The sequence below is a fragment of the Nocardioides oleivorans genome, from assembly GCF_004137255.1.
In the GTDB taxonomy this organism is placed as follows: Bacteria; Actinomycetota; Actinomycetes; order Propionibacteriales; family Nocardioidaceae; genus Nocardioides; species Nocardioides oleivorans.
Genome location: NZ_SDWT01000001.1, coordinates 675,494 through 733,164, shown reverse-complemented (window position 1 = coordinate 733,164; position 57,671 = coordinate 675,494). Strand labels below are relative to the sequence as shown.

General features: G+C 69.9%; 50 protein-coding genes and 3 tRNA genes (2 of these 53 running past the window's edge). 43 read left to right on the top strand and 10 right to left on the bottom strand.

The window, feature by feature from the left end:
* Positions 1 to 178, top strand: partial view of a DNA-3-methyladenine glycosylase I gene (locus EUA93_RS03545; RefSeq protein WP_242497223.1) — the 3' portion only. The gene continues 410 nt to the left of window position 1, outside the view; the window shows 178 of its 588 coding nt (coding positions 411-588); its start codon lies off the left edge, out of view; its stop codon occupies positions 176 to 178.
* 2 nt (positions 179 to 180) lie between these two features.
* Here EUA93_RS03545 and EUA93_RS03540 read toward each other — a convergent pair whose 3' ends face one another.
* A complete protein-coding gene (locus EUA93_RS03540) occupies positions 181 to 912 on the bottom strand; it encodes a class I SAM-dependent DNA methyltransferase (RefSeq protein ID WP_129398778.1) in 732 nt (243 codons plus the stop codon).
* A gap of 147 nt (positions 913 to 1,059) precedes the next feature.
* Between EUA93_RS03540 and EUA93_RS03535 the strand changes: the two genes are divergently transcribed.
* From EUA93_RS03535 to EUA93_RS03510, 6 genes are all read left to right on the top strand, one after another.
* Positions 1,060 to 1,132 (top strand) — tRNA-Thr (locus tag EUA93_RS03535).
* Between the two features lie 38 nt (positions 1,133 to 1,170).
* Positions 1,171 to 1,247, top strand: a tRNA-Met gene (locus EUA93_RS03530).
* A 37-nt stretch (positions 1,248 to 1,284) separates the two neighbouring features.
* On the top strand, positions 1,285 to 1,455 hold the full coding sequence (gene rpmG / locus EUA93_RS03525) for a 50S ribosomal protein L33 (RefSeq protein ID WP_090969093.1): 171 nt from the start codon (positions 1,285 to 1,287) through the stop codon (positions 1,453 to 1,455).
* A 110-nt stretch (positions 1,456 to 1,565) separates the two neighbouring features.
* Complete coding sequence (locus EUA93_RS03520) at positions 1,566 to 1,970, top strand: FAS1-like dehydratase domain-containing protein (RefSeq protein ID WP_129398776.1); 405 nt, start codon at positions 1,566 to 1,568, stop codon at positions 1,968 to 1,970.
* Entirely contained in the window at positions 1,967 to 2,368 is a 402-nt protein-coding gene (locus EUA93_RS03515; RefSeq protein ID WP_242497222.1) for a MaoC/PaaZ C-terminal domain-containing protein, read from the top strand. Before EUA93_RS03520 ends, EUA93_RS03515 begins: the two co-directional genes overlap by 4 nt.
* A complete protein-coding gene (locus tag EUA93_RS03510) occupies positions 2,361 to 3,410 on the top strand; it encodes a UDP-N-acetylmuramate dehydrogenase (protein WP_129398774.1) in 1,050 nt (349 codons plus the stop codon). Before EUA93_RS03515 ends, EUA93_RS03510 begins: the two co-directional genes overlap by 8 nt.
* Positions 3,411 to 3,425: 15 nt before the next feature.
* On the opposite strand, the gene EUA93_RS03505 is transcribed toward EUA93_RS03510, so the two are convergent.
* Complete coding sequence (locus EUA93_RS03505; protein WP_129398772.1) at positions 3,426 to 4,454, bottom strand: adenosine deaminase; 1,029 nt, start codon at positions 4,452 to 4,454, stop codon at positions 3,426 to 3,428.
* Between the two features lie 116 nt (positions 4,455 to 4,570).
* Between EUA93_RS03505 and EUA93_RS03500 the strand changes: the two genes are divergently transcribed.
* From EUA93_RS03500 to EUA93_RS03475, 6 genes are all read left to right on the top strand, one after another.
* A tRNA-Trp gene (locus EUA93_RS03500) sits at positions 4,571 to 4,643 on the top strand.
* 42 nt (positions 4,644 to 4,685) lie between these two features.
* Positions 4,686 to 4,943, top strand: coding sequence for a preprotein translocase subunit SecE (gene secE / locus EUA93_RS03495; protein WP_129398770.1), 258 nt, complete (start codon positions 4,686 to 4,688; stop codon positions 4,941 to 4,943).
* A gap of 50 nt (positions 4,944 to 4,993) precedes the next feature.
* Entirely contained in the window at positions 4,994 to 5,842 is an 849-nt protein-coding gene (nusG, locus tag EUA93_RS03490; RefSeq protein WP_242497221.1) for a transcription termination/antitermination protein NusG, read from the top strand.
* A 221-nt stretch (positions 5,843 to 6,063) separates the two neighbouring features.
* A complete protein-coding gene (rplK, locus tag EUA93_RS03485; protein WP_129398768.1) occupies positions 6,064 to 6,495 on the top strand; it encodes a 50S ribosomal protein L11 in 432 nt (143 codons plus the stop codon).
* A 90-nt stretch (positions 6,496 to 6,585) separates the two neighbouring features.
* Positions 6,586 to 7,308 carry a 50S ribosomal protein L1 gene (gene rplA / locus EUA93_RS03480; RefSeq protein WP_129398766.1) on the top strand — a complete coding sequence of 241 codons (723 nt, stop codon included), beginning with the start codon at positions 6,586 to 6,588 and terminating at the stop codon, positions 7,306 to 7,308.
* A 160-nt stretch (positions 7,309 to 7,468) separates the two neighbouring features.
* Positions 7,469 to 8,332, top strand: coding sequence for an SCO4651 family lipoprotein (locus tag EUA93_RS03475; RefSeq protein ID WP_129398764.1), 864 nt, complete (start codon positions 7,469 to 7,471; stop codon positions 8,330 to 8,332).
* A gap of 16 nt (positions 8,333 to 8,348) precedes the next feature.
* Here the strand turns inward: EUA93_RS03475 and EUA93_RS03470 are convergent, their stop codons facing one another.
* Positions 8,349 to 9,338: a DnaB-like helicase C-terminal domain-containing protein gene (locus tag EUA93_RS03470; RefSeq protein ID WP_129398762.1), complete on the bottom strand. Its 990-nt coding sequence runs from the start codon at positions 9,336 to 9,338 to the stop codon at positions 8,349 to 8,351.
* A gap of 296 nt (positions 9,339 to 9,634) precedes the next feature.
* Between EUA93_RS03470 and rplJ the strand changes: the two genes are divergently transcribed.
* The 3 genes from rplJ to EUA93_RS03455 all read left to right on the top strand — a co-directional run bounded on the left by rplJ (position 9,635) and on the right by EUA93_RS03455 (position 11,777).
* Positions 9,635 to 10,300, top strand: coding sequence for a 50S ribosomal protein L10 (gene rplJ, locus EUA93_RS03465; RefSeq protein WP_129398760.1), 666 nt, complete (start codon positions 9,635 to 9,637; stop codon positions 10,298 to 10,300).
* Positions 10,301 to 10,379: 79 nt separating this feature from the next.
* Complete coding sequence (rplL, locus tag EUA93_RS03460; RefSeq protein ID WP_129398758.1) at positions 10,380 to 10,772, top strand: 50S ribosomal protein L7/L12; 393 nt, start codon at positions 10,380 to 10,382, stop codon at positions 10,770 to 10,772.
* Positions 10,773 to 10,928: 156 nt separating this feature from the next.
* Positions 10,929 to 11,777: a methylenetetrahydrofolate reductase gene (locus EUA93_RS03455; RefSeq protein ID WP_129398757.1), complete on the top strand. Its 849-nt coding sequence runs from the start codon at positions 10,929 to 10,931 to the stop codon at positions 11,775 to 11,777.
* Here EUA93_RS03455 and EUA93_RS03450 read toward each other — a convergent pair.
* The 5 genes from EUA93_RS03450 to EUA93_RS03430 are packed head-to-tail and all read right to left on the bottom strand — an operon-like array spanning position 11,774 to position 16,736.
* Entirely contained in the window at positions 11,774 to 12,490 is a 717-nt protein-coding gene (locus tag EUA93_RS03450; protein WP_165355042.1) for a DUF1638 domain-containing protein, read from the bottom strand. The genes EUA93_RS03455 and EUA93_RS03450 overlap by 4 nt on opposite strands.
* Positions 12,420 to 14,411 carry an ASKHA domain-containing protein gene (locus EUA93_RS03445; RefSeq protein ID WP_129398755.1) on the bottom strand — a complete coding sequence of 664 codons (1,992 nt, stop codon included), beginning with the start codon at positions 14,409 to 14,411 and terminating at the stop codon, positions 12,420 to 12,422. Before EUA93_RS03445 ends, EUA93_RS03450 begins: the two co-directional genes overlap by 71 nt.
* The gene (locus tag EUA93_RS03440; RefSeq protein WP_129398753.1) at positions 14,408 to 15,286 is read right to left on the bottom strand and encodes a dihydropteroate synthase; all 879 of its coding nucleotides are present in this window, start codon (positions 15,284 to 15,286) and stop codon (positions 14,408 to 14,410) included. The genes EUA93_RS03445 and EUA93_RS03440 overlap by 4 nt, the downstream gene beginning before the upstream one ends.
* Positions 15,283 to 15,948 carry a corrinoid protein gene (locus tag EUA93_RS03435; protein ID WP_129398751.1) on the bottom strand — a complete coding sequence of 222 codons (666 nt, stop codon included), beginning with the start codon at positions 15,946 to 15,948 and terminating at the stop codon, positions 15,283 to 15,285. The genes EUA93_RS03440 and EUA93_RS03435 overlap by 4 nt, the downstream gene beginning before the upstream one ends.
* The gene (locus EUA93_RS03430; RefSeq protein WP_165355041.1) at positions 15,945 to 16,736 is read right to left on the bottom strand and encodes an IclR family transcriptional regulator; all 792 of its coding nucleotides are present in this window, start codon (positions 16,734 to 16,736) and stop codon (positions 15,945 to 15,947) included. Before EUA93_RS03430 ends, EUA93_RS03435 begins: the two co-directional genes overlap by 4 nt.
* Before the next feature lie 155 nt (positions 16,737 to 16,891).
* On the opposite strand from EUA93_RS03430, the gene EUA93_RS03425 reads away from it, so the two are divergent.
* A complete protein-coding gene (locus EUA93_RS03425; RefSeq protein WP_129398748.1) occupies positions 16,892 to 18,331 on the top strand; it encodes a trimethylamine methyltransferase family protein in 1,440 nt (479 codons plus the stop codon).
* A gap of 17 nt (positions 18,332 to 18,348) precedes the next feature.
* Here EUA93_RS03425 and EUA93_RS03420 read toward each other — a convergent pair whose 3' ends face one another.
* Both EUA93_RS03420 and purU read right to left on the bottom strand, forming a co-directional pair.
* Complete coding sequence (locus EUA93_RS03420) at positions 18,349 to 20,028, bottom strand: formate--tetrahydrofolate ligase (RefSeq protein ID WP_129398746.1); 1,680 nt, start codon at positions 20,026 to 20,028, stop codon at positions 18,349 to 18,351.
* Positions 20,029 to 20,081: 53 nt separating this feature from the next.
* On the bottom strand, positions 20,082 to 20,948 hold the full coding sequence (purU, locus tag EUA93_RS03415; protein WP_129398745.1) for a formyltetrahydrofolate deformylase: 867 nt from the start codon (positions 20,946 to 20,948) through the stop codon (positions 20,082 to 20,084).
* 113 nt (positions 20,949 to 21,061) lie between these two features.
* Here purU and EUA93_RS03410 point away from each other — a divergent pair, with 113 nt between their 5' ends.
* From EUA93_RS03410 to EUA93_RS03285, 26 genes are all read left to right on the top strand, one after another.
* On the top strand, positions 21,062 to 21,880 hold the full coding sequence (locus EUA93_RS03410; RefSeq protein ID WP_129398743.1) for an IclR family transcriptional regulator: 819 nt from the start codon (positions 21,062 to 21,064) through the stop codon (positions 21,878 to 21,880).
* A gap of 127 nt (positions 21,881 to 22,007) precedes the next feature.
* A complete protein-coding gene (locus EUA93_RS03405; protein ID WP_129398741.1) occupies positions 22,008 to 23,516 on the top strand; it encodes an aldehyde dehydrogenase family protein in 1,509 nt (502 codons plus the stop codon).
* Between the two features lie 2 nt (positions 23,517 to 23,518).
* On the top strand, positions 23,519 to 25,258 hold the full coding sequence (gene betA / locus EUA93_RS03400; RefSeq protein WP_129398739.1) for a choline dehydrogenase: 1,740 nt from the start codon (positions 23,519 to 23,521) through the stop codon (positions 25,256 to 25,258).
* Entirely contained in the window at positions 25,255 to 26,280 is a 1,026-nt protein-coding gene (locus EUA93_RS03395; RefSeq protein WP_129398737.1) for a quaternary amine ABC transporter ATP-binding protein, read from the top strand. The genes betA and EUA93_RS03395 overlap by 4 nt, the downstream gene beginning before the upstream one ends.
* Positions 26,277 to 28,379 (top strand): ABC transporter permease, encoded by a 2,103-nt coding sequence (locus tag EUA93_RS03390; RefSeq protein WP_129398735.1) that lies wholly within the window; start codon positions 26,277 to 26,279, stop codon positions 28,377 to 28,379. The genes EUA93_RS03395 and EUA93_RS03390 overlap by 4 nt, the downstream gene beginning before the upstream one ends.
* A gap of 42 nt (positions 28,380 to 28,421) precedes the next feature.
* Positions 28,422 to 29,411, top strand: a complete 990-nt coding sequence (locus EUA93_RS03385; RefSeq protein ID WP_129398733.1) for an ABC transporter substrate-binding protein — start codon at positions 28,422 to 28,424, stop codon at positions 29,409 to 29,411.
* A 143-nt stretch (positions 29,412 to 29,554) separates the two neighbouring features.
* Positions 29,555 to 31,282: a BCCT family transporter gene (locus EUA93_RS03380; protein ID WP_129398731.1), complete on the top strand. Its 1,728-nt coding sequence runs from the start codon at positions 29,555 to 29,557 to the stop codon at positions 31,280 to 31,282.
* Positions 31,283 to 31,462: 180 nt separating this feature from the next.
* Complete coding sequence (locus EUA93_RS03375; protein WP_129398729.1) at positions 31,463 to 34,000, top strand: GcvT family protein; 2,538 nt, start codon at positions 31,463 to 31,465, stop codon at positions 33,998 to 34,000.
* The gene (locus EUA93_RS03370) at positions 34,000 to 34,770 is read left to right on the top strand and encodes an electron transfer flavoprotein subunit beta/FixA family protein (protein ID WP_129398727.1); all 771 of its coding nucleotides are present in this window, start codon (positions 34,000 to 34,002) and stop codon (positions 34,768 to 34,770) included. The genes EUA93_RS03375 and EUA93_RS03370 overlap by 1 nt, the downstream gene beginning before the upstream one ends.
* The gene (locus EUA93_RS03365) at positions 34,767 to 35,750 is read left to right on the top strand and encodes an electron transfer flavoprotein subunit alpha/FixB family protein (protein ID WP_129398725.1); all 984 of its coding nucleotides are present in this window, start codon (positions 34,767 to 34,769) and stop codon (positions 35,748 to 35,750) included. The genes EUA93_RS03370 and EUA93_RS03365 overlap by 4 nt, the downstream gene beginning before the upstream one ends.
* Before the next feature lie 296 nt (positions 35,751 to 36,046).
* Positions 36,047 to 37,003, top strand: coding sequence for an ABC transporter ATP-binding protein (locus tag EUA93_RS03360; RefSeq protein ID WP_129398723.1), 957 nt, complete (start codon positions 36,047 to 36,049; stop codon positions 37,001 to 37,003).
* 6 nt (positions 37,004 to 37,009) lie between these two features.
* Positions 37,010 to 37,795: an MlaE family ABC transporter permease gene (locus tag EUA93_RS03355; protein ID WP_129398721.1), complete on the top strand. Its 786-nt coding sequence runs from the start codon at positions 37,010 to 37,012 to the stop codon at positions 37,793 to 37,795.
* A 2-nt stretch (positions 37,796 to 37,797) separates the two neighbouring features.
* Entirely contained in the window at positions 37,798 to 38,622 is an 825-nt protein-coding gene (locus tag EUA93_RS03350; RefSeq protein WP_129398719.1) for an MlaE family ABC transporter permease, read from the top strand.
* Between the two features lie 7 nt (positions 38,623 to 38,629).
* Complete coding sequence (locus EUA93_RS03345; RefSeq protein ID WP_129398717.1) at positions 38,630 to 39,913, top strand: MCE family protein; 1,284 nt, start codon at positions 38,630 to 38,632, stop codon at positions 39,911 to 39,913.
* Positions 39,910 to 40,947 carry an MCE family protein gene (locus EUA93_RS03340; protein WP_129398715.1) on the top strand — a complete coding sequence of 346 codons (1,038 nt, stop codon included), beginning with the start codon at positions 39,910 to 39,912 and terminating at the stop codon, positions 40,945 to 40,947. The genes EUA93_RS03345 and EUA93_RS03340 overlap by 4 nt, the downstream gene beginning before the upstream one ends.
* Positions 40,944 to 41,909 (top strand): MCE family protein, encoded by a 966-nt coding sequence (locus EUA93_RS03335; RefSeq protein ID WP_129398713.1) that lies wholly within the window; start codon positions 40,944 to 40,946, stop codon positions 41,907 to 41,909. Before EUA93_RS03340 ends, EUA93_RS03335 begins: the two co-directional genes overlap by 4 nt.
* Positions 41,910 to 41,922: 13 nt before the next feature.
* Positions 41,923 to 43,077 carry an MCE family protein gene (locus tag EUA93_RS03330; protein ID WP_242497220.1) on the top strand — a complete coding sequence of 385 codons (1,155 nt, stop codon included), beginning with the start codon at positions 41,923 to 41,925 and terminating at the stop codon, positions 43,075 to 43,077.
* Complete coding sequence (locus EUA93_RS03325; RefSeq protein WP_129398712.1) at positions 43,074 to 44,516, top strand: MCE family protein; 1,443 nt, start codon at positions 43,074 to 43,076, stop codon at positions 44,514 to 44,516. Before EUA93_RS03330 ends, EUA93_RS03325 begins: the two co-directional genes overlap by 4 nt.
* A complete protein-coding gene (locus tag EUA93_RS03320; protein WP_129398710.1) occupies positions 44,513 to 45,802 on the top strand; it encodes an MCE family protein in 1,290 nt (429 codons plus the stop codon). The genes EUA93_RS03325 and EUA93_RS03320 overlap by 4 nt, the downstream gene beginning before the upstream one ends.
* A gap of 8 nt (positions 45,803 to 45,810) precedes the next feature.
* Positions 45,811 to 46,410, top strand: a complete 600-nt coding sequence (locus tag EUA93_RS03315) for a hypothetical protein (protein WP_129398708.1) — start codon at positions 45,811 to 45,813, stop codon at positions 46,408 to 46,410.
* Positions 46,407 to 47,264, top strand: a complete 858-nt coding sequence (locus tag EUA93_RS03310; protein ID WP_129398707.1) for a J domain-containing protein — start codon at positions 46,407 to 46,409, stop codon at positions 47,262 to 47,264. The genes EUA93_RS03315 and EUA93_RS03310 overlap by 4 nt, the downstream gene beginning before the upstream one ends.
* 257 nt (positions 47,265 to 47,521) lie before the next feature.
* A complete protein-coding gene (rpoB, locus tag EUA93_RS03305) occupies positions 47,522 to 51,103 on the top strand; it encodes a DNA-directed RNA polymerase subunit beta (protein WP_129398706.1) in 3,582 nt (1,193 codons plus the stop codon).
* Between the two features lie 90 nt (positions 51,104 to 51,193).
* The gene (locus tag EUA93_RS03300; protein ID WP_129398705.1) at positions 51,194 to 55,042 is read left to right on the top strand and encodes a DNA-directed RNA polymerase subunit beta'; all 3,849 of its coding nucleotides are present in this window, start codon (positions 51,194 to 51,196) and stop codon (positions 55,040 to 55,042) included.
* Positions 55,043 to 55,153: 111 nt separating this feature from the next.
* Entirely contained in the window at positions 55,154 to 55,717 is a 564-nt protein-coding gene (locus EUA93_RS03295) for a DUF4232 domain-containing protein (protein ID WP_129398704.1), read from the top strand.
* A gap of 108 nt (positions 55,718 to 55,825) precedes the next feature.
* Positions 55,826 to 56,863 (top strand): sugar phosphate isomerase/epimerase family protein, encoded by a 1,038-nt coding sequence (locus tag EUA93_RS03290; protein WP_129398703.1) that lies wholly within the window; start codon positions 55,826 to 55,828, stop codon positions 56,861 to 56,863.
* Positions 56,864 to 56,909: 46 nt separating this feature from the next.
* Positions 56,910 to 57,671 carry the 5' portion of a geranylgeranyl reductase family protein gene (locus EUA93_RS03285; protein WP_129398702.1) on the top strand. The gene runs 480 nt beyond the window's last position, so 762 of the gene's 1,242 nt are visible here — the first part of the coding sequence; the start codon lies at positions 56,910 to 56,912; the stop codon falls past the right edge of the window.

Here is a 57,671-nt window from a genome sequence, read left to right as displayed (position 1 = left end):
GGCCCCGGTGCTGACCGGCGACGTGCCGACCACCTCGCCGGAGTCACTGGCGCTGTCCAAGGCGCTCAAGAAGGCCGGGTTCGCGCACGTCGGCCCCACCACGATGTATGCCCTGATGGAGGCCATCGGCCTCGTCGACGACCACCTCGCGGGCTGCCACCGCCGCGGCACCGCCTGAGGTCAGAGCGGCGTGCGCCAGACCGACACGTGGCTCTCGGAGTCGTTGGTGAAGGGCGCGCCGTGCCAGTCGGCGACGCGCTGCTCGAGGTCCATCCCGGCGAGCTGGGCCATCAGGTCGCACTCGGCCGGCCAGATGTAGCGGAAGTTGCTCGCGCCGTAGGTCACGGAGCCGTCGTCGTGCCGGTGGTAGTGGTGCGAGGTGCCCTGCTGGGTGGTCATGTCGTAGGTGTCGAACCCCGCGTGGTGCCGTCCGACGTGGAACGGCACGGCCTCCTGGCCGGGCGGGAACCGTCGGATCCCGGGCACCCACAGCTCGACGACGAACCGGCCACCCGGCGCGAGGTGGGCGGCCGCGTTGCGGAAGACCGCGACCTGCTCGGCCTGGGTGCGGACGTTGCCGATGCTGTTCCACACGACGTAGACCAGGCTGAACTCCCCGGGCACGGTCGTCGTGGCCATGTCGCCGACGGCCACCTCGAAGCCGGGGCGCTTCTCGAGGAGGCGGTCGGCCATCGGCTGCGAGAGCTCGATCCCGCGCACCGCAAGGCCCCGGTCGAGCAGCGGGATCGCGACCCGTCCGGTGCCCACCGCCAGCTCGAGGACCGGTCCGTCACCGGCGAGGCCGGCGAGGAAGTCGACCGCGGGGTCGAGCACCTCCGGCGCGAACATGAACGCCGAGCTGTCGTCGTACGACGCCGCGCTCTCGGCGTCCCAGTAGTCGCTGCTGCTCATGGTCACCACGCTGCCCCGAAGCGCCGCCCGACGCCACCGAAATGGCCCGTCCGGGCGTCGCCGACAGGACCCGGATCCACGCTCGGAAGCCGCTGTTCGGAGCCGATTTCTCATCGCGGCGGGGCGTGTGTATCGTTCTCCGTCGTTGCCCCTTTAGCTCAGTCGGCAGAGCGTCTCCATGGTAAGGAGAAGGTCTACGGTTCGATTCCGTAAAGGGGCTCTGGGTCGGACCTCCTTCACGGGCGGTCGGGCCTCCGCGGCGGGGTAGCTCAGGTGGTTAGAGCACACGGCTCATAATCGTGGTGTCGCGGGTTCGAGTCCCGCCCCCGCTACCACCAAATCTCCGCTCCACCAGCAACCCAAGGATCTCCGATGGCCAGCAAGAGCTCTGACGTTCGCCCCAAGATCACGCTCGCGTGCACCGAGTGCAAGGAGCGCAACTACATCACCAAGAAGAACCGTCGCAACGATCCCGACCGGATCGAGCTGAAGAAGTTCTGCCCGCGCTGCCGCAACCACACGGCGCACCGCGAGACCCGCTGACGCTGTTCTTCGTCGCACCCGACCCGTCCGAGTCCTCGGACGGGTCGTCGTGCTTTTCCGGAGGTCGGCCTCGGCGCGTCTGGTCGCGGCTTCACGGCTAGGGTCGTGGCATGCCTGTGGACCCCTCCCTGGTGGGGCGCGAGTTCCCCGCGCCGGCACCCCTGACCGTCACCCCCGAGCGCGTCGCCGCCTTCGCCGCGGCCGTCGGCCACCCCGGTGGCGACGTGCCCCCGACCTTCCCGATCGTGCTGGCCTTCGACGCGATGATGGCGTTCTTCGACGCCGAGCAGGTCGACCTGCACCGCATCGTCCACGGCGAGCAGCGCTTCGCCTACGCCCGCCCGCTGGCGACCGGCGACGAGCTCAGCGCGACGCTCACCGTCACCGGGCTGCGCCAGATCGGCGGCGCCGACATCATCGCCACGGCCAGCGAGATCACCGACGCCACCGGCGCGGTCGTCTGCACCGGCAAGGCCACGCTCGTCCACTCGTCGGGATCGGAAGGTGCGCAGTGACCAGCCCGATGCAGGCCGGGGACGTCCTCGAGACCAGGACCTTCACGGTCACCCGCGCCGACCTGGTGGCCTACGCCGCTGCCAGCGGCGACCAGAACCCGATCCACCAGGACGAGGAGGTCGCCCGCAGCGTCGGCCTCCCCGGCGTGATCGCGCACGGGATGTACACCCTCGCCCTGGTCGGCCGTGCCGTCGCCGAGTGGACCGGCGGCGCCGAGGTCGTCGACCTCGGCGCGAAGTTCACCAGCCCCGTCGTCGTGCCCGCCGAGGGTGGCGCCGACGTGGTGGTCGCCGGCTCGGTCAAGTCCGTCGCCGACGGGCTCGTCACCCTCGCCCTCGAGGTCACCTGCGAGGGCCAGAAGGTCCTCGGCATGCCCAAGGCAGTCGTGCGTGCCTGAGCTCCGCGACCACACCACCCTGCGGCTGGGCGGTCCCGGTCGCGAGTGGGTCCGCGCCACCACCGAGGACGAGCTCGTCGCCGCGGTCAGCGAGGCCGACGCGGCCGGCACCCCGGTCCTCGTGCTCGGCGGCGGCTCCAACCTCGTCGTCGCCGACGCCGGCTTCGAGGGCCGCGTCGTCGAGGTCGCCACCACGGGTGTGAGCGCCGACGTGGACGACTCCGGCGACCCGTCGTGCTCGGGCGCGACCGTGACGGTCGCCGCCGGCGAGTCGTGGGACGCCCTCGTCGGGCTGGCGGTCGAGCGCGGCTGGATCGGGATCGAGGCGCTGTCGGGCATCCCCGGCTCCGTCGGCGCGACCCCCATCCAGAACGTCGGCGCCTACGGGCAGGACGTCGCCCAGACCATCGCCCGCGTGCGGGTCTGGGACCGGACGCTCCGCGGTGTCCGCTCGTTCGCCGCCGCCGAGTGCCGGTTCGGCTACCGCTCGAGCCGCTTCAAGGCCGACCCGGGCCGTCACGTCGTCCTCGACATCACCTTCCAGTTCCGCCAGGCCTCGCTCGCGACCCCGGTGCAGTACGCCGAGCTCGCCCGCGCGCTCGACGTGGCCGAGGGGCAGCGCGCCCCGGCTGCCGACGTACGCCAGGCCGTGCTCGCGCTGCGCCGCGGCAAGGGCATGGTCCTCGACGCCGACGACCACGACACCTGGTCGGCCGGCTCGTTCTTCACCAACCCGTTCCTCACGCCGGAGCAGGCCGCCGCCCTGCCCGCGGATGCCCCTCGCTGGGAGCAGCCCGACGGCACCGTCAAGTCCAGCGCCGCCTGGCTCATCGAGCACGCGGGCTTCGGCAAGGGCTACGCCAGTGCGGCCGCGGGGGAGCGGGTTGCCCTGTCGTCCAAGCACACCCTCGCCCTGACCAACCGCGGCGGCGCCTCCACCGAGGAGCTGCTCACCCTCGCCCGCGAGGTCCGCGACGGCGTGCGGTCGCGCTTCGGCGTCACCCTCGTCAACGAGCCCGTGACGGTCGGCTGCGCCCTCTGACCGGGGGTGGGGAGGTCAGCCGAGCCAGGCGGCGATGTCGCGCTTCGCGGTCGCCACGACGTCGGACGGAGCCCGGGAGGCCTCGAACGACATCTCCGCCAGCCGGGCGAGGGTGGCGTCGTCGAGCTCGTGGGCGGCGCGCATCGTGGCGTACTGGCCGGCCAGCCGGGAGCCGAACAGCAGCGGGTCGTCAGCACCCAGCGCGACGGTCGCACCGGCCGCGAGCAGCTGCGGGAGCGGCACCGAGGTGAGGTCGGAGTAGACCCCCAGCGACACGTTGGAGACCGGGCACACCTCGAGCGCGACGCCCGCCTCGACGATGCGGTCCAGCAGCGCCGGGTCCTCCGCGCTGCGGACGCCGTGGCCCAGGCGCTGCGCGCCGAGGCTGTCCAGGCACTGGCGCACGTGGTCGGGGCCGCGCAGCTCGCCTCCGTGCGGCGCGAGCAGGAGCCCGGCGCGCTCCGCGATCCGGAACGCGCCCTCGAAGTCGGCGGTGGTGCCGCGGCGCTCGTCGTTGGAGAGCCCGAAGCCGACCACGCCCCGTCCGGCGTACTGCCCGGCGAGCCGGGCCAGCGTGCGGGCGTCGAGCGGGTGCCGGGTGCGGTTGGCGGCGATCACCACGGCGATCCCGAGCCCGGTGCGCTCGGAGGCGTCGCGCACGCAGTCGAGCACCAGGTCGGTGAACGCGGTGATCCCGCCGAAGCGCGCCGCGTAGCCGCTCGGGTCCACCTGGATCTCCAGCCACCGGCCGCCGTCCCGCACGTCGTCCTCGGCCGCCTCGAGCACGAGACGTCGTACGTCGTCGGGCGTGCGCAGCACCGAGCGCGCCACGTCGTAGAGCCGCTGGAAACGGAACCAGCCCTTCTCGTCGGCCGCGCTGAGCTGCGGGGGCCACTCCTCGACCAGGGAGTCCGGCAGCAGGATGCCGTCGCGCTCGGCGAGCTCGAGGAGCGTCGCGTGGCGCATCGAACCGGTGAAGTGGAGGTGCAGGTGGGCCTTCGGCAGGCGGGTCACGTCACCGAGCCGCCGCACGTCGTCCGCCATGCCCGGCATCGTAGGCACCTCGGTTCGACCCGACATGGGTCGGCCCCGTATGCTTCCCGATTGGTGGTTTCGCCAGATGCTTCGGCATGCCCCCAGCGATGGGGATCGACCACCGGAGGGCACTAGCTCAACTGGCAGAGCATCGGTCTCCAAAACCGAAGGTTGGGGGTTCAAGTCCCTCGTGCCCTGCGAGAAGCACTGCAACTCAGCAACGACGAGAAGGTGGATGACGTGGCCGACGGCAACGCGGTTCAGGACCGGCGCGACTCGCGCGGCGACGACCGTGGGCGCACCAGCCCTGCCACGTTCCTGCGCCAGGTGGTGGCCGAGCTCCGCAAGGTCGTGTGGCCCACCCAGCAGCAGCTGATCACCTACTTCTTCGTCGTGCTGGTGTTCGTCATCGTCTTGATGATCCTGGTGACGGTGCTCGACCTGGCGTTCGGCAAGCTGGTCTTCGAGCTCTTCACCGGCGGCAGCAGCGTCCAGTGACGACGGGGGACCCCGTCCCCCACACCCAGCAACGAACTACGGAGTGAGACGTGTCTGACAACTTTGACGTGGACCAGGTCGACGACCAGGTCGAGACCGACGTCGAGGAGACCCTCGAGGACGACCTCGCGGGCAGCGAGGACACGGTCGACGAGTCCACCGGGTCCACCGAGGCCCCCGAGCCCACGGACGACAGCGCCGACGAGGACTCCGACGACGACGCCACCGAGGACTCCGACGACGACGCCACCGAGGACTCCGACGAGACCGCCGAGGAGAACGACCCGCTCGAGGCCTTCCGCCGCGAGCTGTGGGCCAAGCCCGGCGACTGGTTCGTGGTGCACACCTACTCCGGCATGGAGAAGCGGGTCAAGCACAACCTCGAGAACCGCATCATCTCGCTCAACATGGAGGACTACATCCACGAGATCGTGGTCCCCACCGAGGAGGTCGCGGAGATCAAGAACGGCCAGCGCAAGATGGTCACGCGCACCGTCCTGCCCGGCTACGTCCTGGTCCGCATGGACCTCACCGACGAGTCCTGGTCCGCCGTGCGCCACACGCCGTCGGTCACCGGCTTCGTGGGCCACAGCCACCAGCCCGTGCCGCTGAGCATGAGCGAGGTCGAGGACATGCTCGCCCCGGCCGTCGTGGCCGTCGCCGAGGCCGAGGCCGCCGCCTCGGGCGAGAAGGGCTCCTCCACCACGCCGCGCAAGCCGGTCGAGGTCGCCGACTTCGACGTCTCGGACTCGGTCATGGTCGTCGACGGCCCGTTCGCCACGCTCCACGCGACGATCACCGAGATCAACGCCGAGTCGCAGCGCGTCAAGGCGCTCGTCGAGATCTTCGGCCGCGAGACCCCGGTCGAGCTCTCCTTCAGCCAGATCCAGAAGGTCTGAGCCCCGAAGGCCGAGCCTGCGAGGACTTCGCAGGGCGAAGAGGTTGAGGAGCGTCGGCCCGGACGCGCTGCGAAGCGAGGGGCCGGGTGACGCGTCTCGAAACCGGCCCGTGAGATCCCGATTTCACGGTGAGCCCGGACCAGGGCGACAATGAACGAGCAACAACCCGTGGCAGAGGGCAGGTGCCCTCGTCATGACCACACGAGAGAAAGAAGAAGGCAATGCCTCCCAAGAAGAAGATCGCCGCACTCGTCAAGGTGCAGCTGCAGGCCGGTTCGGCCACCCCGGCCCCGCCGGTCGGTACGGCGCTCGGCCCGCACGGCGTCAACATCATGGACTTCTGCAAGGCCTACAACGCCCAGACCGAGTCCATGCGCGGCAACGTCATCCCCGTCGAGATCACCATCTACGAGGACCGCACGTTCGACTTCATCACCAAGACCCCGCCGGCCGCCGAGCTCATCAAGAAGGCTGCCGGTCTCTCCAAGGGCTCCGGCGTCCCGCACAAGGAGAAGGTCGGCAAGCTGACCAAGGACCAGATCCGCGAGATCGCGACCACCAAGCTGCCTGACCTCAACGCCAACGACATCGACGCGGCCATGAAGATCGTCGAGGGCACTGCGCGCTCGATGGGCGTCACGACCGACAGCTGAGCGAGCCTGCGAGCTCGTCAGCAAGTACCACGTGGGAGAGCCGCGCTGGCTCCTTAACCACATCCTTCGCACCAGAGAAACGAGAAGACCATGCAGCGCAGCAAGACCTACCGCGCGGCGGCAGAGTCGTTCGACCAGGACGAGATCTTCGCCCCGCTTGCGGCCATCAAGATCGCCAAGGGCAGCTCCAAGAAGAAGTTCGACGAGACCCTCGACGTCGTCATGCGCCTGGGCGTCGACCCGCGCAAGGCCGACCAGATGGTCCGCGGCACCGTCAACCTCCCGCACGGCACCGGCAAGACCGCCCGTGTCCTGGTGTTCGCGAACGCCGACAAGGCCGACGCCGCCCGTGAGGCCGGCGCCGAGTTCGTCGGTGGCGACGAGCTGATCGAGAAGGTCGCCGGCGGCTGGCTCGACTTCGACGCCGTCGTCGCGACCCCCGACATGATGGGCAAGGTCGGTCGCCTCGGCCGCGTCCTCGGCCCGCGCTCGCTCATGCCGAACCCGAAGACCGGCACGGTGACCCCCGACGTCGCCAAGGCCGTCACGGACATCAAGGGCGGCAAGATCGAGTTCCGCGTCGACCGCCACGCCAACCTGCACTTCATCATCGGCAAGGCCTCGTTCTCCGAGACCCAGCTCGCGGAGAACTACGCCGCGGCGCTCGACGAGGTGCTCCGCCTGAAGCCGGCCAGCTCCAAGGGTCGCTACATCAAGAAGATCACCGTCTCCACGACCATGGGCCCCGGCATCCAGGTCGACCCCAACCGGGTCAAGAACGTCGCTGCCGAGGACGAGTCCGCCGAGGCCTGATCCACCGCAGCCTGTCGGCCCGGTCGCCCCTCGGGGCGGCCGGGCCGTCCTGCATTTCGCGACCCGCGCCGTTTCGGTGTGGAACCATCGGGTAGGAAGGCGTCGGGCATCGTGCCCCGCCCAGCGATCTGCCCATCCACGTCCTGCCAGGAGATCCACCATGCGCATCACCCCTCTCGCCCGCCGCCTCGGCACCGCTGCACTGGTGCTGACCATCGGCGTCGGCGTCACCTCCTGCAGCAGCGACGACTCGGGCGCCTCCGACTCCCCGAGCTCGGCCACCGACGAGAGCACCGACGCGGGCACCGACGCCAGCGAGTCCCCGAGCGAGGAGCCGAGCGAGACGACCGCGGCGCTCGCCGAGCTGTCCGGCGCCGACTTCTACCCGTCGGTGATGGCGGCGATGAAGGACGCGGAGACCTTCAACTTCACCACCACCTCGGGCGCGTCCGGCCAGACCCAGGAGATGACCGGGCAGGCCCGCTTCGGCGACGACGGCGTCGAGATGAAGGCCTCGAGCGCCGGCGCCCAGGCGATGGAGCTGATCTTGCTGGACCAGGTGATGTACATGAAGTCGCCCGACCTCGGCACCGGCGACAAGTGGATCAAGATCGACCTGAGCGACCCGAACTCGCTGTTCGGCATGATCGGCAAGGCCACCGACCCCGAGGTCATGTTCAAGGCGATGGAGGAGCCGAAGAAGCTCGAGCTGGTCGGCTCCGAGGAGGTCGACGGCGTCGAGACGAACCACTACCGGATCACCCTCGACCCCTCGAAGTACCTCGACGCGATGGGCTTCCCGGCCTCGATGGCCGAGATGCTCCCCAAGGAGCTGGTGACCGAGATGTGGGTCGACGGCGACAACCTGCCTCGCAAGTTCTCCCAGACCATGGAGATCCCCAGCGCCAGCGGCGGCTCGCCCACCAGCCAGACCAGCGAGGGCACCTACACCGACTTCGGCACCGACGTCGACATCCAGGCCCCGCCGGCCGACGAGGTGACCGAGGACTTCCCCGGCGCCTGATCCGGCCCGGAGGAGGTCACTCCACGAAGACGCGCTCGTCGATCAGCTGCTCCTTGACCTCCGCGCCCTCGGACTCGTAGCGGCCTTGGTCGAAGCGCGTGCGGAACTGGAGCACCACGCCGTCGCGGCCGAAGCGGTTCTTCTCCACGGAGAGGACCGCGAAGTCCTTGAAGCGCTCGGCGTTGTTGAGGTCGTAGGTGAGGTGGTGGCGCGCGACGATGTCGAACTTGTTGTTCAGCACCATCACCACGTCGGCCTCGTAGGCCAGGGCGCTGGAGCCGCGCAGGTCGTTGGCCCGCATCCGGCGACCGGAGCGCAGCGCCTCCTTGTCGGCGGCCGCGATCGCGAGGACCGGGGCACCGATGTCGATGGCGAGGTCCTTGAGGCCCTCGACGATCTCGGTCGACTTCGCCTCGTCGCCCGACTGGTGCGACTTCACCTTCTGGAGGTAGTCGACGACCACGAGCGGCACGCTGCCGGCGATGTCACGGACGGTGTCGATCGTCTCCTGGATCGCGACCAGGTCGGTCCGGGTGCCGGTCGAGCGGTGCAGGAAGAGCATGTCGGCGTACTGCTGCATGCGGGCGAGCGCCTCGGAGCCCGCCGGCACCGACTCCATGCGGTGCTCGAGGGAGCTGACCCAGAGGTCGTCGAAGATCGAGCGGATGTTGTTCACCCGCACCATGTCGGACTCGTCGAGCTCGCCGGCCTCGAGGGCCAGCAGCTTCTGGGTGATGTCCTCGGCGTCGTGCTCGTAGGAGAAGTAGAGGACCGGGCGACCGCTCGCGGCGTTGTTGCGGGCGATCTGGAGCGCGAACGTCGACTTGCCCATGCCCTGCGGCCCCGCGAGGAGCAGCAGCGAGCCGGCACGCATGCCGCCGCCGATCTGGGGGTCGAGGCCCCCGAATCCGGTCTTCCACACGCGTCCGGCCGCGTTGCGGCCGGTGAGCATGCGCTCGTCGCTGCGCGCGAGCGAGACCCCGACGGTCGTGAGCTGGTCATCCACCCGACCATGGAACCAGTCACGGGCGTCGGCGGCAGGAGAATGCCGGAGTTCGGGGCGTGAGCCGGCTCGCGTCCGCGCCGATTTGGCGGCTCCCGGGCTGCGGCGTACTGTTCCATCTCGAAACCAGAGACCGCAGGTGGTCACGGGCTCCTCGCCCGAGACTGAAGGCTCGCAGCAGCGAGCGGCCCGCGCAGGGGACAGAGCAAGCGATCTGATCGCACCAACGCCCTGAGCCTGCGCTCGGGGCGTTCGTCTTTGTGGGCCCGAGACCGGTGGTCAACCCCGGAAGGAGACCCATGGCGCGGGCAGACAAGACTGCCGCCGTTGCGGAGATCGTTGACTCGTTCAACGACTCGGCCGGCGCTGTACTGACCGAGTACCGCGGGCTCACCGTGAAGCAGCTGCAGGACCTGCGCCGCTCCCTCGGTGAGAACGCCAACTACGCCGTGGTCAAGAACACGCTGGCCAAGATCGCCGCCACCGAGGTGGGCATCGAAGGCTTCGACGACCTGCTGGTCGGCCCCACCGCCATCGCCTTCATCAATGGAGACGTGGTCGAGGCTGCCAAGGGTCTGCGTGACTTTGCCAAGGCGAACCCCGCCCTTGTGATCAAGGGTGGAGTCCTCGACGGCAAGCCCCTCGACGCGGCAGAGGTGGCCAAGCTGGCCGACCTCGAGTCGCGTGAGGTGCTCATGGGCAAGCTGGCGGGCGCGATGCTCGCGAGCCTCTCCCAGGCCGTCTACCTGCTCAACGCGCCGATCGCCCAGGCCGCCCGTCTCGCGGGTGCGCTCCAGGCCAAGGCCGAGCAGGACCCCACGATCCTCGCAGGTGGTGCCGGCACGCCGGCTGCTCCGGCTGCCGAGGACGCCCCGGTCGAGGAGGCCGCTTCTTCGGAGGTAGCTGACGAGCCCGAGGCGACCGACGAGGCTGCCGAGCCGGCCGCCGAGTCCACCGACGCCTGAGCCCAGGCCGACGTACACCACCTGAAACCCCGGCGCGGTCGCACCTCGCGGCAGCGCCACAGACGAAAGGTTTGCCATCATGGCGAAGCTCAGCACCGACGAGCTCCTTGAGGCCTTCAAGGAGATGACCCTCATCGAGCTCTCCGAGTTCGTGAAGCAGTTCGAGGACACCTTCGGCGTCACCGCCGCCGCCCCCGTCGCCGTGGCCGCCGCCCCGGCCGCCGGTGGTGCCGCTGCCGGCGCCGACGCCGCCGAGGAGAAGACCGACTTCGAGGTCGTCCTCGAGGCCGCCGGCGACAAGAAGATCAACGTCATCAAGGAGGTGCGCGCCCTCACCTCCCTCGGCCTGAAGGAGGCCAAGGACCTCGTCGAGGCCGCGCCCAAGACGATCCTCGAGAACGTCGACAAGGCTGCCGCGGACAAGGCGAAGGAGGCCCTCGAGGCCGCCGGCGCCACCGTCACCGTCAAGTGACGATCCGCTAGTCGCACCACGAGGGGCGGTCACCGAGAGGTGGCCGCCCCTCGTGCCATTCCGGACGACAATTCGTGGGCCCGAGGGCCTGTCGTCACGCGCCCGTACGCACTAGAGTTGGCGACGTCGGATGCGCATCACGAAACGAGTCGCATTATGCGCAACAAGCAGTCGGCGGCCACGCTGGTCCGTCTCCTGAAGAACGCCCGCTACGAGGTGCTGCCCACGGCCACCACCGAGGACAAGGTGCTTGAGCACCTGCCGCGCGACCGCACCATCACGGTGACGGCCTCGCCCTCGAAGGGACTGGACGCCACCTTCGACCTCGCCGAGCGCCTGGCCGGGCACGGCTACACCGCGGTCCCGCACATCGCGGCGCGGATGGTCACCGGTCGCACCGAGCTGTCCGAGATCGTGGACCGGCTGTCCGGCAAGGGCATCACCAGCGTCTTCGTCCCCGGCGGCGACGCCGAGGCTGCCGGTGACTATCCCGACGCACTCGCGCTGCTCGAGGACCTGAAGGACCTCGGCTCGCCCTTCGCGCACGTGGGCATCACCGGCTACCCCGAGTCGCACCCGACGATCCACGACGACCTGACGGTCCAGTCCATGTGGGACAAGCGCCGCTACGCCACCCACATCGTCAGCAACCTGACCTTCGACCCGGCCGTCGTTAAGGACTGGGTACGACGCCTCCGCGCCCGCGGCGTCACGATGCCGCTCCTGCTCGGCATCCCCGGGCCCGTCGAGCGCACGAAGCTGCTGGGCATGGCCACCAAGATCGGCGTGGGCGAGTCGACCAAGTTCCTCGCCAAGAACAAGGGGCTCTTCGCGCGCCTCGCCGCCCCCGGCGGCTTCACCGGCGAGAGCTTCCTGGAGAAGTGCGCGCCCGCGCTCGGCGAGGACGGCGCGCTCGTCGAGGGCCTCCACGTCTTCACGTTCAACCAGATCGGCGAGACCGAGGCCTGGCGCACCGACATGCTCGAGCGGCTCCGCGGCTCCTAGGGAGCGGGGGAGACGAGGTCGGCGATGGCGGCCTCGAGGCCGTGGTCACCCGTCTCGACGACGGTCAGCGGCAGGCCGATGCTCGCCGCTGCCTGCTCGGCCAGCGCGCGCAGGTCGTCGTCGGGCGACTGGGCCAGCCACACGACGCGCGTGTAGTTGCCGAAGTAGGTGTCCCGCAGCTCCGGGTAGCGGTCCAGGCCCATCTCCTGGATCACCGTGCGCCCGAACGAGCGCACCAGGAAGTCGGTGAGCAGGTAGGTCCCCGGCTGCTCGTCGAAGAACCTCTCGAGGCGGGACGGGCCGGCGTACACGTCGTAGCAGTGCAGTCCCGGCAACCGCTCCAGCCCGAGCTCGCGGCACACCTCGTCGAGCGCGCCGTAGGTCCCGCAGTCGGCGTAGCCGATCACCACGCGGCCGTAGGTCGCGCCGAGGTGGAGGGCGAGCTCGCGCACGTCGTGGGCGATGCGGTCGGGATGGTTGTGGAGCAGCGGGGGGAGCGGGTGCACGTCGACGGGCCAGGCGTTGCGCTCGACGACGGCAGCGGCCGGCTGGGCGATCGCGCCGCAGGCGATGATCGCGGTGCGACCCGAGCGATCGGGCTGGCGATCGGGAAGGCGGTCGGGGTGGCGGTCAGGGTGGCGGTCAGGGTGCCTGGAAGGAGAGCTGGTCGACGAAGGCGTCGTTGAAGTCGGGTCGGTCCGAGAGCTCGACATAGGTCACCTCCTCGAGCAGGGCCAGTGCGCCGGCCCGCTCGCGGACCGACAGCAGGGCCATCTTCGCGCCCTCTCCGGCCACGTTGCCGGCCGCGACGATGCGCAGCACCGGCAGCTGCGGCACGAGCCCGATGCGGACCGCGGAGGCGGGGGAGAGGTAGCTGCCGAACGAGCCGGCGAGCAGCACCTGCTGCACGTCGCGGTGCTCGAGTCCGAGCTCCTCGAGGAGGAGCGACCAGCCGGTCGAGATCGCGGCCTTGGCGAACTGGAGCTCGCGGACGTCGCGCTGGGAGAGGTAGACGCACTCGTTGGGCTCGGCGTCGGGCGTGGGGCGGTGGAGGATAAAGACACGCTCCTCGCCGATGCGTGCCATCCGGTCGGCCAGGGCGGGTGCGATCTCCTTGGCGTCCTCGTCGGGGACGAAGCGACCGCTCGAGTCGAGCAGCCGGACCTTCACCAGCTCGGCCACCGCGTCGACGAGACCGGAGCCGCACAGCCCCTTGGGCTCGACGTCGCCGATGACTCCGAGGGTGACCGCGGGGTCCTCGCCCTCGGCGCGGGGGTCGAGCTTGATCACCTCGATGGCGCCGTCGGCGGCGCGCATGCCGCAGCGGATGGCGCCGCCCTCGAAGGCCGGGCCTGCCGGTGCCGCCGTCGACAGGATGGTCTCGCCGTCGCTGAGCACGATCTCGCAGTTGGTGCCGACGTCGATGAAGAGCCGGGTGCGCTTGTCGCGGTCCATGCCGGTGGCCAGCATGCCGGCGACGATGTCGCCGCCGACGTAGGCGCCGAGCGCGGGGAAGAAGAAGGCCCGGGCGCGGGGGTGGACGCTGAGGCCGATGTCGGAGGCGAGCACCGATGGTGGCTGAGCGGCCGACATCACGAACGGCGCGACGCCGAGCGGCTCGGGGTCGATGCCGAGGGCGAGCGCGGTCATCGTGGCGTTGCCGGCGACAGCGACCTCGTAGACGTGGGCGGGGTCGACCCCGGCCTCACGGCAGACCTGCTCGGCGAGCTCGGCGAGCGTGCGGCCCGCAGCGTCCTGGAGCCGGCCGAGCGCCTCGGGGTCCATCATCGTGGCGCTGATCCGGGTGATCACGTCGCCGCCGAAGGGCTGCTGGGCGTTGAGCATCGACGTGACCGCCATCGGCGTGCCGGTGCTGACGTCGAGGAGGGTGCCGACGACGGTCGTGGTGCCGAGGTCGAACGCGATGGCGTAGCGCGACCCGGTCGTGTCGCCCGGCTCGACGTCGATGAGGTCCTCGTCGACGATCACGGCGGTGACCTTGAAGTCCGACTGCCGCAGCACGGTCGAGAGCCGCCGCAGGACGTGGAGGTCGGCGGTGAGCTCGAGGTCGTCGATGGCGTCGGTCAACCGGACCAGGTCGGTGCGCTGGTCGGCGAGCGTGGCCTCGGCGAGCTCGACGTACCTCTTCTGCAGCGCCGGGCGCAGGATGACCTGGCGGCCGATGCCGACGGTCGCGGCCTTCGGGCGCGTGGTCAGCGGCGGCACCTCGACCTTCAGGTCGCGGGTGGCGTGCACCAGGCAGCCGAGCCGCCAGCCGTCGGTGAGCTGGGACTCGGTGAAGGTGCGCGCGTCGTGCCGGGTGATCGGCACGTCGACGTCGGAGGTGATCTGGATCTTGCACTTGTGGCAGGTGCCGTGGCCACCGCAGGTGGAGTCGATCGCGATGCCGTTCCACGACGCCGCGTCGAAGACGGTGACGCCGGGCGGGACGCGCACGGAGCGCTGGGCGGGCGGCACGTCGGCGCCGCCCTCCGCCTTGCTGTGGACGGTGAAGGCGAGGTCCACGCGGCCGGTGCCGTCGTGGGGGACGGGCTCGGTGCCCGGCCTCTCGATCAGGCCCTCACGGGCCACGTCGGCGATCGAGAAGTCGGGCCCCTCGGGAGGCTGCGTCACGCTGTGGCCGCCTCCGCCGCCGCCTGCTTGGCCCGGTGCGCGGAGATCCACGCCATGCCCCAGTCGTCGTGGCCGAGGAACACGTCGGCGGCTCGCACCGACTCGACGATCATCGGCGTCCGGGCGTCCATGATCGCGCTGGTGAGGCCCGAGGCCATCGCCATCGGCAGCCAGGTCGCGTTGAGCGTGTGCCGACCGGGCATGCCGAACGAGACGTTGGAGGCACCGCAGGTCATGTTCACGCCGAAGTCGTCACGGATCCGGCGCATGACCTCGAAGGTGACCAGGCTGGTGCCGGTGTCGGCGCCGATGGGCATCGCCAGCGGGTCGATGACGATGTCGGCCTGCGCGATGCCGTACTCCTCGGTGGCCACGCGGATGATCTTTCCGGTCAGCTCGACGCGCTTGTCGGCCTCCATCGGGATCTCGTCGTGGTCGTTGGGGAGCGCGATGATCGCCGCGTCGTACTTCTTGACCAGCGGGAGGATCGCCGCCATGCGGTCGTCCTCGGCGGTGATCGAGTTGACGAGCGCGCGGCCCTGGTAGACCGACAGGCCTGCCTCGAGCGCCTCGACGACCGAGGAGTCGATGCAGATCGGCAGGTCGGTGAGCTCCTGGACCATCTGCACGGCCTTGGCCAGCAGCTCGGGCTCGTCGGTCAGGGGGACGCCCATGTTGATGTCGAGGACGTTGGCGCCGCCCTCGACCTGGGCCTTGACGTCGCGCTCGATGGCGGAGAAGTCGCCGGCGCGCAGCTGCTCCTGGAAGATGCGGCGGCCCGTCGGGTTGATCCGCTCGCCGATGACGCAGAACGGCTGGTCGTGGCCGATCACGACCTCCTTGGTGGCGGAGCGCAGCACCGTGTGGAGGCTCATGCCATCACCTTCGCGCGCTTGGCCTCGATCAGGGCCTTGGCGCGCCTGACGGTCTGCGAGGCGTCGGCGGCGTAGCCGTCGGCGCCGACCGCGTCGGCGTACTCCTGGGTCACGGGCGCGCCGCCGACCATCACGATGACGTCGTTGCGCATGCCGGCCTTCTCGAGCGCGTTGATGTTGGCCTTGAACATCGGCATCGTGGTGGTGAGGAACGCCGAGAAGCCGACGATGTCGGGCTGGTGGAGGTCGATGGCCTCGACGAACTTCTCCGGGGCCACCTGCACGCCGAGGTCGATGACCTCGAAGCCGGCGCCCTCGAGCATGATGTTGACGAGGTTCTTGCCGATGTCGTGGACGTCGCCCTTGACGGTGCCCATGAGGAACTTGCCGATGGTCTCGACCCCGGTCTCGGCGAGCAGCGGGCGCAGCCGCTCCATCGCGCCGGCCATCGCGCGACCGGCGATGAGCATCTCGGGGACGAAGAAGTCACCGCGCTCGAACCGCGCACCGACCTCCTCGAGCGAGGGGATCAGGGCGTCGAACAGGAGCGACTGGGGCTCCATGTCGAGCTCGAGGCCCTGGTTGGTCAGGTCGAGCACCCGCGGGGCGTTGCCCGTGAGCGTCTCTTCGTAGAGGGCCTTGAGGATCTCCTCGGGAGTCATGCGACAACCTCCTGCGTGCGAACGGATCGGTGAGAGGGCTTGGCCGGGCCGCGCAGCAGTGCCGACAACGCGGTGGACTGGTCCAGCAGGTGGCGGCCGAGGTCGTCGAGCCGTTCCTGCAGGCGGGGGGTGGGCCCGGAGATGCCCAGGGCGGCGACGACGTCGCCGTGGATGCCGAGGACCGGGACGGCGAGACCCGTCAGGCCGATCTCGAGCTCGTCGTCGGTGATGGCCCAGCCGCGCTCGCGGGCACGCAGGCCGTCGCGGCGCAGGGCGGCGCGGTCGGTGATCGTGGCGGGCGTCGGGCGCTCGAGGTCGCCCTCGGGCAGGGCCAGGTCGCTCCACGCGAGGAAGACCTTGCCGAGCGCCGAGCAGTGCACGGGCACGTCGATCTCGGTCCAGTCGCGGGTGCCGAGGAGGAAGGTGGAGTCGACCTGGGCGACCTGCACCACCCGCTCGGCGCGCGAGACGCTGAGGTGGACGGTCTCGCCGGTGGCCTCACCGGTCTCCTCCATCACGGGGCGGGCGAGGCGGACCAGCTCCTCCCACGGGTCGTGGCGGGCGGCGTAGAGCCAGAAGAGCCGGCCGGCGACGTAGGACCCGGAGTCGTCGCGCTCCAGCAGCCCGGAGCGCTCGAGGCCGGTGAGGAGCCGTGAGGTCGTGGACTTGGCCAGCCCGCTCGAGTCCTGGAGCTCGCCGAACGTCAGAGGCTCGTCGGCGTGGACGACGGTCGCGACCAGGTCCGCGGCGCGGTCGAGCGCCTGCGTGCCGGTGGCGGCGTCACTCACGACGACTCCTTCGTCCGAGGGGGTTCCCAACGAGTTCCATGATGTGGAACCTTGGTTCCACATCATGAGGCTAGAAGCCGTCGTGAGCCGCGGTCAAGGGATTCGGTCACGTCGCTCCAGCCGCCCCCGAACGAAATCTGCTGCAGGAGGACCCGTTGTTCCGCAACACGATGCCGCGCTACGAGGTGCTGTCCGAGGAAGCCATGGCCACCCTGGACAAGGGCTGGCGACGCCTGATGACCGAGATCGGCGTCGAGTTCATGGACGACCGCGCGCTCGAGCTGTTCCGCAAGGCCGGCCAGCGGGTCGAGGGCAACACCGTCTTCCTCGACCCCGACTTCGTCCTCGAGCAGGTCGCCAAGGCGCCCGGCGAGTTCGACATCCAGGCGCGCAACCCGGCGAACAACGTGCACATCGGCGGTGACTCGATGGCCTTCGGAGCGGTCTACGGGCCGCCCTTCGTGCGGCAGGGCGACGTACGACGCGACGCGACGATGGACGACTTCCGCAACTTCACCAAGCTGGCGCAGTCCTACTCCGTGCTCGACTCCGCCGGCGGTGTGATCTGCGAGCCCAACGACACCCCGCTCGACAGCCGCCACCTCGACATGACTTACGCGCTGCAGACGCTGACGGACAAGATCTACATGGGCAACGTCGTCTCGGGGGTCAACGCCGCCGACACGATCGCGATGAGCTCGATCCTCTTCGGCTCGCGTGAGGCGATCGAGAAGACGCCCGCGTCGATCTCGCTGATCAACTGCAACTCCCCGCTCCGCTGGGACGACCGCATGCTCGAGGCGCAGTTCGAGTACTCCGCCGCCGGGCAGCCGGTCGTGCTCACCCCGTTCATCCTGATGGGCGCAATGTCGCCGGTGACCATCCCGGCCGCACTGGTGCAGCAGATCGTGGAGGCGCTGTCGGGCATCGCCCTGTCGCAGCTGATCCGCCCCGGCACGCCCGTCGTCTTCGGGTCGTTCCTGTCCAACATCGACATGCAGTCGGGCTCCCCGACCTTCGGCACCCCCGAGTCCGGGCTGGGCCTGCTCTGCACCGGCCAGATCGCGCGCCACTTCGGCCTGCCCTTCCGCACCGGTGGCGGCCTGACCTCCTCCCAGGTCGCCGACGCGCAGGCGGGCTACGAGGCGCTCATGACGCTGATGCCGACCTTCCTGGCCGGCGCCAACTGGGTGATGCACTCCGCCGGCTGGCTCGAGGGCGGCCTGGTCGCCGGCTACGAGAAGTTCATCGTCGACATCGAGCTGCTGCAGATGCTCCAGCACGAGTTCACGCCCCTCGAGATCGACGAGGCCTCGATGGCCTTCGACGCCCACCAGGAGGTCGGCCACGGCGGCCACTTCCTCGGCGCGATGCACACGATGGAGCGCTTCCGCACCTGCTTCTACCGCCCGCTGCTCTCCTCATCGGAGAACTACGAGCGCTGGATGCGCAACGGCGGCAACGACGCCAACGACCGCGCCACGGTCGAGTACCAGAAGACGCTGGAGGCCTACGAGCAGCCGGCGATCGACGACGCGGTCCGCGAGGAGCTCGAGGACTACGTCATCCGCCGCCGCGCGGAGCTCGGCGACTGACGGGACGCCGAGGGCGACTACGACAGGCCGAGGATGGTCCCGTCCTCGGCCAGGTCGATCCGGGCGGCCGACGGGTCGCGCGGCAGGCCGGGCATGGTCATCATGTCGCCGCACACCACGACGACGAACCCGGCGCCGGCCGAGAGGCGTACCTCCCTGACGTGCAGCTCGTGGCCCGACGGGGCCCCGAGCGACGTCGGATCGGTGGAGAAGGAGTACTGCGTCTTCGCGACGCAGACCGGCAGGCCGCCGAAGCCGTCGCCCTCGATGCGCTGGAGCCGACGTCGGGCCTTCGCCTCCCACGTCACCTGCCCGGCGCCGTAGAGCCGGGTGGCGATCGCCTCGACCTTCGCCGTGAGCGGCAGGTCGTCGTCGTAGGTGAAGGAGAAGTCGTACGCCGACGGCTCGGCGAGGGTGGCGAGCACGCCCTCTGCCAGGGCGGTGGCACCCGGCCCGCCGTCGGCGAAGTGCGTGGCGGGGAAGGCTCGCACGCCCTCGTCCGCGACGAGCTCGACGACCCGGGCGACCTCCGCGTCGGTGTCGGTGGGGAAGCGGTTGACCGCGACCACCGCCGGGATGCCGTAGACCTCGCGGACGTTGGCGAGGTGGCGGCGCAGGTTGGCCATCCCGGCCTCGACGGCCCCGATGTCCTCGGTGCCGAGGTCGGCGAGGGCCACGCCGCCGTGGTACTTCAGGGCGCGCACGGTCGCCACCACGACGGCCACGTCGGGGCGCAGGCCCGACTTGCGGCACTTGATGTCGACGAACTTCTCCGCTCCCAGGTCGGCGCCGAAGCCCGCCTCGGTGACGACGATGTCGGCCAGCCGGAGGCCGGCGCGGGTCGCCATGACCGAGCTGCAGCCGTGCGCGATGTTGGCGAACGGACCGCCGTGGACGAACGCCGGCGCCCCGCCGAGCGTCTGCACCAGGTTCGGGGCGAGGGCGTCGCGCAGGAGGACGGCCATCGCCCCGTCGGCCCCGAGCTCGCGCGCGGTGACCGGGACCATCGCCCGGGTGTAGCCGATCACGATGTCGCCGATGCGCTGCTTGAGGTCGCCCCACGACTCGGTGAGGCAGAAGATCGCCATCAGCTCCGAGGCCACGACGATGTCGAAGCCGTCCTCGCGCGGGAAGCCGTTGGCGTGACCGCCCATCGCCACGACGACCTCACGCAGCGCGCGGTCGTTGGTGTCGAGCACCCGCTTCCACGTGATGCTGCGGACGTCGATGTCGAGCTCGTTGCCGTGGTGGATGTGGTTGTCGACGAGCGCGGCGAGCAGGTTGTTGGCCGCCGCGATCGCAGCGAAGTCGCCGGTGAAGTGCAGGTTGATGTCGGTCATCGGCACGACCTGGCTGAAGCCGCCGCCGGCCGCGCCGCCCTTCATCCCGAAGACCGGTCCCATCGACGGCTCGCGCAGGCAGGCCACCGTCCTGTGCCCGAGCCCGTGCAGGGCGTCGGTCAGGCCGACCGTCGTGGTCGTCTTGCCCTCGCCGGGGGGCGTGGGGGACAGGGCGGTGACCAGCACCAGCTTGCCCAGCGGCCGGTCGGCCAGGGACGACAGGTAGCCGATGTCGACCTTCGCCTTGTAGTGGCCGTAGGGGACCAGGTGGTCCTCGGTGATACCGAGCGTCTCCTCCGCGACCTCGCGGACGGGACGCAGGACGGCTGCGTTGGCGATCTCGATGTCGGACTGCATGGCGCTCCCTCGATCGGTCCCCGGGGTGGGGGCGGGTGGTGCGTGTCGGCTGCCTAGCGGAAGACGACCGTGCGGTCGCCGTTGCGCAGCACCCGCGACTGGGCGTGCCAGCGCACGGCCCGCGAGAGCACCTGCGCCTCCACGTCGCGGCCCGCTGCGACGAGCTGGTCCTGGTCGTAGTTGTGGTCGACCCGGAGGACGTCCTGCTCGATGATCGGGCCCTCGTCGAGGTCGCCGGTCACGTAGTGCGCGGTCGCGCCCACCAGCTTGACCCCGCGGTCGAAGGCCTGGTGGTAGGGCTTGGCGCCCTTGAAGCTCGGCAGGAACGAGTGGTGGATGTTGATCGCGCGACCCGACAGCTGGCGGCACAGGTCGTCGGTGAGCACCTGCATGTAGCGGGCGAGCACGACCAGGTGGGTGCCGGTCTCGTCGACGAGCTCCATCAGCTGCTTCTCGGCGTCGACCTTCGTCTCGGGCGTCACCGGGATGTGGTGGAAGTCGAGGCCGTAGGACGTCACGAGCGCCTCGGCGTCGGGGTGGTTGGACACGACCGCCGGGATCTCGATCTGCAGTGCGCCGGTGCTGGCGCGGAAGAGCAGGTCGTTGAGGCAGTGCAGGTGCTTGGAGACCATGATGAGGGTGCGGTAGGGCGCGGCGGCCGACCACAGCTCGTACGTCATCTCGCGCTGCTCCGCGATCGCGGAGAACGCCTCCCGGAGCTCGTCGGCACTCGTGCTCGACGGGGCGTCGAACCCGATCCGCATGAAGAAGCGATCGGTGAGGCGGTCCCAGAACTGCTGGCTCTCGACGATGTTCGCACCCCGCTCGACGAGGAACCCGGAGACGGCATGGACGATGCCGGGCCGGTCCGGGCACGAGAGGGTGAGGACGTACTCGGATCCGATGGGACCCTGGACCATGGTGTCTCCTGGGACGACGTGGGACGGGACGCGCCGGATCTGTTGCGTCCGACGAAACGCAGTCTGCGATACGCAACAGCCTTCGCGCTAGAGGCTGCGCTAGTGTCCCGGACATGACGGACGTGGTCGACGGCCGGGACCGGAGCGAGGAGATCGTCTCCACCAGCTCCGCGGTCACCGGTGCCGGGGTGCAGTCGGTCGACCGCGCCCTGGCCATCCTGGAGGTGCTCGCGCGCACCGGGGAGTCGGGCGTCACCGAGATCGCCGGCGAGCTCGGCGTCCACAAGAGCACGGCCTTCCGGCTGGTCGCGACCCTGGAGGCGCACCGCCTCGTGGAGCAGACCACCGACCGGGGCCGCTACCGCCTCGGCATGGGCATCCTGCGGCTCGCCGGCGCCACCACCGCCCGCCTCGACCTGGTCCAGGAGGCCCGCCCGCTCACGCGCCAGCTCGCCGCCGACACCGGGGAGACGGTCAACATCGCCGTCCTGTCCGACCACTCGGCGCTCTACCTCGACCAGGTCGCCGGGTCGTCCGCGCTCCAGCCGCACAACTGGGTCGGCCAGCACATCCCGCTCCACGCGACCAGCAACGGCAAGGTCCTGCTGAGCTGGCTCGACGACGCCGAGCTCGAGGCGGCCCTCGGCACCCTGGCGACGTACACCCCACACACGATCACCGCGCTCGGCGACCTGCGCGAGGAGCTCACGCAGGTGCGCGACCAGGGCTACGCCGTCGCGATCGACGAGCTCGAGGTCGGCCTCACCGCCGTGGCGGCGCCGATCCGCAACGCGCACGGGGACGTGGTCGCCTCGCTCAGCGTGTCGGGTCCGTCGTTCCGCCTGACGCAGGAGCGGGTCCCCGAGGTGGTGCGCCTGGTGCGCGAGGCCGCCGTCGAGGCGTCGCACCGCCTGGGCTGGGGTCACCGCTAGGTCACGGTGTGACGGTCACCCTTGACGAGTGGGTGTCGTCGCAGCATCCTTCGGGTGTCTGGCTGGTTGCGCTCCGAGCATCCGGTTGCGACATACGCAACGTACTCGAGCCGAGGGTGGTCAGCGCGTGCCGGATCTCTATGTCGATGGAGCGTGGGTGTCCGCGCGCGCCGGAGGCCGCCGGGAGATCCGCTGCCCCGCCGACGGGACGCTCGTGGCCGAGGTCGACGAGGCCGGCTCCGACGACACCGAGGCCGCCATCGCCGCGGCACACGCCGCGTTCCACGACGGTCCCTGGCCGACGACCTCCAGCCGTGAGCGCGGCGACCTCCTGCTGAGGCTGGCCGACCTGCTCGAGCGCGACGCCGACGAGATCGCCCGGATGGAGTCCCTCGACACCGGCAAGCGCTTCGTCGAGGGGCAGTACGACGTCGCCGACGTGGTCTCGGTCTTCCGGCACTACGGCCGCATCGCCGCCGAGGAGTCCGGCCGGATGGTCGACACCGGCAACGCGGAGGTCGTCAGCCGCGTGGTCCACGAGCCGATCGGCGTCTGCGGCCTGATCTCGCCGTGGAACTACCCGCTGCTCCAGGTGTCGTGGAAGGTCGCGCCCTGCCTGGCCGCGGGCAACACGTTCGTCCTCAAGCCGAGCGAGCTCACCCCGCACTCGGCGATCCACCTGATGCGCCTCCTCGAGGAGGCCGGGCTCCCGGCCGGCGTCGGCAACCTCGTCCTCGGCGCCGGCGCGACCGCGGGTGCACCGCTCTCGAGCGACCCGCGCGTCGACATGGTCTCCTTCACCGGCGGCCTCGAGACCGGCCGCCGGATCGCCGCGGCGGCCGCGCCGACGGTGAAGAAGGTGGCCCTCGAGCTGGGTGGCAAGAACCCCAACATCGTCTTCGCCGACGCCGACATCGAGGTCGCCCTCGACTACGCGCTGACCGCCGTCTTCCTGCACTCGGGCCAGGTCTGCTCGGCCGGCGCCCGGCTGGTGGTCGAGGAGTCGATCCACGACTCCTTCGTCGACCAGCTCGTCGAGCGCGCGCAGCGGATCCGCCTCGGCGGCCCGTTCGACGAGGCTGCCGAGACCGGTCCGCTGACCAGTGCCGCGCACCGCGAGAAGGTCGAGGCGTACGTCGCCGCCGGGCTCGCCGAGGGCGCGGTGCTGCGCTGCGGTGGCGCGCGTCCCGACGACCCGGCCCTGGCCGACGGCTTCTACTACCTGCCGACCGTGCTCGACGGCTGCACGACCTCGATGTCGGTCACCCAGGACGAGTCCTTCGGCCCGGTGCTCACCGTCGAGACGTTCCGTGACGAGGACGAGGCGGTCACGATCGCCAACGACAGCATCTACGGCCTCGCCGGCGCGGTCTGGACCCAGGACGCCGGCCGCGGCCAGCGCGTCGCGGGCCGGCTGCGGATGGGCACGGTCTGGATCAACGACTACCACCCCTACGTGCCGCAGGCCGAGTGGGGCGGCTACAAGCAGTCGGGCACCGGACGCGAGCTGGGTCTCGCCGGGCTCGAGGAGTACCGCGAGACCAAGCACGTCTGGCACAACATCAGGCCGGCCGTGCAGCACTGGTTCTCGCCGGGCCGGTCGAACCAGACCACCGAGTCGGAGCAGGCGGACTAGTCATGGCAGCGGATCGGTACGACGTCGTCATCGTGGGTGGAGGGTCGGCCGGCAGCGCGCTCGCGAACCGGTTGTCCGCGGATCCCTCGACCTCGGTCCTGGTGCTGGAGGCCGGTCGCACCGACCGCTTCGACCCGCTGATCCACGCACCGGCGGCACTGCCCTTCCCGATCGGCAACCCGCTCTACGACTGGAAGTACGAGTCGGAGCCGGAGCCGGCGATGGGAGGTCGCCGGGTCTACCACGCCCGCGGCAAGGTGCTCGGCGGCTCGTCGTCGATCAACGGCATGATCTTCCAGCGCGGCAACCCGATGGACTACGAGCGCTGGGCAGCCGAGCCGGGCATGGAGTCGTGGGACTACCTGCACTGCCTGCCGTACTTCCGCCGGATGGAGTCGTTGATCCTCCCCGACGGGATGGTCGGCGCCGACGCCTGGCGGGGCGGCTCCGGGCCGCTCAAGCTCGAGCGCAGCCCGGCCACCAACCCGCTCTTCAGCGCGTTCTTCGAGTCCGCCACGCAGGCCGGCTACCACCTGACCGATGACGTCAACGGCTACCGGCAGGAGGGCTTCGGCCGGTTCGACCGCAACATCGTCAACGGCGTGCGGATGTCGGCGGCACGTGCCTACCTGCACCCGGTGATGGGCCGGAAGAACCTCACTGTCGAGACCTTCGCGCACGGCACGAAGGTCCGCTTCGAGGGCAAGCGGGCGGTCGGCGTGGAGTACCTCCGCGCCGGTCGCAAGCACCACTACGTGGCTGCGGGCGAGGTGATCCTCTGTGGGGGTGCGATCAACTCGCCGCAGCTGCTCCAGCTGTCGGGCATCGGCAACCCCGAGCACCTCGAGCCGCTCGGCGTGGAGATGGTGCACGACCTGCCGGGCGTGGGGGAGAACCTCCAGGACCACCTCGAGGTCTACATCCAGTACTCCTCGCTCCAGCCGGTCTCGATCGTCGAGGGCCTCAAGTGGCGCAACCGCCCGCTCGTCGGGCTGGAGTGGCTGCTCAAGCGCACCGGCACGGCGGCGTCGAACCACTTCGAGGGCGGCGGGTTCGCCCGGTCCAACGAGGACGTCGACTGGCCCAACCTGATGTTCCACTTCCTGCCGATCGCGATCCGCTACGACGGCTCGCCGGCGCCCGGCCAGGACAAGTACGCCCACGGCTACCAGGTGCACATCGGACCGATGTACGCCGACACCCGCGGCTGGGTGCGGATCGCCTCGACCGATCCGAGGCAGAAGCCGAAGATGCTCTTCAACTACCTCTCGACCGACAACGACAAGCGCGAGTGGATCGAGGCGGTGCGCGTCGCGCGCGACATCCTCAACCAGTCGGCCATGGCGCCGTTCAACGGCGGCGAGATCTCACCCGGTCCCTCGGTCGAGACCGACGAGGAGATCCTCGAGTGGGTCCGCAAGGACTCCGAGACGGCCCTGCACCCGTCCTGCACGGCGAAGATGGGCACCGACGACATGTCGGTCGTCGACCCGACGAGCATGCAGGTCCACGGGACCGAGGGCCTGCGCGTCGTCGACGCCTCGGTGTTCCCGTTCGTCACCAACGGCAACATCTACGCCCCCGTGATGATGGTCGCCGAGAAGGCCGCCGACCTCATCTTGGGTAACTCCCCGCTCCCACCCGCCGACGTGCCGTACTACCGGCACCGTGCCGGCATGCCGCTCTACCCGCCCGGCGACCCTCGCAACGGCGGGACCTCCACCCCCGAGGAGTCCGCATGACCGCAGCCCTGTCCGTCGACAGCCTCTGGAAGATCTTCGGTCCGCGCTCGGACAAGATCATCGGCACCCCCGACGCCGAGCTGTCGCGCGCCGACCTCAAGGCCAAGACCGGCAACGTGGTGGGCGTCAAGGACGTCTCCTTCGAGGTCGCACCCGGCGAGGTCTTCGTGATCATGGGCCTCTCCGGCTCCGGCAAGTCCACCCTCGTCCGCCTCCTCACCCGCCTCATCGAGCCGACCAGCGGGTCGGTGAACCTCGGCGGCGTCGACATCACCTCGGCGTCGGAGTCCCAGCTGCGCGACGTACGCCGCAAGCAGGTGTCGATGGTGTTCCAGCACTTCGGCCTGCTGCCGCACCGCCAGGTGATCGACAACGTCGCCTACGGCCTCGAGGTCCGCGGAGTGCCGAAGAAGGAGCGCCGCGCCAAGGCCGGCGAGATCGTCGACCTGGTGGGGCTCTCGGGCTACGAGATGTCCTACCCCGACCAGCTCTCCGGCGGCATGCAGCAGCGCGTCGGCCTCGCGCGCGCACTCGCCGGCGACCCCGAGATGCTGCTCTTCGACGAGCCGTTCTCCGCGCTCGACCCGCTCATCCGGCGCGACATGCAGAACGAGGTCATCCGGCTGCACAGCGAGCTCGGCAAGACGATGGTCTTCATCACCCACGACCTCGCCGAGGCGCTCAAGCTCGGCGACCGGATCATGATCCTGCGCGACGGCGCGATCGTGCAGGTCGGCACGCCCGACGAGGTCGTGGCCCGCCCGGCCGACGACTACGTCAAGGACTTCGTCTCCGAGGTGCCCAAGGCCCACGTCCTCACGCTGAAGTGGGTGATGCGCGAGCCGCGGCCCGGCGAGTCGCTCGACGGCCCGACGCTGCCGGTCACCACGGTCGTACGCCAGGCGGCGCGCGCCGCGATCGCCTCCGACGCCCCGATCCGGGTGATGGACGGCGACACGATGGTCGGCGTGGTGGACGAGGAGGACATCATGCGCGTCGTGGTGGCCGAGGAGGAGTCATGAGCGAGCTCTCGGCCGGCCTGCGCGCCACCGCGTACGTCGAGACCGAGAAGCTCAACAACCCGAAGGACAAGCGACCCGTCGAGCCGGGTGCGCCGCCGCCGGCCGGCGAGGACTCGGGCATCAGCCGCTGGATCCCCGCCCTGGGCGTGGTCCTCCTCTGGATCGTCGTGTGGTCCTTCACCAAGGGCACGAACACCCTCGCCCTGCCAGGTCGTGAGCACACCGACCTGCACCAGACCTTCACCGACTTCAACAACACGCTGCTCGCCAGCCGCGACACCAACCCGGTCATGCAGTTCACCAACTCGATCTCCGAGCTGCTGCGCAACTTCTTCGACTGGGCGCAGCGGATGCTCGTCCGCCCGAACCTGCCGCGTCCCGTGCCCGAGATCGGCTGGCTCGGCATCGTCGCCCTCGCGACCTGGGTCGGCTACGCGATCGCGAGCTGGCGGATCGCCCTCCTCGTGGCCGCCTCGTTCCTGTCCTTCGGCGTCCTCGGTTTCTGGCAGGACTCGCTCGACCTGCTGATCGTCACCGGCATGGCGGTCGTGATCACGATCCTGGTGGGCCTGCCGCTCGCGGTCCTGGCCGGCACCAACGTGCGCGCCAACCGGGTGATCACGGTCGTCCTGGACTTCATGCAGACCATGCCGACCTTCGTGTACCTCGTGCCGGTGGTGCTCTTCTTCGGCATCGGGGTCGGCGGCGCCGTCGTCTCGACCCTCATCTACGCCGTCCCGCCGCTCGTGCGGATCGCGGGCTTCGGCATCCGCGAGGTGTCGACCACGACGATCGAGGCCACGGACTCGGCCGGCCAGACCTACTGGCAGCGGCTGCTGAAGGTCCAGCTGCCCATGGCCCGCAAGACGATCATCGTCGGCCTCAACCAGACCATCCTGGCGGCACTGTCGATGGCGACCATCGCGTCCTACATCAACGGCCCCGGCCTCGGGAAGCCCGTGCTGAACGCGCTCGTCGCCAACGACTTCGGCGGCAGCTTCGTGCCGGGTGTGCTCATCGTGGTGATGGCGGTGATGCTGGACCGTACGACGACCGCCGCGAGCGAGCGCTCGGAGCGGGTGGCGCGTGGCGGGGGCGGCAACGTCCGCCTGCGCCGGATCCTCCTCGCCGTGACGGGCGTGGCCGCACTGGCGTGCGTCTACCTGTCGCGCCTCGAGCTCAGCCTCGCCACCTTCCCGTCGTACACGATCGGCAGCACGGTCTCCGACGGTGCGGACGACGTGATGGGAAGCATCGTCGACCTGATCGGCGGCGTGACCGAGAGCTTCCGGAACGCGATCAGCTACGGCTTCCTCAACCCCCTGCAGTCCCTGCTCGCCGACTCGCCCTGGTGGCTCTCCGGCCTCGGCATCCTGGGCCTGGCGCTGGTCTTCGGCGGTGTGCGTGCCCTGCTCACGACCGTCGTGTGCCTCGCCGGCATCTGGTACCTCGACCTGTGGCACGACGCGATGCTGACGCTGACCATGGTCCTGGTCGGCACCGTGCTGGTGATGGTGCTGGCGCTGGTGTTCGGCGTGTGGATGGCGCGCAACCGCTGGATCGACCTCGGCATCCGGCCGCTGCTCGACGCCGGCCAGACCATCCCGCCCTTCGTCTACCTCATCCCGGTGCTCGCCCTCTTCGGCTCCAGCCGCTTCACCGCGATCGTCGCCGGTGTCGTCTACGCGGCGCCGGCCGCCATCAAGCTCGTCGCCGACGGCGTCAAGGGCGTCTCCCCGACCACGATCGAGGCGGGTCGCTCGACGGGGCAGACGACGTGGCAGGAGATCACCAAGGTCCAGCTGCCGATGGCCAAGGGCTCGCTCGTGCTCGCGACCAACCAGGGCCTGCTCTACGTCCTCGCCATGGTCGTCATCGGCGGCCTCGTCGGCGCCCAGGCCCTCGGCTACGACGTCGTGCTCGGCATCTCCCGCAGCGAGGAGTGGGGCAAGGGCGCCGCAGGCGGCCTGACCATCGTGCTCCTCGGCGTGATGCTCGACCGGATCACCCGCGCCGCGGCCGAGGTGCGCCGCGACGACGGTCCGGGCACCCGCCGCGCCTTCAACGTCCGGCTGCCCATCGGGCCACCCGGCAGGTAACCACCGCAGCACCACCCGCCCCAGAGGAGAAGGAGCAGCACCATGAGCACCACCAGAAGCCGAGGGACCCGCCTGGGCGCCCTCGCCGCAGTCGCCGTCATGGCGCTCTCCGCCTGTGGCGGCGGGTCCATCGAGGAGGAGACCAAGGCCAACGAGGAGCAGGCCGCCGCCGCAGGCGGCGAGTGCGGCGACCTCAACATGGCCGTCAACCCGTGGGTCGGCTACCAGGCCAGCGCCTACGTGGTCGGGACGGTCGCCGAGCAGGAGCTCGGCTGCACGGTCAACTACAAGGACCTCAAGGAGGACGTCTCCTGGCAGGGCTTCGGCACCGGCGAGGTCGACGTCGTGATCGAGGACTGGGGCCACCCCGACCTCGAGAAGAAGTTCTTCGCCGACTCCGGCGACGGCACCGCCGAGGACTTCGGCCCCCAGGGCAACGTCGGCATCATCGGCTGGTTCGTGCCGCCGTGGCTCGCCGAGGAGCACCCGGACATCCTCGACTACGAGAACCTCAACAAGTACGCCAGCGAGTTCGCCACGTCGGAGTCCGGCGGCAAGGGCCAGTTCCTCGGCGCCGACCCGTCCTACGTCCAGTTCGACGAGGCGATCGTGTCCAACCTCGACCTCGACTTCAAGGTCGTCTTCTCCGGCAGCGAGGCCGCCTCCATCGAGGCGTTCCGCAAGGCGGAGGAGAACAAGGAGTGGGTCATCGGCTACTGGTACGAGCCCCAGTACTTCAACGCCGAGGTCGCGATGCAGCGCGTCGCGCTGCCGGAGTACACCGACGGCTGCCAGGACGACCCGCAGAAGGTCGCCTGCGACTACCCCGAGACCGAGCTGAAGAAGATCGTCGGCACGGACTGGGCCGCCAGCGACTCGACCGCGGTGGACCTGGTGGAGAACTTCACCTGGACCAACGAGGACCAGAACGTCGTCGCCGGCTACATCGCCGCGGACGGCATGTCGCCCGCGGACGCGGCCGCCAAGTGGATCGCCGACAACCCGGACAAGGTCGAGGCCTGGATGTCCTGAGTCCTCGGACGTCACCGAGGTGAACGACAGACGACCACGCGGCCCCGCTCGAGCCTTGACACTCGATCGGGGCCGCGTCACTGTACCTGTGTTGCAAGTCACGCACTACGTTGCGCTCGGCGCAACGGGATCGGTAGGCGTCCATGGCAATCAAGGAATCCGGGCCCGACACGGCGGTGCCGCCGTCCGCGGAGCCGCACGGCCACTTCCCCCTCGACAAGATCACCTTCGGCGTCGCGGCAGGGCTTGCGATCGCCTTCCTGGTCTGGGGCACCGCCGACTCGACCGGGATGGGGTCGACGACGGGTGACATCCTCGGCTGGCTGACGAAGTCGTTCGGCTGGCTCTTCATCCTCGTCAGCGCGGTCTTCCTGCTCTTCTCGGCCTACCTCGCCCTCACGCGCTACGGCAACATCAAGCTCGGTCCCGACGACTCCGAGCCCGAGTTCTCCACCTTCTCGTGGGTCTCGATGATGTTCGCCACCGGCATGGGCATCGGCCTGATGTTCTGGGGCGTCGCCGAGCCGCTGACGTACCTCACCGCGACCGATGCCTCGAGCATCCCGCCCGGTCGCGGCGAGGCCGGCACGCCGGCGGCAGCCGGGACCGCGATGGAGTACGCCTTCTTCCACTGGGGCTTCCACCCCTGGTCGATGTACGCCGTCATCGGCCTCGCGATCGGCTACTTCGCCTACCGCAAGGGCACCGGCAACCTGGTGTCGGGCGCGTTCGGCCCGCTCCTGGGGCGTCACGCCAAGGGCGGACCGGGCAAGGCCATCGACATCATCGCGATCTTCGCGACGCTCTTCGGGTCCGCCACCTCGTTGGGCCTCGGTGCCCTGCAGATCACCGGTGGACTCGACGACGTCTTCGGCTCGGGCGACTCCAAGTGGCTCACGGTCGTCGTGATCGCGGTGCTGACCCTGTGCTTCGTGCTCTCGGCGGTCACCGGTGTCGAGAAGGGCGTCCAGCTCCTCTCGAACGCCAACGCGATCGCCGCGGTGCTGCTGGTGTTCTTCCTCTTCGTCGTCGGCCCGACGGTGTTCATCCTGAGCACCTTCACCGAGTCGCTCGGCGGCTACCTGACGCACCTGCCGGCGATGTCGTTCCGCACCGGCGCGTTCGGCAACGAGCAGTTCCTCAGCACCTGGACGATCTTCTACTGGGCCTGGTGGATCTCGTGGACCCCCTTCGTGGGCATGTTCATCGCGCGCATCTCCAAGGGGCGCACGATCCGCCAGTTCGTGGTCTACGTGATCCTCGTGCCGAGCATCGTGTCGTTCGCGTGGTTCTCGATCCTCGCCGGCTCGGCCTTCGACCTGCAGTTCTCGGGTGTCAAGGACATGGGTGCCGAGCTCGCGGCCAACGGCACCGAGGGCGCGCTCTTCACGATGCTCCGCGAGTACCCGCTCGCGAGCATCACCGTGGTGCTCGCCGTCTTCCTGGTCGCGATCTTCTTCATCACCGGCGCCGACTCCGCCTCGATCGTGATGGGGATGCTCAGCCAGAACGGCAAGGAGGAGCCGATGCGCTGGCTGGTGATCTTCTGGGGCGTCGCCCAGGGTGCGGTGGCCGCGGTGCTGCTGTTCTCCGGCGGCCTCGGGGCGCTCCAGACGCTGGTCATCATCGTGGCCGGGCCCTTCATGCTCGTCATCTGCGCGATGTGCGTGTCGTTGATGAAGGCGCTGCGCGAGGAGCCCTACGAGTCGACCCTCCCGCCGCGCGTGCGCCGGGCCGTCGTCCACGCCCAGCGGTTCGACTCCATGGAGCACCACACCGTGGCGCTCGCGGGCTACGGCGCCGAGCCGGAGGAGGTCACCGCGACCTCCGAGGACGGTGTCCCGACCGGTTCCGGGGAGGACCGCGCCTGACCACCTGACCTGCTCGGGCGGACCCCCCGCCTCCCGCGCCGGACACCGTCGCCCCCGACTCCTTGACAGTGGTCGGGGGCGACGGCGTACATTTCTCGTGTCGCACATCGCGCAACGCGTTGCGTTATGTGCAACTCAGTAGTGACCGTCAGATCCCACCGCCCGGCCCAGGAGCTAGCCATGGCAGAGGTCCCCGCGACCGCCGACGTCGTCGTCATCGGAGCCGGCATCGTCGGCAACAGCCTCGTCCACCACCTCACCCGCCTCGGGTGGAAGAACGTGGTGCAGATCGACAAGGGAGCCCTGCCCAACCCGGGCGGCTCGACCGGTCACGCGTCGAACTTCATCTTCACCGTCGACCACTCGCGCGAGATCACCGACATCACGCTCGACTCGGTCGCGCAGTACAAGGAGATGGGCGTCTTCACCGAGTCCGGTGGCTTCGAGATCGCCCGCACCGAGGAGCGCATGGAGGAGCTGCGGCGCCGGATGTCGAGCGCCAAGGCCTGGGGCATCGAGTCCGAGCTCGTCAGCCCGGCCTTCGTGAAGGAGAAGGTCCCCTTCATCGAGGAGGACCAGTTCATCGGCGCCTTCTGGACCCCCGGCGTCGGCGTGGTCGACTCCCTGCGGGCCGGCACCATCATGCGCGAGCGTGCCCTCGAGACCGGTGAGCTCACCGTCGTGCCGACCGTCGAGGTGACCGGGCTCGACACCGAGGACGGCCCCCACGGGACGCGCCGGATCACCCGCGTGCGCACCACCGGCGGCGACATCGAGGCGAAGACGGTCGTCATCGCGGCCGGAGTCTGGAGCCCGAAGCTCGGCGACATGGCCGGCATCAGCATCCCGCTGACCCCGGCCGTGCACCAGATGATCAGCGTCGGCCCCTGCCCGCAGCTGGCCGAGACCGAGGGGGAGATTTCCTTCCCGATCGTCCGCGACATGGACACCTTCTGCTACGAGCGCCAGCACGGCGCCGACATGGAGGTCGGCTCCTACGCCCACCGCGCGATCCTCCACGAGCCCGAGGACATCCCCTCGATCGAGCAGGCCAAGCTCTCGCCGACCGAGATGCCCTTCACGGCCGACGACTTCGACCCGCAGCTCGAGCAGGCCTACGAGCTCATGCCCGAGCTGCTCGGCGCCGAGGGTGCGGAGCAGCGCTACGCCATCAACGGCCTGCTGTCGCTGACCTGCGACGGCAACCCGATCCTGGGCGAGAGCGAGGTCTCCGGCCTCTGGACGGCTGCCGCCGTCTGGATCAAGGAGGGCCCGGGCGTCGGTCGCGCGGTCGCGGAGTGGATGACCCACGGGTACTCCGAGATCGACCTGCACCACAGCAACATCGCCCGCTTCCACGCCCACCAGAAGCGGCGCGAGCACACCCGCCTGCGCACGACCGAGTCGTTCATCAAGACCTACGGCATCGTGCACCCCAACGAGCAGTACGAGTCCGACCGCGACCAGCGCAAGGCCCCGATGCACGACTCGCAGACCAAGCTCGGCGCGGTCTTCTTCGAGGCGGCCGGCTGGGAGCGCCCGTTCTGGTACGAGTCCAACGCCGGCCTCGTCGAGGAGTACGGCGACGCCGTGATGCCGCGCGAGCACGAGTGGGACTCGCGCTGGTGGAGCCCCATCATCAACGCCGAGCACCTGCGCATGCGCGAGGCCGCGGCCGTGATCGACCTGTCGGCCTTCTGCATCTTCGACATCGAGGGCCCCGAGGCGCTCGACGTCGTGCAGCAGACCTGCGTCGCGCAGTGCGACGTCGCGGTCGGCAAGGTCATCTACACCCCGGTCCTCGACGCCAAGGGCGGCTTCCTGTCCGACCTGACGGTGATGCGCCTCGGCGACGACCACTTCCGCGTGGTCACCGGCGGTGCGCACGGCATGGCCGACCGCGCCTGGTTCTCCGGGCACCTGCCCGAGTCCGGCACCACCACGCTGACCGACAGCACCGACACCGTCGACACGATCGGCATCTGGGGCCCGAAGGCCCGCGAGGTGCTCGCCTCGCTGACCTCCGACGACGTCTCCGACGAGGGCTTCGGCTTCCTCACCTGCCGCGAGATCACCGTCTCGACGGCGGCGGGCGACCTCACGGTGCTGGCCTCGCGGATCTCCTACGTCGGTGACCTGGGCTGGGAGCTCTACGTCCCGATGGCGCAGGGTGCCGACCTCTGGGAGGCGCTGCTCGACGCGGGCGCGCCGCACGGCGTCATCCCGGCCGGCATCGGCGTCTACGGCACGACCGGCCGCATCGAGAAGGGCTACCGCGCGTTCGGCGCCGAGCTCGACGCCGAGCGCAGCATCGTCGAGGCCGGCATGCAGCGGCCCAAGGTCAAGGCCGCCGACTTCGTCGGCAAGGAGGCCTACCTCGCGCAGCGGGAGGCCGCCCCCCAGAGCGTGCTCTGCACCCTGACGGTCGAGGACCACACCTCGGCCTCCGGCGTGAAGCGCTACATGCTCGGCGGCGAGCCGATCATGACGCGCGACGGCGGCGTCCTCACCGACGGCCACGGCCACCACCCCTACGTCACCAGCGCCGGCTCCGCGCCGTCGCTGGGCAAGCACGTGCTGCTGGCCTACCTGCCCGTCGACCAGGCCACCCTCGGCAACGAGCTGGCCGTGTCCTACATGGAGGAGCTCTACCCGGTCGTCGTCGGCTCCGTCGACGCCACCCCGCTCCTCGACCCGAGCAACGAGAGGCTCCGCTGATGGTCAGCCCGTTGGTCTGCGTCAAGCGCGTCGTCGACTCCTCCAGCGAGGTGGTCCTCACCGAGGACGCCCAGGGCGTCGACGGTCGCTTCGCGGGCTTCACCATGAGCGCGCACGAGGAGTGCGCGGTCGAGCTCGCCGTCCAGGTCGCGGCGGCGGAGGGCGGTCAGGCTGCCGTGATGACGCTCGGTGACGCCGACGCGGTCGAGCAGCTACGCGCGGCGCTGGCCGTGGGCTGCACGAGCGCGACGCACGTCGTCGCCGACTCGCAGGGCTTCGGCCCGGCCGACGTGGCACGCGAGATCGCCGCTGTCGTACGCGACCACGAGGCCGCCGGGACTCCGCACCAGCTGGTGCTGCTCGGCAACGACGCCGCCGACAGCGGTGACTTCCAGGTCGGCATCCGGCTCGCCTACGAGCTCGGCTGGCCGGTCGTCAACGGGGTCAGCAACGTGTCGGTGGCCGACGGCGAGGTGACCGCGAGCGGCTCCGGCCCCGACGGCCACGAGACGTTCCGCCTGCCGTTGCCCGCGGTCGTGACGGTCCTCGAGGGTGGTGTGCAGCCGCGCTACCCCACGGTCCCCGGCCGGATGAAGGCCAAGAAGGCCCCGGTCGAGGAGCGCCAGCCCGTCGCGACGCCCGCCGGGCCGTCGCGCCTTCGCCTGGTCCTCCCGCCGCCGTCGGCCTCGTCGGTGCAGGTGCTGGGCAAGGGCCCCGAGGCCGCACCCGCGGTCGTCGACCTCTTCGAGCAGCTGGGGGTGCTGCCATGATCCTCGTCCTGGTCGAGGTCTCGCCTGCGGGCGAGGCCGTCGAGACGTCCCGCGAGGCCGTCACGTTCGCCCGCGACCTGTCCGCAGCCGGCGGGGGAGTGCCGATCGACGCGGTCGTCGTCGGCGAGCCCGACGACGCGCTGGTCAAGACGCTCGCCACCTACGGCGTCCGCCGGATCCACGCGCTCACCGGGGCGGCGTACGACGCCTACTCCGGCGCCGCGTGGGCCGCGGGCCTGATGGCCGTGCGGGAGAAGGCCGGCTCCGTGGTCGTGATGGCTGCCGGCACGTCGCGCGGCAACGAGGTGCTCGCCCACGTGGGCGCCCGCACCGGCCTGCCCATGGCGGCCAACGCCATCTCCTTCCACGGACTGTCGCCGTTCACGGTGACCCGCCAGGTCGTCGGCGGTGCCGCGCTCGAGGAGATGCAGCTGGCCCAGCGGCCCGCGATCTTCTCCGTCGCCGGCCACGCCGTCGAGGCGAAGCCCGCGGACGCCCCCGCGGACGGTGAGCTGGTGCTCGAGACCCCCGAGGTCGCCGACGCCGACCTGGTCGCCCGGGTCGTGTCCACCGACGAGCCCGAGCCCGACCTGTCCGGTGCGCTGAAGTCGGCCCGCGTCGTCGTCGGCGCCGGTCGCGGCGCGGGCTCGGCGGACGGCTTCGACGACCTCCTCGAGCTGGCGGACCTCCTGGAGGCGCCCCTCGGCGTCTCCCGCGTGGTGACCTCGCTCGGGTGGCGCCCCCACCACGAGCAGGTCGGCCAGACCGGCAGCCGGATCTCGCCCGACCTCTACATCCCGTGCGGGATCAGCGGTGCCATCCAGCACTGGGCAGGGTGCAGCAGCGCGAAGGCGATCCTGGCGATCAACAACGACCCCGACGCGCCGATGGTCACCAAGGCGACCCACGCCGTGATCGGCGACCTGCACGAGATCATCCCGGCGATCAACGCCGAGATCCGGCGCCGCCGCGGCGCCTGATCGCTCGCCCTCGCCGCCGGTGGGCGGTGCGTGAGCCACATTCCGCGAGGTCGGAACGTGGCTCACGCACCGCCCACCGGTGCGTCGTACGCCGACACGCTCCCGAGCGGTGCCTCAGCCACGTCGCGAGCCGGCGGAATGTGGCTCACTCACCGCTCGGGGTGACGGGCGCCGGCACGCTCGCGTGTTCTCGTGACGAGCGTCGCACTTCGGCGTAACCTCGCGCGCAGTCCGGCGTTGGTCTACTCAGTAGTAGCCATCACCACTGACCGGGGGAGGGAAGGGGACCGCCACTCATGGGTGTCGAGATCCAGGTCAACGACCTCTCGAAGTCGTTCGGCAAGCAGCTGATCTGGGGCGACGTGACCCTCACGGTCCCGGCCGGCGAGATCTGCGTGATGCTCGGTCCCTCCGGCACCGGCAAGTCGGTCTTCCTCAAGACCCTCATCGGCCTGCTCAAGCCCGACAAGGGCTCGATCATCATCGAGGGCACCGACATCGCGAGCTGCTCCGAGCGCGACCTCTACGAGATCCGCAAGCTCTTCGGCGTGCTGTTCCAGGACGGCGCGATGTTCGGCTCGATGAACCTCTACGACAACGTCGCCTTCCCGCTGCGCGAGCACACCCGCAAGTCCGAGTCCGAGGTCCGCGCCATCGTCATGGAGAAGATGGACCTCGTCGGCCTCCTCGGCTCCGAGGACAAGCTGCCCGGTGAGATCTCGGGCGGCATGCGCAAGCGCGCGGGTCTCGCAAGGGCCCTGGTGCTCGACCCCGAGATCGTGCTCTTCGACGAGCCCGACTCAGGCCTCGACCCGGTGCGCACCGCCTTCCTCAACCAGCTGATCGTCGACCTCAACGCGCAGATCGACGCCACCTTCCTCATCGTCACCCACGACATCAACACCGCGCGGACGGTGCCCGACAACATCGGGCTGCTCTACCACCGCCACCTCGCGATGTTCGGGCCGCGCGAGCAGCTGCTCAGCTCCGAGGAGCCCGTCGTGCGCCAGTTCCTCAACGCGCAGAAGGTCGGCCCGATCGGCATGTCGGAGGAGAAGGACGCCACCGAGCTCGCCGCCGAGGTCGGGCAGGAGCTCCCGCCGCTTCCGCCGATCCCGCTGCAGCTCGACCCGTCCAACGGCATCCCGCGGCGCAGCCAGCGGCCGGCCGGCGAGTGGTGCCGCGAGCACGGCGTCACCCCGCCCCCCGGGTCCTTCGAGTCGGCCAACGCCGGCCTCGCGCCGGGGGCCTGACACCTCGTGGCCACCTCGACGACCTCGCGCGCCCTCGCTCCGATCGGAGTCGCGGGCAACCTGTTCGCGTTCGCGCTCGACGTGTTCCGCGGGCTGTTCCGGCGACCCTTCCAGCTGCGCGAGTTCATCCAGCAGGCCTGGTTCATCGCCTCGGTCACCATCGTCCCGACCGCGCTGGTCGCGATCCCGTTCGGCGCGGTCATCGCCCTCCAGGTCGGCGGCCTGATCAAGCAGTTCGGCGCCCAGTCCTTCACCGGCTCCGCGTCCGTGCTCGCCGTCATCCAGCAGGCGGCGCCGATCGGCACCGCGCTGCTGATCGCCGGCGCGGGCGGGTCGGCGATCGCGGCCGACCTCGGTGCCCGCAAGATCCGCGAGGAGCTCGACGCGATGATGGTGCTCGGGATCGACCCGATCCAGCGCCTGGTCGTGCCGCGGGTCCTGGCCTGCATGCTCGTCGCGTTCTTCCTCAACGGCATGGTCAGCGTCGTCGGCGTCACCGGTGGCTACGTCTTCAACGTGATCCTCCAGGACGGCACACCGGGCGCCTACCTCGCCAGCTTCACCGCGCTCGCCCAGCTGCCCGACCTGTGGATCGGCCTGCTCAAGGCGCTGGTCTTCGGGCTGATCGCCGCGATCGTCGCGTCCTACAAGGGGATGAACGCCAACGGTGGCCCGAAGGGCGTCGGCGACGCGGTCAACGAGTCCGTCGTCATCACGTTCCTGCTGCTGTTCCTGGCGAACTTCGTGCTGAGCCTGGTCTACCTGCAGATCGTCCCCCCGAAGGGCGGATGACGATGGCGCTCAAGGACGTCTACACCGCGCCGCTCGCGTCCCTCGACAACCTCGGCGGCCAGCTGGGGTTCCACCTCAGGGTGCTGAGGGCGATCCCGCGCTCGATCACCCGCTACCCGCGGGAGATCCTGAGGATCCTCGCCGAGGTCACCCTCGGCTCGGGTGCGCTCGCCGTCATCGGCGGCACGGTCGGCGTGATCATCGGCATGACGTTCTTCACCGGCGCCCAGGTCGGCCTGTCGGGCTACGCCGCGCTCAACCAGCTCGGCACCGCGCCCCTCGCGGGCTTCGTCTCGGCCTACTTCAACACCCGTGAGATCGCCCCGCTCGTCGCGGGCATCGCCCTGGCCGCCACCGTCGGGTGCGGCTTCACCGCGCAGCTGGGCGCCATGCGGATCTCCGAGGAGGTCGACGCCCTCGAGGTGATGGCGATCCCCTCGATGCCGTTCCTCGTCGCGACCCGCGTCGTGGGCGGACTGATCGCGATCATCCCGTTGTACGTCGTCGGGCTGCTGTCGTCGTACTACGCCAGCCGGCTCGTGGTGACCCAGATCTACGGCCAGTCGCCGGGCACCTACGACCACTACTTCTACGCGTTCCTGCCACCGGGCGACGTGCTCTGGTCCTTCCTCAAGGTCCTGGTCTTCGCCGTCACGGTGATCCTCATCCACTGCTACCACGGCTACACCGCGTCGGGCGGTCCCGCCGGCGTCGGCGTCGCCGTGGGTCGGGCCGTGCGCACGAGCATCGTCGCGATCAACGTGATCGACCTGCTGCTCTCGATGGCGATCTGGGGCACCACGACCACCGTCCGGCTGGCGGGGTGAGGCGGTCATGACGACCTTCCGGACCCGGACGCTCGGGATCGTCTTCCTCGTGCTGATCCTCGCCGCAGTGTGGGCGACCTACGGCGTCTTCACCAAGAAGTTCAGCACCTACGACGAGGTCACCGTCCACGCCTCGCGCATCGGCCTCCAGCTGCCGCAGCGCGCCGACGTCAAGATCCGCGGCGTGATCGTGGGGGAGGTGCTCGGCTTCGAGCCGACCGCCGAGGGCGCCGACATCACCCTCGGGCTCTACCCCGACCGCACGGCGCAGATCCCCGACGACGTCACCGCCTCGATCCTGCCCAAGACGCTGTTCGGCGAGAAGTTCGTCTCGCTGGTGATCCCGGACGGTGGGTCGCGGGCCCGGCCGATCGCCGCCGGCGACGTGATCGAGCGGACCCAGCTCTCGATCGAGGTCGAGGCGGTCCTCAGCGACCTCTACCCCCTCCTGCGCGCCGTCCAGCCGGCCGACCTCAACAACACCCTCAACGCCGTCGCCACCGCGCTCGAGGGCCGCGGCGAGCAGCTCGGCGAGAGCATCGAGACCCTCGACGGCTACCTGACCAGGTTCAACCCCGAGCTCCCCGGGCTCGTCGAGGACCTGCGGCTGACCGCCAGCGTCTCCGACACCTACGCCGACGTGCTGCCCGAGGTCGCGACGATCCTGCGCAACACGATCACCACGACCACGACGCTCGAGGACCGCGAGGACAAGCTCGAAGCGCTCTTCAACGACGTGTCGAGGTTCGCCGCCGTCGCCGAGCGGTTCTCCCGCAACAACGGCGACAACCTGGTGCGCCTGGCCGACCTGTCGGCGAGCCAGCTCGAGGTGCTCGCCCGCTACGCGCCCGGCTACCCCTGCCTCCTCGGTGGCCTGGTCAACATCGGCAAGCTGCAGGCCGAGGCGTTCCGCGGGTTCACCCTGCACATCGTGCTCGAGACCCTGCCGAACCAGCCGCGCGGCTACACCGCGGCCGACGTCCCGGTCTACGGCGACAAGCGCGGCTACTACTGCGGCCGCCTGCCCAGCCCCCCGTGGTCGCAGAGCAACCCGGTGACCCACCAGCCCGACTTCGTCGACGGCGTGAACAGCCCGACCGGCAAGGGCACCAGCCGCGTCGCCCCCGGCTGGTCCGGCGACGCCGCCGGGTACGCCGGTGGGCGCGACGAGTCGTCGCTCCTCAAGGCGCTGCTCGCGCCGGGCCTCGGCGTCAGCGCGAGCGACGTACCGGACCTGGGCGTGCTGCTCGTCGGGCCGATGGCACGCGGGGCGGAGGTGTCGCTGCGATGAGCAAGATCCTCGACAAGAAGACCTCCGCCGACCTGCTCAAGCTCCTCGTCTTCGTGGTGGTCACCTCGCTCGCCACCGCCGTGCTGGTGGTCACGATCGGCAACATCGGTTTCGGTGCCTCCCGCACCTACCGGGCCGAGTTCACCGACGCGACCGGCGTCAACAAGGGCGACGACGTCCGGGTCGCGGGCGTCCGCGTCGGCACGGTGAGCAAGGTGGAGGTCGTCGACCGCAGCCGCGCGCTGATCACGTTCTCCGTCGACGAGCGCACCTCGGTCAACGGCGGCACCAACGCGCTCATCCGCTACCGCAACCTCGTCGGCCAGCGCTACCTCTCGCTCACCCAGGAGGTCGGCGACACCGGCCGGCTGCCCGACGGCGCGACGATCCCGGTCTCGCGCACCCGTCCCGCGCTCGACCTGACCGTGCTCTTCAACGGCTTCAAGCCGCTCTTCCAGGCGCTCTCGCCCGAGGACGTCAACCAGCTCTCCTTCGAGCTGGTGCAGGTCTTCCAGGGCGAGGGCGGCACGCTCGAGGGCCTGCTCGCGCACACCGCCTCGGTGACCTCGACGCTGGCCGACCGCGACGAGGTCATCGGCCAGCTGATCGACAACCTCTCCCTCGTCCTCGACCACGTGGCCGACCGCGACAAGCAGCTGACCCGGTTGATCACGTCGTTCCGCACGCTGGTCGGCGGGCTCAAGGACGACCGCAACGCGATCCTCGACTCCCTCGAGGACGTCTCCGCCCTGTCCGTGGAGACCGCCTCGCTCGTCGACGGCATCCGCCAGCCCTTCGTGAAGGACATCAAGGAGCTGCGCGCGGTCGCCGGCAACATCGACAAGAACAAGGCCGAGCTCGACCGGGCCCTCCAGGTGCTGCCGATCAAGCTCGACAAGATCGGCCGCACCGCGATCTACGGCTCGTTCTTCAACTTCTACCTGTGCGAGTTCCAGGGCCGGGTCAACCTGCCCGGCGGCGTGCAGGTGCCGGTGAAGTACGAGACCGGCTCCGACAGGTGTGATCTCGGATGAAGCCGTTCCGCGAGCGCAACCCCGTCGTCGTCGGGGCGGTCAGCATCGTCGTCCTGGCGATGGTGCTGGTGGGCGCGCTGCGTGCGGGCGACCTGCCGGTCATCGGCGGGGGAGACACCTACCACGCGCTCTTCACCGAGGCCGGTGGGCTGAAGGTCGACGACGAGGTCCGCATCGCCGGGGTCCGGGTCGGCAAGGTCGACGACATCGCGCTCGACGGCGACCGGGTCGACGTCACCTTCAAGGTCGACGACACCGCCGCCTTCGGCACCGACACGGGAGCCGCGATCAAGGTCAAGACGATCCTCGGCGCCATGTTCCTCTCGCTCGAGCCGGCCGGCGCCGGCCAGCTGGCCGAGGGCGCGACCATCCCCGCCGAGCGCACCTCGTCGCCGTACGACGTGGTGGAGGCCTTCGAGGGGCTGGCCTCGACCTCGGAGCAGATCGACACCGACCAGCTCGCCGAGTCGCTGACCACCCTGGCCGACCTGACCCGCAACACCCCCGAGGAGTTCCGCGGGGCGCTCGACGGCCTCAGCCGGCTCTCGGCCAACGTGGCGGCCAAGGACGAGCAGCTCGGCGGCCTGCTCACCAACCTCGAGCGCGTCTCGAACGTCCTCGACGAGCGCGACCAGGACATCGTCAAGCTGATGGAGGACAGCGACGTGCTCTTCCGCGCGCTGGTCGCCCGCCGCGACGCGGTGCACGAGCTGCTCGTCTCCAGCACCCAGCTGTCGAAGGAGCTCACCAAGCTCATCCGCCAGTCGCGCACCGACCTCGCGCCGGCGCTCGCGCACCTGGAGAACGTCGTCGCGGTCCTCAACAAGAACGAGGACAACCTCGACAGCAGCCTGCGGCTGATGGCGCCGTTCTACCGCGTGTTCGCCAACACCCTCGGCACCGGTCCGTGGTTCGACACCTGGATCGCGAACTTCCCGCCCGTCCCGCAGGTGGGTGGCTGACATGGATCGTGGCATGGACCTCATGAGGCGCTTCCTCGTCCCGCTCGTCGTGCTGGCCTTCGTCGTCGCGGCCGCCGTCAGCGTCCTCGGCGGGGGCGGCTCCGGCCGGACCGTCGTCGCCCACTTCCCGCGCACCATCTCGGTCTACGAGGGCAGCGACGTGCGCGTGCTCGGCGTGCCGGTCGGCACCGTCACCCGGGTCGAGCCGACCGGCACCGACGTCACGGTGACGATGACGTACGACGACGAGGTGCAGCTGCCGGCCGGCGCGAAGGCGGTCATCATCGCGCCGTCCATCGTCGGTGACCGCTACGTCCAGCTCACTCCGGCCTACCCCGGCACGGGCGACGTGCTCGCCGACGGTGCCGAGCTGGGCCTCGAGCGCACCTCGCAGCCGCTGGAGCTCGACCAGATCTACGACAGCCTCGACCGCCTCAACGTCGCCCTCGGCCCGCGCGGCGCCAACAAGACCGGTGCGCTGTCCGACCTGCTCGCCGTGACCGCCGACAACTTCGGCGGCCAGGGCACGACCTTCCGCCAGACGATCCAGGACTTCTCGCGGCTCACCTCGACGCTCTCGGGCAACAAGGAGGAGCTCTTCGGCTCGGTCGAGGCGCTCAACGGCTTCCTCGAGACGCTGGCCGACAACGACACCACCGTCCGCCGGTTCAACCAGTCGCTCGCCGACGTGTCGACGATGCTCGACGGCGAGCGCGAGGAGCTGGTCGCGACGGTGAAGAACCTCTCGACGGCGCTGACCGAGGTCAAGGGCTTCGTCGAGGAGAACAAGGACTCGCTGAGCCGCAACATCACCGGCGTGAACCGGGTGGCCAAGGTGCTCGTGCGCCAGCGCGCCGCACTCGACGAGATCCTGCACACCGCGCCGGCCGCGCTCAACAACCTCGCGCTCACCTACAACCCGCAGGCGGGCACGCTCGACACCCGCGCGAACCTCGGCGAGGCGATCAACCAGATCCGGTTCGACCCGGCCGCCCTGCTCTGCGGGTTCGTCAACCAGGCCGACCGGTCCCAGCAGCTGTGCAACACCATCACCGGGCTGCTCGACAACCCGCGGCCGGGCGCCCTGAGCGCGGGCGGCCGGACGAAGCTGCCGGCCCGCGACGTCTTCGACCCCACCCTCGGCGGTCTCGTGGAGGTGGACCAGTGAACCGGCTCAAGGCCCTCGTGCTCTGCCTGCTCGGCGCGCTGGCGCTCTCGTCGTGCGACGCCAGCGTCTACTCCCTCCCGCTGCCGGGCGGACCCGACGTGGGCGACGACCCGATGACCATCAAGGTCGAGTTCGCCGACGTGCTCGACCTCGTCCCCCAGTCGACGGTCAAGGTCAACGACGTCAGCGTCGGCAAGGTGACCGCGATCGACCTCGAGGGCTACCAGGCGCTCGTGACGATGGAGGTCCGTCGCGACGTCGACCTGCCGGGCAACGCCATCGCCGAGCTCCGCCAGACCAGCCTGCTCGGCGAGAAGTTCGTCGAGCTGTCCGCCCCGGCCGAGGGCGCCATCGCGGCCCGGCTCGGCGACGGCGCCACCATCCCGATCGCACGGGCGGGTCGCAACCCGGAGGTCGAGGAGGTGCTCGGCGCCCTCAGCCTGCTGCTCAACGGCGGCGGCGTCGCCCAGCTCAAGACGATCACCCAGGAGCTCAACAAGGCGCTCGAGGGCCGCGAGGACTCCGCGCGCAGCCTGCTGACCAACCTGCGGGAGTTCACCGGCCAGCTCGACACGAACAAGGCCGACATCGTCGACGCGATCGAGAAGCTCAACCGGCTCGCGATCGAGGCGGAGAAGCAGCTGCCCACGATCGACAAGGCGCTCGACGAGCTGCCCAGCGCCCTCGACTCGATCAACCGCCAGCGCGACGACCTCGTCGAGATGCTCCAGGCGCTGGACCAGCTGTCGTCGGTCGCGGTCGATGTGATCACCCGGTCCAAGGGCGCGACCATCACCTCGCTCGAGCGGCTCGACCCGGTGCTCAGCCAGCTCGCCGCCTCGGGCGACGACTTCACCAACGCCTTCCAGGTCTTCCTGACCTACCCGTTCGTCGACGAGGTGGTCGGCCGCGACCCGCAGGTGGCGCGCAACCTGCACATGGGCGACTACACCAACCTGTCGATCACCCTCGACCTCGACCTGCTCGGCGGCATCAGCGCCACCCCGACGCTGCCGACCAACCTGCCGACGGTCATCGACCCGACGATCATCATCAGCGACGTCCTGGCCTGCCTGCAGAGCGGCGACCTCACCAGCGCCGCCTGCCAGAAGGTGCTCACCAACCTCGAGAAGCTGACCAGGCTCCGCGAGGAGTGCCAGAAGTCGGAGAACCGCGACAAGGACATCTGCCGCGAGCTCAACCTGATCCCCGGGCTCCCGACGCTGCCCGGCACGCCGACCCAGAGCCCGACCAGCACCGGCCCCACGCTGCCGATCCCGACCACCCTGCTGCCCACCCTGCTGCCCACCCTGCCGGGGCTGGGACGCGCCGGGACCGACGAGGAGCCGCGTCCGGGGAACCCGACCGTGGGCGACCTGATGGACCGCTACGACCCGGCCCTGGTCAGCCTCCTCATCCCCGGGATGGTGCAACGATGATCACCCGTCGGACCAGGCTCCAGCTGCTCGTCTTCGCCCTCATCACGATGATCGGCGTCAGCTACGTCGGTGCTCGCTACGCCCGCCTCGACCGGCTCGTCGTCGACCAGAGCTACACCGTGGTCGCCCACTTCGCCGACTCCGGTGGCGCCTTCGAGGGCGCGGAGGTCTCCTACCGCGGCGTCCGGGTCGGCGAGGTCAGCGAGCTGGTCCTCACCGACGACGGGGTCGACCTCCTCCTCGACATCGACAACGACTTCGACGACATCCCGGCCGACGCGCACGCCCTGGTCGGCAACCGCTCCGCCGTCGGCGAGCAGTACGTCGAGCTCCAGCCGCAGACCGACCGGGGCCCCTACCTCGAGGACGCCTCCGAGATCGCCCGCGACCGCACGACGACCCCGATCCAGACCGACACGTTGCTGACCCACCTCGACGAGACGGTGACCAGCCTCGACCAGGACGACCTGCGCACCGTCACCCAGGAGCTCGGGCTCGCCCTGGGCGGAGCCGGTCGCGACCTCCAGACGATCCTCGACACCAGCAACGACTTCATCACCGCCGCCGACCAGAACTTCGACGTCACCGTCGACCTGATCCGCAACGCCAACACCGTGCTCGACGGCCAGGCCGACTCCGAGCGCGCGTTCCGGCGCTTCGCCCGTGACCTGTCGTCGTTCACCACCACCGTGGCCGACCACGACAAGGACCTCCGCTCGCTCATCGAGGACGGCTCGCTCGGCGCCAACGAGCTGCGCACCTTCCTCGAGGACAACGAGGTCGAGCTCGGCGACCTGATCAACAACCTCGTCACCACCGGCGAGGTCGTGGTCAAGCACCTCGACGGCATCGAGCAGCTGCTCGTGATCTACCCCTACGTCGTCGAGGGCAGCTTCACCGTCGTGTCGAAGTCGCCGGGCACCGGGCTGTACGACGCCCACTTCGGCCTGGTCCTGACCCAGGACCCCACCGTCTGCCACGCCGGCTACGAGGGCACCGACCGCCGCCCGCCGCAGGACGGCAGCGACCGGCCGATGAAGGAGGACACCCGGTGCACGGCTCCCGCCTCGGAGACCAACGCCCGCGGTGCGCAGAACATCCAGGCGCCGCGCGCGGCGACCGGGTGGGGTCCGGCCGACCTCGCCTACGACCCCGACACCGGGACGCTGACCTCCGATCCCGCCGCCATCGAGCGGCTGGAGCGCGGCGGTAGCGTGGCCCCGGCCAGCCTCGGAGAGGAGACGTGGAAGTGGCTCTACCTCCAGCCCCTGCTGGCACGCGACTGACCCCCCGGGTGCGCACCGCGCTGGCCGCCGTGCTGGCGCTGGTCGTGGTCGTCTGCCTCGGTCTCGTCGTCTGGCTCTCGACCGGCTCGCGCGCGGAGGCCGACGGCGGGCTCGACCTGCCCGCCGAGCGCGAGCAGGTGATGAGCCTGACCAGCCAGTTCGTCAAGCGCCTCGGCACCTACAGCCCCGACATGCTCGACGGGTCCGGCCAGATGCCCGACTACCGCGCGCAGGTCCGCGAGGTGATCACGCCCAAGTTCGCCGCCGACTTCGACAAGGAGGTCGCCACGGCCGAGCAGCTGGTCGCCCAGGGCGGGATCACCCGCAGCGCCGACGTGTTCGCCACCGCCGTGTCGTCCGTCGACGACGACTCCGCCCGCGTGCTGGTGGCCGGCGCCTTCACCGACAGCTACACCCAGGGCGAGGGCGCGAAGGCCAGGACGGTCGACCAGGAGCCGCTGCCCTTCCGCTTCACCGTCGACCTCGTCAGGATCGACGGCGACTGGCTCGTCGACGACTTCACCCCGGTGAGCTCGCCGGACGACGGCACCGGCACCGGCTCGGACGGCACGTCGAGCCAGACGCCGTCCGAGGGGAGCACGCCGTGAGCGACGTCCCCACCTGGTACGACCTCCTCGACGTCGACCGCGACGCCACCGCCGACGAGATCCGGGCCGCCTGGAAGTCCCGGACCGCCGACCTCGAGCCGGGCGACCGGCGCTTCGACGCCCTCAACCGGGCCGCTCGGGTGCTGCTCGACGCCGACGCGCGGGCGACGTACGACGCCGAGCACCCGGTGTTGGCTGACGACCCGGTCGAGGACGAGTGGCCCGCCGCCCCGGTCTTCGAGTCTGCCGCCACCCCGGTGCCGGGTCTCGTGACGGGCGCGAGCGCGCCCTCCTCGGCCAACGAGGTCGTTGCACCCTCCGCGACCGACGAGGTCGTCGCACCCTCCTCGACCGGCGCTGGCGGCGGCGTGCCGTCGTGGCTGCTCGCCGGCCTGGCCGTCGTGGCGGCCGGCCTCATCGCGGTCACGGCCTGGATGTGGACCGGCGGCGACGACGGCGACGGTGGTGGCTCCGCCGCCCGTGACGCGCAGGTCGCGGCCGAGCGCGCCGTCGTGCCCGTGCTGTCCTACGACTACGAGCACCTCGCGGACGACCAGCGCGCCGCGCAGGCGCTCATGACCGGCAGCTACCGCGAGGAGTACGACAAGCTCTTCACGGTGCTGGAGGAGAACGCACCCCAGACGCAGACGAAGGTGAGCGCCGAGGTGGTCGCCTCCGGCATCGTGCGCGCCGGCGCCGACCGGGTGCAGGTGCTGGTCTTCGTGGACCGCCCCACGACCAACAAGCTGAGCTCCGAGCCGGTGGTCTACAAGGACCAGGTGACGCTGTCGATGCAGCTCGTCGACGGGGAGTGGCTGGTCGACGACCTCGTCACCTCACCGGTCCAGGGATAGCCCACGAGTCGTCCACAGGACGCCGCGAATCGGCGCGTTCTGCTTGACCGGGGCCGCTCGGCGGTTCATAGTCGTGGCCAACGCGTGGAACTGTCCTCCGGGCAGTGCACCTGAAACGGGCCCCGCGTTTGTGGCGTGTCCAACTTTCCGCTACCGTAGGTCCTTGCGCCTGCCCTCAGATGCCCGACGCCCTCCGGACGGCTGTCGTGGTGGTCGGCCGGCGCCGAGATCACTTGGATCATTTGTGAGGACACCTCTTGGCCGCGCGCAGCTCCGCTGGTAACCACCGTCGCACCTCTTTCGCAAAGATCACCGAACCTCTCGAGGTTCCCCCGCTCATCTCGCTCCAGACCTCCAGCTTCGACTGGCTGGTCGGTGGCGAGCGCTGGGAAGCGGAGGTGGCAGCCCGCAGGGCCGCCGGTGAGGACGTCTCCGAGAAGACCGGTCTGCAGGAGATCTTCGAGGAGATCTCCCCGATCGAGGACTTCTCCGAGACGATGATGCTCTCCTTCGACAACCCCGTCTTCCTCGACGAGAAGTACACCGAGGAGGAGTGCAAGGAGAAGGACTTCACCTACTCCCGACCGCTCTACGTCTCGGCCGAGTTCATGAACCACGAGACCGGCGAGATCAAGGGCCAGACGGTCTTCATGGGCGACTTCCCCATGATGACCCGCAAGGGCACCTTCATCATCAACGGCACCGAGCGCGTCGTCGTGTCGCAGCTCGTGCGCTCGCCCGGCGTCTACTTCGAGTCGACCCCGGACAAGACGTCCGACAAGGACATCTACACCGCCAAGCTCATCCCGAGCCGCGGCGCCTGGCTCGAGTTCGAGATCGACAAGCGCGACCTCGTCGGCGTGCGCCTGGACCGCAAGCGCAAGCAGAACGTCACCGTCCTGCTCAAGGCGCTCGGCTGGACCACCGAGCAGATCCGCGAGGAGTTCGGCCAGTACGAGTCGATGATGCTGACCCTCGAGAAGGACAGCGTCCGCTACGAGGTCGTCCACGAGGAGCTGCAGAAGAAGGCGCGGGGCGAGGCCCCCACCGCCGAGCAGGTCAACGACGAGGTCACCCGGCTCGCGCTGCTCGACATCTACCGCAAGCTCCGTCCCGGCGAGCCGCCGACGGCCGAAGCTGCGCAGACGCTGCTGAACAACTACTACTTCAACGGCAAGCGCTACGACCTCGCGAAGGTCGGCCGCTACAAGATCAACAAGAAGCTCGGCCTCCACGAGGCGTTCGACCAGCAGACGCTGACCATCGACGACGTCGTGGCCGCCATCCGCTACGTCGTGCAGCTGCACGCCGCGGGTGTCCAGGTCGAGGCTCCTGACCTGGTCGACGCCGAGGGCAACGTCGTCGAGGGCCCCGACGGTTCTCCCGTCAAGGTCCAGGCCGACGACATCGACCACTTCGGCAACCGCCGCATGCGCACGGTCGGCGAGCTCATCCAGAACCAGCTCCGCACGGGCCTGGCCCGCATGGAGCGTGTGGTCCGCGAGCGGATGACGACCCAGGACGTCGAGGCCATCACGCCGCAGTCCCTGATCAACATCCGCCCCGTGGTCGCGGCGCTGAAGGAGTTCTTCGGCACCTCGCAGCTGAGCCAGTTCATGGACCAGACCAACCCGATCGCCGGCCTGACGCACAAGCGTCGCCTGTCGGCCCTCGGTCCCGGTGGTCTGTCCCGTGACCGCGCCGGCATGGAGGTCCGTGACGTCCACCCGTCGCACTACGGCCGCATGTGCCCCATCGAGACCCCGGAAGGCCCGAACATCGGCCTGATCGGCTCGCTGGCCTCCTACGGTCGGATCAACCCGTTCGGCTTCGTCGAGACCCCCTACCGCCGCGTGGTCAAGGGTGTCGTCACCGACGAGATCGACTACCTGACCGCCGACGACGAGGACCGCTACGTCATCGCGCAGGCCAACGCCCCGCTCGACGCGAAGATGCGCTTCGCCGAGGAGCGCGTCCTGGTCCGCCAGAAGGACGGCGAGGTCGACGCGATCCTGGCCGACGAGGTCGACTACATGGACGTCTCGCCGCGCCAGATGGTGTCGGTCGCGACGGCCCTGATCCCGTTCCTCGAGCACGACGACGCCAACCGTGCCCTCATGGGTGCCAACATGCAGCGCCAGGCCGTCCCGCTGATCACCAGCGACAGCCCGCTGGTCGGCACCGGCATGGAGTACCGCGCCGCCGTCGACGCCGGAGACGTGGTCGTGGCCGACAACGCCGGTGTGGTCAAGGAGGTGTCCGCCGACGCCATCGAGACGATGAACGACGACGGCACCTACCAGACCTACAAGATGGCCAAGTTCCGTCGCTCCAACCAGGGCACCTGCATCAACCAGCGCCCGCTGGTCAAGGCCGGTGACCGCCTCGAGGTCGGCACGCCGATCGCCGACGGTCCCTGCACCGACGACGCCGAGATGGCGCTGGGCACCAACCTGCTCGTCGCCTTCATGCCCTGGCAGGGTCACAACTACGAGGACGCGATCATCCTCAGCCAGCGCCTGGTGCAGGAGGACGTCCTCACCTCGATCCACATCGAGGAGCACGAGGTCGACGCCCGCGACACCAAGCTCGGCCCCGAGGAGATCACGCGGGACATCCCGAACATCTCCGAGGAGGGCCTGGCCGACCTCGACGAGCGCGGCATCATCCGCATCGGCGCCGAGGTCACCACCGGTGACATCCTGGTCGGCAAGGTCACGCCCAAGGGCGAGACCGAGCTCACCCCCGAGGAGCGCCTGCTCCGCGCGATCTTCGGTGAGAAGGCGCGCGAGGTGCGCGACACCTCGATGAAGGTGCCCCACGGTGAGTCCGGCACGGTCATCGGCGTGCGGGTCTTCGACCGCGAGGACGGCGACGACCTTCCCCCGGGCGTCAACCAGCTGGTCCGCGTCTACGTCGCCCAGAAGCGCAAGATCTCGGTCGGTGACAAGCTCGCCGGACGCCACGGCAACAAGGGCGTCATCGCCAAGATCCTGCCGGTCGAGGACATGCCGTTCATGGAGGACGGCACCCCGGTCGACGTCGTGCTCAACCCGCTGGGTGTGCCGCGACGCATGAACATCGGCCAGATCCTCGAGCTCCACCTCGGCTGGCTCGCCAAGCAGGGTTGGGACCTCAACCTCTCCGGCGAGAAGGGCGAGTCGGACTGGAAGAAGCGCCTGATCAAGATCGGCGCCGAGAAGGCCGACCCGAACACCAAGGTCGCCACCCCGGTGTTCGACGGTGCGCGCGAGGACGAGATCACCGGCCTGCTCGGTGCGACGCTCCCCAACCGCGACGGTGAGCGGATGGTCAAGGAGGACGGCAAGGCCGCCCTCTTCGACGGTCGCACGGGCGAGCCGTTCCCGGAGCCGGTGGCGGTGGGCTACATGTACATCCTCAAGCTCCACCACCTCGTCGACGACAAGATCCACGCTCGCTCTACCGGCCCCTACTCGATGATCACGCAGCAGCCCCTGGGCGGCAAGGCCCAGTTCGGCGGCCAGCGGTTCGGCGAGATGGAGGTCTGGGCGATGGAGGCGTACGGCGCTGCCTACGCCCTCCAGGAGCTGCTGACGATCAAGTCCGACGACGTGCCGGGGCGTGTGAAGGTCTACGAGGCCATCGTCAAGGGCGAGAACATCCCCGACTCCGGCATCCCTGAGTCGTTCAAGGTGCTCGTCAAGGAGATGCAGTCGCTCTGCCTCAACGTGGAGGTGCTGTCGCAGGACGGCTCCGCCATCTCGCTCAAGGACGCCGAGGAAGACGTCTTCCGGGCGGCCGAGGAGCTCGGCATCGACCTCTCCCGCCGCGAGCCCAGCTCGGTCGAAGAAGTCTGAGTGCACGGGGTACGCCGGCCACGGTCGGCGTACCCCCACCACCAGTCCCCAGCTCAACTTTCCACGTACTAACGAAGGACAGCAGCCATCGTGCTCGACGTTAACTTCTTCGAACAGATCCAGATCGGCCTGGCCACTCCCGAGGACATCCGCACCTGGAGCCACGGCGAGGTCAAGAAGCCCGAGACCATCAACTACCGCACGCTCAAGCCCGAGCGTGACGGCCTCTTCTGCGAGAAGATCTTCGGTCCCACGCGGGACTGGGAGTGCTACTGCGGCAAGTACAAGCGCGTGCGCTTCAAGGGCATCATCTGCGAGCGGTGCGGCGTCGAGGTCACCCGCTCCAAGGTCCGCCGCGAGCGCATGGGCCACATCGAGCTCGCCGCTCCCGTGACCCACATCTGGTACTTCAAGGGCGTGCCCTCGCGCCTGGGCTACCTGCTCGACCTGGCGCCGAAGGACCTCGAGAAGGTCATCTACTTCGCCGCCTACATGATCACCTCGGTCGACGAGGACGCCCGTCACCGCGACCAGGACTCCCTCGAGAACAAGGTCGGCCTGGAGCGCGAGCGGCTCGAGAAGCGCCGCGACACCTCCGTCGAGGACCGCGCCAAGAAGCTCGAGGAGGACCTCGCCACCCTCGAGGCCGAGGGCGCCAAGGCCGACGCCAAGCGCAAGGTGCGCGACGGTGCCGACCGCGAGATGAACCAGCTCCGTGACCGCGCCAACCGCGAGATCGCGCGGCTGGAGGAGGTCTGGGACACGTTCAAGAACCTCAAGGTGCAGGACCTGCTCGGCGACGAGCTCCTCTACCGCGAGATGAAGACGTGGTTCGGCAAGTACTTCGAGGGCTTCATGGGCGCCACGGCGATCCAGAAGCGCCTCCAGGACTTCGACATCGAGGCCGAGGTGGAGTCGCTGCGCGACACCATCGCCAACGGCAAGGGCCAGCGCAAGGTCCGCGCCCTCAAGCGCCTCAAGGTCGTCGACGCCTTCCGCAAGACCGGCAACCAGCCCATCGGCATGGTGCTCGACGCCGTCCCGGTGATCCCGCCGGACCTGCGCCCGATGGTCCAGCTCGACGGTGGCCGCTTCGCGACCTCCGACCTGAACGACCTCTACCGCCGCGTCATCAACCGCAACAACCGCCTCAAGCGCCTGCTCGACCTCGGTGCTCCCGAGATCATCGTCAACAACGAGAAGCGGATGCTGCAGGAGGCCGTCGACAGCCTCTTCGACAACGGCCGTCGTGGCCGCCCCGTCACGGGCCCGGGCAACCGTCCGCTGAAGTCGCTCTCCGACATGCTCAAGGGCAAGCAGGGTCGCTTCCGCCAGAACCTGCTCGGCAAGCGCGTCGACTACTCCGGTCGTTCGGTCATCGTGTCCGGCCCGACGCTCAAGCTGCACCAGTGCGGCCTGCCCAAGCAGATGGCGCTCGAGCTGTTCAAGCCGTTCGTCATGAAGCGCCTCGTCGACCTCTCGCACGCGCAGAACATCAAGTCCGCCAAGCGGATGGTCGAGCGCGGCGTCCGGGCCGAGGTCTGGGACGTCCTCGAAGAGGTCATCACCGAGCACCCGGTGCTGCTCAACCGCGCACCGACGCTGCACCGCCTCGGCATCCAGGCCTTCGAGCCGCAGCTGATCGAGGGCAAGGCCATCCAGCTCCACCCGCTCGTGTGCGGCGCGTTCAACGCCGACTTCGACGGTGACCAGATGGCCGTGCACCTGCCGCTCTCCGCGGAGGCGCAGGCCGAGGCCCGCATCCTGATGCTGTCGACCAACAACATCCTCAAGCCCTCGGACGGCCGTCCGGTGACCATGCCCTCGCAGGACATGATCATCGGCCTGTTCTGGCTGACGTCGGACCGCGACGGGGAGCCCGGCGAGGGCCGCGTCTTCTCGACGCCGTCCGAGGCGATCATGGCCTTCGACCGTCGCGAGATCACGCTGCAGAGCAAGGTCCGGATCCGTCTCAACGACATCGTGCCCCCGCTCGACCTCGAGCTGGGTGCCGACTGGGAGGAGCGCACCGCGATCCTGCTCGAGACGACGCTGGGCCGGGTGTTCTTCAACGACACGCTCCCGGGCGACTACCCCTTCGTCAACGAGGAGGTCGGCAAGAAGCGCCTCGGCGCGATCGTCAACGACCTGGCCGAGCGCTACACCAAGGTCCAGGTCGCTGCCTCGCTCGACGCCCTCAAGGACGCCGGCTTCCACTGGGCCACGCGCTCGGGTGTGACCGTCTCGATCGACGACGTCACCACGCCCGACAGCAAGGTCGAGATCCTCGGCCGCTACGAGGCCCAGGCCGAGAAGGTCCAGAAGAACTACGAGCGCGGTGTGATGACCGACGACGAGCGTCGTCAGGAGCTCATCGAGCTGTGGACCCAGGCTGCTGCCGAGGTCGGTCGTGCGATGGAGGCCAACTTCGACCGCAAGAACCCGATCTACATGATGGTCGACTCGGGTGCCTCCGGAAACATGAACCAGATCCGGCAGGTCGCGGCCATGCGTGGTCTCGTGGCCAACCCGAAGGGCGAGATCATCCCGCGCCCGATCAAGGCCAACTTCCGTGAGGGCCTGTCGGTGCTCGAGTACTTCATCTCGACCCACGGTGCCCGCAAGGGCCTGGCCGACACCGCGCTGCGCACCGCCGACTCGGGTTACCTGACCCGTCGTCTGGTGGACGTGTCGCAGGACGTCATCATCCGTGAGGACGACTGCGGCACCGAGCGTGGCCTGCCCAAGCGCATCGACGACGAGCACGTGGAGACCTCGGCCTACGCCCGGGCCGCCGCGGTCGAGGTCGTCCACCCGGAGACCGGCGAGGTCCTCGCCGCCGCCGGGGAGGACCTCGGCGACGTCAAGATCGGCGAGCTCGTGGCTGCCGGCGTCACCGAGGTCAAGGTCCGCTCGGTCCTGACCTGCGACGCCCGCACCGGCACGTGTGCCAAGTGCTACGGCCGCTCGCTGGCCACCGGCCAGCTGGTCGACATCGGTGAGGCGGTCGGCATCATCGCCGCGCAGTCCATCGGTGAGCCCGGCACGCAGCTGACCATGCGCACGTTCCACACCGGTGGTGTGGCCTCCGCGGACGACATCACGCAGGGTCTGCCCCGTGTGGTCGAGCTCTTCGAGGCCCGCTCGCCCAAGGGTCGTACGCCGATCTCGGAGTCTGCCGGTCGCGTCAAGATCGAGGAGACCGACAAGGCCCGCGTCGTCGTGGTCACCCCCGACGACGGGTCCGAGCCGCAGGAGATCCCGGTCTCGAAGCGCTCGCGCCTCAACGTCGAGGACGGCCAGCACATCGAGGTGGGCCACCACATCACCTCCGGTACGCCCGACCCGCAGGACGTCCTGCGCATCCTGGGTGTCCGCAAGGCGCAGGAGCACCTCGTGGACGAGGTCCAGGAGGTCTACCGCTCCCAGGGTGTGTCGATCCACGACAAGCACATCGAGATCATCATCCGGCAGATGCTGCGCCGGGTGACGGTCATCGAGTCCGGTGACACCAACCTGCTCCCGTCCGACCTGGTCGACCGGGTGCGGTTCGAGGAGGAGAACCGTCGCGTGGTCTCCGAGGGCGGCAAGCCGGCCTCGGGTCGCCCGGTCCTCATGGGCATCACGAAGGCCTCGCTCGCGACCGAGTCGTGGCTCTCGGCGGCCTCCTTCCAGGAGACCACCCGGGTGCTCACCGACGCCGCGATCAACGGCCGCTCCGACAGCCTCCGTGGCCTGAAGGAGAACGTGATCATCGGAAAGCTCATCCCGGCCGGCACCGGCCTCGAGCGCTACCGCAACATCCGGGTGGAGCCCACCGAGGAGGCGCGCGCCGCGGCCTACTCGGTCACCGGCTACGACTCCTACGACTACGACTTCGGTCCGTCGTCGCAGGCCGTCGCACTCGACGACTTCGACTTTGGTTCCTACCAGAACTGATCAGAGGTCGTAGCACGCCCAGCCCGGACCCCGGTCTCCCCTCGTGGGGGGCCGGGGTCCGGCGCATGTGGGCCCTTGGGCGGCCCGGGCGCCCGACGCACACTGGATCCCATGGCCCGATCCCTCTGGCACCGATCCCTCTGGTCCATGCTCGCCCTCTGCGGCGTGCTCCTCGCGACGTCGCTGCACCTGCACGGCTCCCAGCCGGCAGGCGCGAGCCCGCCGACCCGGGTCGCGACCACCAGCGCTGCAGCCGCCACGCCCGAGTGCACCGACGCCGACCTGTCGGCCGACTACCGGGCGCGCGGCGCCGGCGCCGGGCACCGCTTCGGCGTCCTCCGTCTGCGCAACACCAGCGACAGCACCTGCTGGGTCCGCGGCTTCGGTGGGCTGTCGTACGTCGGCGGGGGTGACGGGACCCAGGTCGGGGCCGCCGCCGACCGCGACGGTGCGGCCGGCGCCCGGGTCGTGCTCCAGCCGGGGGAGCGGACGACCAGCGCCGTCGACGAGACGGTGGCCGTGAACTACCCGCGCGGGCGCTGCCGGCCGACGCCGGTGGACGGCTTCCGGGTCTACGTGCCGGACTCGACCGAGTCGCAGTTCGTGAAGCACCGCACGACGGGGTGCCGCAACGACGCGATCCACCTCATCTCGCACCGTGCCTTCCGGTCCTGACTGCCGAGACGCCGACATCTTTTGATTGACGCACACACAAAAGTCGCCCTACCGTCGACGTGATGTGGCCCCCGTCACATCGCGACCTCGGATGAAGGGTGGACACACATGTGCTTCGGACATGACGGCGATGAGGCGCTCGAGCGCTCGCTGGCCGAGAAGGGCGCCAGCCGGCGCGGACTGCTGAAGGGCGCCGCGGGCGCGACCGTCGGTGCCGCCGCCCTCGGTGCACTCGGCGCCTCGCCCGCGTCGGCCCACGGCAAGGGCCACGGCGGACACGGTGGACACGGCGGCGGCCACGGCGGTGGGCGCCGCAAGAGCCTTCCCCACGACCTGATCAGCATCCAGCTCTACACGCTGCGCTCGGCTGCTGCCGCGCCCGCTGCCGGCAACGCAGTGGCCATCGGCCATGCCGCGGTGCTCGCGGCGGTCGCCCGCTACGGCTACGAGCGCGTCGAGCTGGCGGGTCTCTACGGTGAGACCGCGGCCGGGATGCGGGCGATCCTCGACGGGTTGGGCCTGCGCTCCACGTCGAGCCACGACGGCATCAGCGCCGACACCGGGGCCGCCCACCTCAAGTTCCAGAACGCGCGCACGCTGGGCCAGCAGTACGTCAACGTGCCCTACCTCGCCTCGTCCAACCTGGCCGACTGGCAGAAGTGGGCCGACCAGATGAACGCCGAGGCGGCGATCGCGAAGCGCTACGGGCTGAGGTACGGCTACCACAACCACGCCCACGAGTTCACGACCGACCTCGGCGGCGGCCTGACGCCCTGGGAGGTCCTGATGGACCGCCTCGACCGCCGGCTGGTGCACCTCGAGGTCGACCTCTACTGGGCCTTCACGGCCGGCGTCAACACCGGCCACACCACTGCGGAGTCGGCGCTCCAGTTCGCCAAGGACGTCGTCAACGAGGCGCCGCTGGCGGTCCGGCAGTACCACGTGAAGGACCGCACCTCGATGGGCACGGCCCCCGCCGAGGCCGACATGTGCGACCTCGGGGTCGGCGTCATCGACTTCCCGTCGCTCTTCCGCAACCACGAGGTCGAGGAGTACATCGTCGAGAACGACACCCCCGACAACGCGGCGGCGCCGCTGCTGACGGCCGCCGTGGGGCATCTGTACCTCGACCACCTGGAGTACTGAGCGCCTGGTCGGGGTGGGGTCAGGTGCCGTCTGCGAGAATCCGCGCGTGACGAGCCCCCGCCCCACCTCGACCGACGTCCTCGTCGTCGGCGCCGGCCCCGCCGGGTCCGCCGCGGCCGCCTGGGCGGCTCGTGCCGGGCTCGACGTCGTGCTCGCCGACGCAGCAGTCTTCCCCCGCGACAAGACCTGCGGCGACGGGCTGACCCCCCGCGCGATCGGCGAGATGCAGAAGCTCGGGCTCGAGGACTGGCTCCGCTCGCACACGGTCAACCAGGGGCTGCGTGCCCATGGCTTCGGCCAGACGCTGCTCCTCCCGTGGCCGGGAGGGTCCCTCCCCGACTGGGGATCCGCCGTCGCGCGCACCGAGCTCGACGACCACCTCCGCACGGTGGCCCTCGACAGCGGGGCCACCGGGATCGACGGCGCCCGCGCGGTCGGCGTACGGCGTGAGGGGGAGCGGGTCGCAGCCGTGGTGTTCCGCGGCGCCGAGGCGGAGTTCGAGATCGCCTGCCGCTGGCTCGTCGTGGCGGACGGCGTGCGCTCCCCGCTCGGCAAGCTGCTCGGCCGCGAGTGGCACCGCGACACGGTGTACGCCGTCGCGGGCCGGTCCTACGTCGACTCCGACATGTCGGACGACCCGTGGATCAGCTCGCACCTCGAGCTCCGCGACGAGCAGGGCGAGCTGGTGTCGGGCTACGGCTGGATCTTCCCGCTGGGCGACGGCTCGGTGAACCTCGGCGCCGGCACCCTGGCCACCAGCAAGCGGCCGACCGACGTGGCGATCAAGCCGCTGATGCAGACCTACGCC

Coding starts and splice junctions, on each gene's coding strand:
- EUA93_RS03360 (WP_129398723.1), top strand. CDS start 36,047: ATGGGTGTCGAGATCCAGGTCAACGACCTCTCGAAGTCGTTCGGCAAG.
- EUA93_RS03450 (WP_165355042.1), bottom strand. CDS start 12,490: ATGTCGAGCTCTCGGACCGACCCGACTTCAACGACGCCTTCGTCGACC.
- EUA93_RS03320 (WP_129398710.1), top strand. CDS start 44,513: ATGATCACCCGTCGGACCAGGCTCCAGCTGCTCGTCTTCGCCCTCATC.
- EUA93_RS03370 (WP_129398727.1), top strand. CDS start 34,000: ATGGTCAGCCCGTTGGTCTGCGTCAAGCGCGTCGTCGACTCCTCCAGC.
- EUA93_RS03380 (WP_129398731.1), top strand. CDS start 29,555: ATGGCAATCAAGGAATCCGGGCCCGACACGGCGGTGCCGCCGTCCGCG.
- rplA (WP_129398766.1), top strand. CDS start 6,586: ATGCAGCGCAGCAAGACCTACCGCGCGGCGGCAGAGTCGTTCGACCAG.
- rpmG (WP_090969093.1), top strand. CDS start 1,285: ATGGCCAGCAAGAGCTCTGACGTTCGCCCCAAGATCACGCTCGCGTGC.
- EUA93_RS03335 (WP_129398713.1), top strand. CDS start 40,944: ATGAAGCCGTTCCGCGAGCGCAACCCCGTCGTCGTCGGGGCGGTCAGC.
- EUA93_RS03290 (WP_129398703.1), top strand. CDS start 55,826: ATGTGCTTCGGACATGACGGCGATGAGGCGCTCGAGCGCTCGCTGGCC.
- EUA93_RS03440 (WP_129398753.1), bottom strand. CDS start 15,286: ATGAGCCTCCACACGGTGCTGCGCTCCGCCACCAAGGAGGTCGTGATC.
- EUA93_RS03390 (WP_129398735.1), top strand. CDS start 26,277: ATGAGCGAGCTCTCGGCCGGCCTGCGCGCCACCGCGTACGTCGAGACC.
- purU (WP_129398745.1), bottom strand. CDS start 20,948: ATGGTCCAGGGTCCCATCGGATCCGAGTACGTCCTCACCCTCTCGTGC.
- EUA93_RS03505 (WP_129398772.1), bottom strand. CDS start 4,454: ATGGCGGACGACGTGCGGCGGCTCGGTGACGTGACCCGCCTGCCGAAG.
- rplJ (WP_129398760.1), top strand. CDS start 9,635: ATGGCGCGGGCAGACAAGACTGCCGCCGTTGCGGAGATCGTTGACTCG.
- EUA93_RS03340 (WP_129398715.1), top strand. CDS start 39,910: ATGAGCAAGATCCTCGACAAGAAGACCTCCGCCGACCTGCTCAAGCTC.
- EUA93_RS03330 (WP_242497220.1), top strand. CDS start 41,923: ATGGACCTCATGAGGCGCTTCCTCGTCCCGCTCGTCGTGCTGGCCTTC.
- EUA93_RS03520 (WP_129398776.1), top strand. CDS start 1,566: ATGCCTGTGGACCCCTCCCTGGTGGGGCGCGAGTTCCCCGCGCCGGCA.
- EUA93_RS03420 (WP_129398746.1), bottom strand. CDS start 20,028: ATGCAGTCCGACATCGAGATCGCCAACGCAGCCGTCCTGCGTCCCGTC.
- rplL (WP_129398758.1), top strand. CDS start 10,380: ATGGCGAAGCTCAGCACCGACGAGCTCCTTGAGGCCTTCAAGGAGATG.
- EUA93_RS03375 (WP_129398729.1), top strand. CDS start 31,463: ATGGCAGAGGTCCCCGCGACCGCCGACGTCGTCGTCATCGGAGCCGGC.
- EUA93_RS03455 (WP_129398757.1), top strand. CDS start 10,929: ATGCGCAACAAGCAGTCGGCGGCCACGCTGGTCCGTCTCCTGAAGAAC.
- EUA93_RS03350 (WP_129398719.1), top strand. CDS start 37,798: ATGGCGCTCAAGGACGTCTACACCGCGCCGCTCGCGTCCCTCGACAAC.
- EUA93_RS03475 (WP_129398764.1), top strand. CDS start 7,469: ATGCGCATCACCCCTCTCGCCCGCCGCCTCGGCACCGCTGCACTGGTG.
- rplK (WP_129398768.1), top strand. CDS start 6,064: ATGCCTCCCAAGAAGAAGATCGCCGCACTCGTCAAGGTGCAGCTGCAG.
- EUA93_RS03295 (WP_129398704.1), top strand. CDS start 55,154: ATGGCCCGATCCCTCTGGCACCGATCCCTCTGGTCCATGCTCGCCCTC.
- EUA93_RS03410 (WP_129398743.1), top strand. CDS start 21,062: ATGACGGACGTGGTCGACGGCCGGGACCGGAGCGAGGAGATCGTCTCC.
- EUA93_RS03385 (WP_129398733.1), top strand. CDS start 28,422: ATGAGCACCACCAGAAGCCGAGGGACCCGCCTGGGCGCCCTCGCCGCA.
- EUA93_RS03365 (WP_129398725.1), top strand. CDS start 34,767: ATGATCCTCGTCCTGGTCGAGGTCTCGCCTGCGGGCGAGGCCGTCGAG.
- betA (WP_129398739.1), top strand. CDS start 23,519: ATGGCAGCGGATCGGTACGACGTCGTCATCGTGGGTGGAGGGTCGGCC.
- EUA93_RS03345 (WP_129398717.1), top strand. CDS start 38,630: ATGACGACCTTCCGGACCCGGACGCTCGGGATCGTCTTCCTCGTGCTG.
- EUA93_RS03395 (WP_129398737.1), top strand. CDS start 25,255: ATGACCGCAGCCCTGTCCGTCGACAGCCTCTGGAAGATCTTCGGTCCG.
- EUA93_RS03435 (WP_129398751.1), bottom strand. CDS start 15,948: ATGACTCCCGAGGAGATCCTCAAGGCCCTCTACGAAGAGACGCTCACG.
- EUA93_RS03540 (WP_129398778.1), bottom strand. CDS start 912: ATGAGCAGCAGCGACTACTGGGACGCCGAGAGCGCGGCGTCGTACGAC.